At 73.0% G+C, this 56,644-nt stretch carries 56 protein-coding genes (2 of these 56 cut by a window edge); 24 read left to right on the forward strand and 32 right to left on the reverse strand.

The window, feature by feature from the left end:
- The 4 genes from ABD352_RS28900 to ABD352_RS28915 all read left to right on the forward strand — a co-directional run.
- Positions 1-65: the end of a vWA domain-containing protein gene (locus ABD352_RS28900; protein ID WP_344615657.1), read on the forward strand. The gene continues 1,228 nt to the left of window position 1, outside the view; 65 of the gene's 1,293 nt are visible here — the last part of the coding sequence; the start codon falls outside the window, past its left edge; the stop codon is at positions 63-65.
- Positions 66-115: 50 nt separating this feature from the next.
- Complete coding sequence (locus tag ABD352_RS28905) at positions 116-796, forward strand: YqeB family protein (protein ID WP_344615658.1); 681 nt, start codon at positions 116-118, stop codon at positions 794-796.
- Between the two features lie 205 nt (positions 797-1,001).
- Positions 1,002-2,156: a sensor histidine kinase gene (locus ABD352_RS28910; protein WP_344615659.1), complete on the forward strand. Its 1,155-nt coding sequence runs from the start codon at positions 1,002-1,004 to the stop codon at positions 2,154-2,156.
- Between the two features lie 103 nt (positions 2,157-2,259).
- Complete coding sequence (locus tag ABD352_RS28915; RefSeq protein ID WP_344615660.1) at positions 2,260-2,904, forward strand: response regulator; 645 nt, start codon at positions 2,260-2,262, stop codon at positions 2,902-2,904.
- On the opposite strand, the gene ABD352_RS28920 is transcribed toward ABD352_RS28915, so the two are convergent.
- Together ABD352_RS28920 and ABD352_RS28925 are read right to left on the reverse strand one after the other, a co-directional pair.
- Positions 2,890-3,618 (reverse strand): TetR/AcrR family transcriptional regulator C-terminal domain-containing protein, encoded by a 729-nt coding sequence (locus ABD352_RS28920; protein WP_344615661.1) that lies wholly within the window; start codon positions 3,616-3,618, stop codon positions 2,890-2,892. The genes ABD352_RS28915 and ABD352_RS28920 overlap by 15 nt on opposite strands.
- A 152-nt stretch (positions 3,619-3,770) precedes the next feature.
- Positions 3,771-4,691 (reverse strand): SDR family oxidoreductase, encoded by a 921-nt coding sequence (locus ABD352_RS28925; protein ID WP_344615662.1) that lies wholly within the window; start codon positions 4,689-4,691, stop codon positions 3,771-3,773.
- A gap of 83 nt (positions 4,692-4,774) precedes the next feature.
- On the opposite strand from ABD352_RS28925, the gene ABD352_RS28930 reads away from it, so the two are divergent.
- On the forward strand, positions 4,775-5,422 hold the full coding sequence (locus ABD352_RS28930) for a TetR/AcrR family transcriptional regulator (protein ID WP_344615663.1): 648 nt from the start codon (positions 4,775-4,777) through the stop codon (positions 5,420-5,422).
- 22 nt (positions 5,423-5,444) lie between these two features.
- Entirely contained in the window at positions 5,445-6,371 is a 927-nt protein-coding gene (locus tag ABD352_RS28935) for a proteasome assembly chaperone family protein (protein WP_344615664.1), read from the forward strand.
- 53 nt (positions 6,372-6,424) lie between these two features.
- Here ABD352_RS28935 and ABD352_RS28940 read toward each other — a convergent pair whose 3' ends face one another.
- The 3 genes from ABD352_RS28940 to ABD352_RS28950 are packed head-to-tail and all read right to left on the reverse strand — an operon-like array spanning position 6,425 to position 8,947.
- Complete coding sequence (locus ABD352_RS28940; protein ID WP_344615665.1) at positions 6,425-7,255, reverse strand: phosphoribosylaminoimidazolesuccinocarboxamide synthase; 831 nt, start codon at positions 7,253-7,255, stop codon at positions 6,425-6,427.
- A gap of 53 nt (positions 7,256-7,308) precedes the next feature.
- The gene (locus tag ABD352_RS28945; protein ID WP_344615666.1) at positions 7,309-8,049 is read right to left on the reverse strand and encodes an ABC transporter permease; all 741 of its coding nucleotides are present in this window, start codon (positions 8,047-8,049) and stop codon (positions 7,309-7,311) included.
- A gap of 1 nt (position 8,050) precedes the next feature.
- A complete protein-coding gene (locus ABD352_RS28950) occupies positions 8,051-8,947 on the reverse strand; it encodes an ABC transporter ATP-binding protein (RefSeq protein ID WP_344615667.1) in 897 nt (298 codons plus the stop codon).
- 132 nt (positions 8,948-9,079) lie between these two features.
- Between ABD352_RS28950 and ABD352_RS28955 the strand changes: the two genes are divergently transcribed.
- Positions 9,080-10,855, forward strand: coding sequence for a sensor histidine kinase (locus ABD352_RS28955; RefSeq protein WP_344615668.1), 1,776 nt, complete (start codon positions 9,080-9,082; stop codon positions 10,853-10,855).
- Positions 10,819-11,466 carry a response regulator transcription factor gene (locus ABD352_RS28960; protein ID WP_344615669.1) on the forward strand — a complete coding sequence of 216 codons (648 nt, stop codon included), beginning with the start codon at positions 10,819-10,821 and terminating at the stop codon, positions 11,464-11,466. The genes ABD352_RS28955 and ABD352_RS28960 overlap by 37 nt, the downstream gene beginning before the upstream one ends.
- A gap of 7 nt (positions 11,467-11,473) precedes the next feature.
- Here the strand turns inward: ABD352_RS28960 and ABD352_RS28965 are convergent, their stop codons facing one another.
- Positions 11,474-14,584 carry a tetratricopeptide repeat protein gene (locus tag ABD352_RS28965; protein WP_344615670.1) on the reverse strand — a complete coding sequence of 1,037 codons (3,111 nt, stop codon included), beginning with the start codon at positions 14,582-14,584 and terminating at the stop codon, positions 11,474-11,476.
- A gap of 140 nt (positions 14,585-14,724) precedes the next feature.
- On the opposite strand from ABD352_RS28965, the gene ABD352_RS28970 reads away from it, so the two are divergent.
- Entirely contained in the window at positions 14,725-16,239 is a 1,515-nt protein-coding gene (locus ABD352_RS28970; RefSeq protein WP_344615671.1) for a hypothetical protein, read from the forward strand.
- Between the two features lie 27 nt (positions 16,240-16,266).
- Here the strand turns inward: ABD352_RS28970 and ABD352_RS28975 are convergent, their stop codons facing one another.
- Positions 16,267-17,169 (reverse strand): NADP-dependent oxidoreductase, encoded by a 903-nt coding sequence (locus ABD352_RS28975; RefSeq protein ID WP_344615672.1) that lies wholly within the window; start codon positions 17,167-17,169, stop codon positions 16,267-16,269.
- A 92-nt stretch (positions 17,170-17,261) separates the two neighbouring features.
- On the opposite strand from ABD352_RS28975, the gene ABD352_RS28980 reads away from it, so the two are divergent.
- Complete coding sequence (locus tag ABD352_RS28980) at positions 17,262-18,287, forward strand: ROK family protein (protein ID WP_344615673.1); 1,026 nt, start codon at positions 17,262-17,264, stop codon at positions 18,285-18,287.
- Positions 18,288-18,767: 480 nt separating this feature from the next.
- Here ABD352_RS28980 and ABD352_RS28990 read toward each other — a convergent pair whose 3' ends face one another.
- Complete coding sequence (locus ABD352_RS28990; RefSeq protein WP_344615674.1) at positions 18,768-19,334, reverse strand: hypothetical protein; 567 nt, start codon at positions 19,332-19,334, stop codon at positions 18,768-18,770.
- A 58-nt stretch (positions 19,335-19,392) separates the two neighbouring features.
- Here ABD352_RS28990 and ABD352_RS28995 point away from each other — a divergent pair, with 58 nt between their 5' ends.
- Positions 19,393-20,277 (forward strand): pirin family protein, encoded by an 885-nt coding sequence (locus ABD352_RS28995; RefSeq protein ID WP_344615675.1) that lies wholly within the window; start codon positions 19,393-19,395, stop codon positions 20,275-20,277.
- Between the two features lie 2 nt (positions 20,278-20,279).
- On the opposite strand, the gene ABD352_RS29000 is transcribed toward ABD352_RS28995, so the two are convergent.
- The 5 genes from ABD352_RS29000 to ABD352_RS29020 all read right to left on the reverse strand — a co-directional run bounded on the left by ABD352_RS29000 (position 20,280) and on the right by ABD352_RS29020 (position 28,226).
- On the reverse strand, positions 20,280-23,171 hold the full coding sequence (locus tag ABD352_RS29000; protein ID WP_344615676.1) for an RICIN domain-containing protein: 2,892 nt from the start codon (positions 23,169-23,171) through the stop codon (positions 20,280-20,282).
- A gap of 472 nt (positions 23,172-23,643) precedes the next feature.
- Entirely contained in the window at positions 23,644-24,534 is an 891-nt protein-coding gene (locus ABD352_RS29005; RefSeq protein ID WP_344615677.1) for a hypothetical protein, read from the reverse strand.
- A gap of 459 nt (positions 24,535-24,993) precedes the next feature.
- On the reverse strand, positions 24,994-25,542 hold the full coding sequence (locus ABD352_RS29010; RefSeq protein WP_344615678.1) for a sigma-70 family RNA polymerase sigma factor: 549 nt from the start codon (positions 25,540-25,542) through the stop codon (positions 24,994-24,996).
- Positions 25,543-26,661: 1,119 nt separating this feature from the next.
- Positions 26,662-27,198 carry a hypothetical protein gene (locus tag ABD352_RS29015; RefSeq protein WP_344615679.1) on the reverse strand — a complete coding sequence of 179 codons (537 nt, stop codon included), beginning with the start codon at positions 27,196-27,198 and terminating at the stop codon, positions 26,662-26,664.
- 11 nt (positions 27,199-27,209) lie between these two features.
- A complete protein-coding gene (locus tag ABD352_RS29020; RefSeq protein WP_344615680.1) occupies positions 27,210-28,226 on the reverse strand; it encodes a potassium channel family protein in 1,017 nt (338 codons plus the stop codon).
- 77 nt (positions 28,227-28,303) lie between these two features.
- Here ABD352_RS29020 and ABD352_RS29025 point away from each other — a divergent pair, with 77 nt between their 5' ends.
- The 5 genes from ABD352_RS29025 (at position 28,304) to ABD352_RS29045 (ending at position 33,326) form a co-directional block, all read left to right on the forward strand.
- A complete protein-coding gene (locus ABD352_RS29025; RefSeq protein ID WP_344615681.1) occupies positions 28,304-29,452 on the forward strand; it encodes a polysaccharide pyruvyl transferase family protein in 1,149 nt (382 codons plus the stop codon).
- The gene (locus tag ABD352_RS29030) at positions 29,449-30,861 is read left to right on the forward strand and encodes an FAD-dependent oxidoreductase (protein WP_344615682.1); all 1,413 of its coding nucleotides are present in this window, start codon (positions 29,449-29,451) and stop codon (positions 30,859-30,861) included. Before ABD352_RS29025 ends, ABD352_RS29030 begins: the two co-directional genes overlap by 4 nt.
- Positions 30,862-30,949: 88 nt before the next feature.
- A complete protein-coding gene (locus ABD352_RS29035; protein ID WP_344615683.1) occupies positions 30,950-31,969 on the forward strand; it encodes a hypothetical protein in 1,020 nt (339 codons plus the stop codon).
- 72 nt (positions 31,970-32,041) lie between these two features.
- A complete protein-coding gene (locus tag ABD352_RS29040) occupies positions 32,042-32,707 on the forward strand; it encodes a 4'-phosphopantetheinyl transferase family protein (RefSeq protein ID WP_344615684.1) in 666 nt (221 codons plus the stop codon).
- A 49-nt stretch (positions 32,708-32,756) separates the two neighbouring features.
- Positions 32,757-33,326, forward strand: a complete 570-nt coding sequence (locus ABD352_RS29045) for an HD domain-containing protein (protein ID WP_344615685.1) — start codon at positions 32,757-32,759, stop codon at positions 33,324-33,326.
- Positions 33,327-33,421: 95 nt separating this feature from the next.
- Here the strand turns inward: ABD352_RS29045 and ABD352_RS29050 are convergent, their stop codons facing one another.
- From ABD352_RS29050 to ABD352_RS29085, 8 genes are read right to left on the reverse strand one after another with little or no spacing between them, the layout of a single operon-like run.
- Positions 33,422-34,783 carry a rhamnulokinase gene (locus tag ABD352_RS29050; RefSeq protein ID WP_344615686.1) on the reverse strand — a complete coding sequence of 454 codons (1,362 nt, stop codon included), beginning with the start codon at positions 34,781-34,783 and terminating at the stop codon, positions 33,422-33,424.
- Entirely contained in the window at positions 34,780-36,780 is a 2,001-nt protein-coding gene (locus ABD352_RS29055) for a bifunctional aldolase/short-chain dehydrogenase (protein WP_344615687.1), read from the reverse strand. The genes ABD352_RS29050 and ABD352_RS29055 overlap by 4 nt, the downstream gene beginning before the upstream one ends.
- Positions 36,777-37,955, reverse strand: coding sequence for an L-rhamnose isomerase (rhaI, locus tag ABD352_RS29060; protein ID WP_344615688.1), 1,179 nt, complete (start codon positions 37,953-37,955; stop codon positions 36,777-36,779). The genes ABD352_RS29055 and rhaI overlap by 4 nt, the downstream gene beginning before the upstream one ends.
- Complete coding sequence (locus ABD352_RS29065) at positions 37,952-38,275, reverse strand: L-rhamnose mutarotase (protein ID WP_344615689.1); 324 nt, start codon at positions 38,273-38,275, stop codon at positions 37,952-37,954. The genes rhaI and ABD352_RS29065 overlap by 4 nt, the downstream gene beginning before the upstream one ends.
- A gap of 20 nt (positions 38,276-38,295) precedes the next feature.
- The gene (gene rhaS / locus ABD352_RS29070; protein ID WP_344615690.1) at positions 38,296-39,348 is read right to left on the reverse strand and encodes a rhamnose ABC transporter substrate-binding protein; all 1,053 of its coding nucleotides are present in this window, start codon (positions 39,346-39,348) and stop codon (positions 38,296-38,298) included.
- A 57-nt stretch (positions 39,349-39,405) separates the two neighbouring features.
- Positions 39,406-40,380, reverse strand: a complete 975-nt coding sequence (locus tag ABD352_RS29075) for an ABC transporter permease (protein WP_344615691.1) — start codon at positions 40,378-40,380, stop codon at positions 39,406-39,408.
- Complete coding sequence (locus tag ABD352_RS29080) at positions 40,377-41,405, reverse strand: ABC transporter permease (protein WP_344615692.1); 1,029 nt, start codon at positions 41,403-41,405, stop codon at positions 40,377-40,379. The genes ABD352_RS29075 and ABD352_RS29080 overlap by 4 nt, the downstream gene beginning before the upstream one ends.
- Positions 41,402-42,895, reverse strand: coding sequence for a sugar ABC transporter ATP-binding protein (locus ABD352_RS29085; protein WP_344615693.1), 1,494 nt, complete (start codon positions 42,893-42,895; stop codon positions 41,402-41,404). The genes ABD352_RS29080 and ABD352_RS29085 overlap by 4 nt, the downstream gene beginning before the upstream one ends.
- 166 nt (positions 42,896-43,061) lie before the next feature.
- Here ABD352_RS29085 and ABD352_RS29090 point away from each other — a divergent pair, with 166 nt between their 5' ends.
- The 4 genes from ABD352_RS29090 to ABD352_RS29105 are packed head-to-tail and all read left to right on the forward strand — an operon-like array spanning position 43,062 to position 46,850.
- Positions 43,062-44,102, forward strand: coding sequence for a LacI family DNA-binding transcriptional regulator (locus tag ABD352_RS29090; RefSeq protein WP_344615694.1), 1,041 nt, complete (start codon positions 43,062-43,064; stop codon positions 44,100-44,102).
- Positions 44,103-44,105: 3 nt separating this feature from the next.
- Positions 44,106-44,831, forward strand: a complete 726-nt coding sequence (locus ABD352_RS29095; protein WP_344615695.1) for a (Fe-S)-binding protein — start codon at positions 44,106-44,108, stop codon at positions 44,829-44,831.
- Positions 44,828-46,252, forward strand: coding sequence for a LutB/LldF family L-lactate oxidation iron-sulfur protein (locus tag ABD352_RS29100; protein ID WP_344615696.1), 1,425 nt, complete (start codon positions 44,828-44,830; stop codon positions 46,250-46,252). Before ABD352_RS29095 ends, ABD352_RS29100 begins: the two co-directional genes overlap by 4 nt.
- Positions 46,245-46,850, forward strand: a complete 606-nt coding sequence (locus ABD352_RS29105; RefSeq protein ID WP_344615697.1) for a LutC/YkgG family protein — start codon at positions 46,245-46,247, stop codon at positions 46,848-46,850. The genes ABD352_RS29100 and ABD352_RS29105 overlap by 8 nt, the downstream gene beginning before the upstream one ends.
- A 54-nt stretch (positions 46,851-46,904) precedes the next feature.
- Here ABD352_RS29105 and ABD352_RS29110 read toward each other — a convergent pair whose 3' ends face one another.
- The 9 genes from ABD352_RS29110 to ABD352_RS29150 all read right to left on the reverse strand — a co-directional run bounded on the left by ABD352_RS29110 (position 46,905) and on the right by ABD352_RS29150 (position 52,831).
- Positions 46,905-47,552 (reverse strand): 4Fe-4S single cluster domain-containing protein, encoded by a 648-nt coding sequence (locus ABD352_RS29110; RefSeq protein ID WP_344615698.1) that lies wholly within the window; start codon positions 47,550-47,552, stop codon positions 46,905-46,907.
- Positions 47,536-48,267: a ComEA family DNA-binding protein gene (locus ABD352_RS29115; protein ID WP_344615699.1), complete on the reverse strand. Its 732-nt coding sequence runs from the start codon at positions 48,265-48,267 to the stop codon at positions 47,536-47,538. The genes ABD352_RS29110 and ABD352_RS29115 overlap by 17 nt, the downstream gene beginning before the upstream one ends.
- The gene (locus ABD352_RS29120) at positions 48,257-48,472 is read right to left on the reverse strand and encodes a DUF2997 domain-containing protein (RefSeq protein WP_344615700.1); all 216 of its coding nucleotides are present in this window, start codon (positions 48,470-48,472) and stop codon (positions 48,257-48,259) included. Before ABD352_RS29120 ends, ABD352_RS29115 begins: the two co-directional genes overlap by 11 nt.
- A gap of 85 nt (positions 48,473-48,557) precedes the next feature.
- Entirely contained in the window at positions 48,558-49,007 is a 450-nt protein-coding gene (locus ABD352_RS29125; protein WP_344615701.1) for a hypothetical protein, read from the reverse strand.
- A gap of 2 nt (positions 49,008-49,009) precedes the next feature.
- A complete protein-coding gene (locus tag ABD352_RS29130) occupies positions 49,010-50,632 on the reverse strand; it encodes an AAA family ATPase (protein WP_344615702.1) in 1,623 nt (540 codons plus the stop codon).
- Between the two features lie 57 nt (positions 50,633-50,689).
- Positions 50,690-51,109, reverse strand: coding sequence for a hypothetical protein (locus ABD352_RS29135; RefSeq protein ID WP_344615703.1), 420 nt, complete (start codon positions 51,107-51,109; stop codon positions 50,690-50,692).
- Positions 51,106-51,630 carry a M15 family metallopeptidase gene (locus ABD352_RS29140; protein WP_344615704.1) on the reverse strand — a complete coding sequence of 175 codons (525 nt, stop codon included), beginning with the start codon at positions 51,628-51,630 and terminating at the stop codon, positions 51,106-51,108. The genes ABD352_RS29135 and ABD352_RS29140 overlap by 4 nt, the downstream gene beginning before the upstream one ends.
- Positions 51,631-51,653: 23 nt before the next feature.
- Positions 51,654-52,325, reverse strand: coding sequence for a zf-HC2 domain-containing protein (locus tag ABD352_RS29145; protein WP_344615705.1), 672 nt, complete (start codon positions 52,323-52,325; stop codon positions 51,654-51,656).
- Complete coding sequence (locus tag ABD352_RS29150; RefSeq protein ID WP_344615706.1) at positions 52,322-52,831, reverse strand: sigma-70 family RNA polymerase sigma factor; 510 nt, start codon at positions 52,829-52,831, stop codon at positions 52,322-52,324. The genes ABD352_RS29145 and ABD352_RS29150 overlap by 4 nt, the downstream gene beginning before the upstream one ends.
- An 87-nt stretch (positions 52,832-52,918) precedes the next feature.
- On the opposite strand from ABD352_RS29150, the gene ABD352_RS29155 reads away from it, so the two are divergent.
- On the forward strand, positions 52,919-53,545 hold the full coding sequence (locus tag ABD352_RS29155) for a (2Fe-2S)-binding protein (RefSeq protein ID WP_344615707.1): 627 nt from the start codon (positions 52,919-52,921) through the stop codon (positions 53,543-53,545).
- 64 nt (positions 53,546-53,609) lie between these two features.
- On the opposite strand, the gene ABD352_RS29160 is transcribed toward ABD352_RS29155, so the two are convergent.
- The gene (locus ABD352_RS29160) at positions 53,610-53,834 is read right to left on the reverse strand and encodes a CbtB domain-containing protein (protein ID WP_344615708.1); all 225 of its coding nucleotides are present in this window, start codon (positions 53,832-53,834) and stop codon (positions 53,610-53,612) included.
- Between the two features lie 84 nt (positions 53,835-53,918).
- Entirely contained in the window at positions 53,919-54,743 is an 825-nt protein-coding gene (locus ABD352_RS29165; RefSeq protein WP_344615709.1) for a cyclase family protein, read from the reverse strand.
- Between the two features lie 213 nt (positions 54,744-54,956).
- Between ABD352_RS29165 and ABD352_RS29170 the strand changes: the two genes are divergently transcribed.
- The 3 genes from ABD352_RS29170 to ABD352_RS29180 all read left to right on the forward strand — a co-directional run.
- A complete protein-coding gene (locus ABD352_RS29170; protein ID WP_344615710.1) occupies positions 54,957-55,883 on the forward strand; it encodes a DUF929 family protein in 927 nt (308 codons plus the stop codon).
- Complete coding sequence (locus ABD352_RS29175; RefSeq protein ID WP_344615711.1) at positions 55,870-56,358, forward strand: vitamin K epoxide reductase family protein; 489 nt, start codon at positions 55,870-55,872, stop codon at positions 56,356-56,358. Before ABD352_RS29170 ends, ABD352_RS29175 begins: the two co-directional genes overlap by 14 nt.
- A gap of 88 nt (positions 56,359-56,446) precedes the next feature.
- On the forward strand, positions 56,447-56,644 hold the 5' end (the start) of the coding sequence (locus ABD352_RS29180) for a YcnI family copper-binding membrane protein (RefSeq protein WP_344615712.1). It continues 513 nt past the right edge of the window; the window shows 198 of its 711 coding nt (coding positions 1-198); it begins with the start codon at positions 56,447-56,449; its stop codon lies beyond the right edge, outside the window.

The raw sequence follows: 56,644 nt of genomic DNA on the forward strand, positions 1-56,644 counted from the left end.
ACCACCCGGCCGCGCCGCCGTCCTGGATCGAGGCGGTGCACATCACGGAGCAGCCCGCGGGCTGACGACTTTCGGCGACTGTCGGACGGCATTGGGGGGTGCCTACGGTGAGGACATGGCAGAGGAGACGCTGGGGCTGTCGCGCGCGGACCGGGGAATCATCGGGATCGGGTTTCCCCTGGCCGGCGGTGTCGTCGGGTGGCTGCTGCCGGTCGCGGCGCGGTGGCTGCTCGGGCTGCCGTGGGTGCCCTTCGCCGGGCCGCTGCGGCTGGTCGAGCACCTCGACGGCGGATGGGGGCGGGTCGCCCTGGCCGCGGGCGGCGCCCTGCTCGGGGCCGCCGCCGGGTTCGTCGCGCTGCACGAGTCGCTGCGGGTCACCGTCGGCGACGAGGGGCTGACGGTGGTGAGCGGGGAGTCCCGGCGCAGCGTGCCCAGGCGCGACGTCGACGCGGTGTTCGTGGACGGGCGGCTGCTGGTCGTGCTCGACCGGGAGTCGCGGCAGGTGGTGCGGGACCGGCTGGAGAACGCCGGGAGCCCGAGGGTGGAGCGGGCGTTCCGGGAGCGCGGGTACCCGTGGGTGCCGCGCGACCCGTACGACGGGCTGTTCCGGCGGTGGGTCCCGGACCTGCCCGACCTGCCGGCCTCGGTCAACGCGCTGCTGGCCGCCCGGGCGAAGGCCCTGGAGTCCAAGAGTGCCGCCGATGCGGCGGAGCTGCACGACGAGGTGCAGAAGCTGGGGTACACCGTGCGCGACGTCGGCGTGGCCCAGCACTGGCGCCCCTTGGTGAGACCATGACCGCCGCGGACGCGAGGCGAGCGGGAAGCGGACGGCTCTCGTGTCGTTGCGGCTCGCGTCGCTGGAGAGCGCCGCGCGGCGCGGCGAGCCACTGGTCCGCTGCGCCGCGCAGCCGTCCACGGTCCGCCGCGGGCGGCCACGCTGGGGTGGCACCGCTCGGCGCGGCGAACCACCCTGCCGCGGGTGGTTGCGCCGGGGTGGCGGCGTGAGCCGGGCGCGTAACTGGGCCGTCGACGTCAGCTGCGTCGTCGTCGCCGTGCTGGTGGGGCTGACCGCGGCGGCGGGCGGGCTGGACAACGGGTCCATGTCCGACGAGCGGCTGCTGTTCTCGCTCGCCGTGACCCTGCCGGCCGTCGTGTTGCTGTGGTGGCGGCGCCGGTATCCGGTCGCGGTGGCGCTGCTCATGCTGGTGCCGGTGGCGGTGACCGAGGTGGCCGGCGGGGCCGCGGCGATCGCGGTGCTGACCGTGGCGGTGCACCGGCCGCTGCGCACGGCGGTGTGGGTGGCGGCGGCGCACTTCGTGGTGTCGATCCCGCTGAGTGTGGTGCACCCGGACCCGGACCTGCAGGTCGTCGGGACCAACGGGGTGGGGCTGGTCATCATGGCCGCCCTGGTCGCCTGGGGCAGCGCGGTACGCAACCGCCGGCTGGTCATCGCCACGCTGCGGGAGCGGGCGGCGCGGGCCGAGGCGGAGGCCGAGCAGCGGGCCGAGGTGCTGCGCGGGCTGGAGCGGGAGCGGATCGCGCGGGAGATGCACGACGTGCTGGCGCACCGGATCTCGCTGATCAGCCTGCACGCGGGGGCGCTGGAGATCCGCAGGGACCTGAGCCGGGAGCAGGTGGCCGAGGCGGGCGCGACGATCCGCGGCAGCGCGCGGCAGGCCATGGAGGAGCTGCGCGAGATCCTGGGGGTGCTGCGCACCGGCGAAGACGACGAGCTGCGCCCCCGCCAGGACCTGGCCGACCTGGACGAGCTGGTCGGCGAGGCACGGCGGGCCGGCGCGACCGTCCACCTGGACAACCGCGTCGACGACCCGCGGGGGCTGCCGCCGGCGGTCAACCGGACCGCGTTCCGCCTGGTGCAGGAGGGGCTGACCAACGCGCGCAAGCACGCGCCGGGCGAGGAGGTGTCGGTGCTCGTGGGCCGGTGCGAGGAGCGGCCGGACCAGCTGTACGTGCGGCTGCGCAACCCGCTGCCGATGGGCCCGGTGCCGCCGGGGTTGCCTGGCTCCCGCTCGGGCCTGGTCGGCCTGGCCGAGCGGGTGGCGCTGGCCGGCGGCCGCATCCGGCACGGCCCGCGCCGCGGCGACGGCGAGGGCCCGCACTTCACGCTGGAAGCCTGGCTGCCATGGGCGACGTGACCCACCCCGCCGCGGGCAAGGCGCGACACCGACGGCCCGCGCCGCGTGCCGGAGGCGGAACCGCCCTGGGCCGGGCGCAGCAGTCGTCGGAGGCGGGGGTGCCGTGGGAGACGTGATCCGGGTCGTCGTGGTGGACGATGACGCGCTGGTGCGGGCGGGGCTGGCGATGGTGCTCGGCGGGGATGACGGGGTGGAGGTGGTGGGCGAGGCGGGCGACGGGGCGCAGGCGGTGCGGGTCGTGCGGGAGGCGCGGCCCGACGTGGTGCTGATGGACATCCGCATGCCCCGGGTGGACGGGCTGGCCGCGCTCGAGCAGCTGCGGCCCGACGAGGCGCGGGTCGTGGTGCTGACGACGTTCGACACCGACGAGCACGTGCTGCGGGCGCTGCGGCTCGGGGCGCACGGGTTTCTGCTCAAGGACACGCCGCCGCTGGCCATTCTCGATGCGGTACGGCGGGTGGCCGCCGGCGAGCAGACGCTCTCGCCGTCGGTCGTGCGGCGGCTCATCGCGCACGTCGCGGCCGAGGGGCGAGGTGAGGCGGCGCGGCGCGGGCTGGCGGTGCTCACGCCGCGGGAGCGCGATGTCGCCGAGGCCGTGGCCGAGGGACGGTCGAATGCGGAGATCAGCGCGGCGGTACACATGAGCGTGGCGACCGTGAAGACGTACGTGTCGCGGATCCTGGCCAAGCTCGGGTGCACCAACCGGGTCCAGGTGGCGATCCTGGTCCACGAGTCACGGCTCGACTAGGCCGGCCACTCCGTCCAGGACGGCCTGCAGGCCGCGCTCGAAGTAGGCGGCCACGGCGTCGGCGGTCAGCGGCGGGCCGGCCACCTCCGGGTCGCCGGGCTCGTGGCCGTTCAGGAGGCCGGCGGTGTGGGGGTAGCGGCCGGTGGCGAGCTGGGCCATGCCGTACTCCACGATGGCCTGCACCGCGTCCGGGTCCGGCTGGGTGCGGGTTTCGGCGGCGCGCAGGGCGCTGCCGAAGACGTACGCGTCGACGATGCCCAGCACGTCGTACTTGGCGGCGGTGTCCAGGGCGGTGCCGGCCAGGGCGGCGAGGCTCTGCTCGAAGTGCAGCATGGCGTTGGGGCCGATGGCCGGGCCCTGTCGCAGGGTGATGGCCCACGGGTGACGCGACAGCACGGCCCAGGTGCGCCGGGCGATGGCGGCGGTCGCCTCGCGCCAGCCGTCGGGCAGCTCGCCCTCGGGGACCACGGCCTCGGCCATCAGGGCATCGTCCATGAGGGCGAAGAGCTCGTCCTTGGTCTCCACGTAGTTGTACAGCGTCATGGTGCCCGCCCCAAGCCGCGCGGCCACGTTGCGCATGGACACGGCCTCGATGCCCTCGGCGTCGGCGATCTCGAGGGCGGCGGCGGCGATGCGATCGCGGCTGAAGCGGGGCGCGCGGGCGCTCGGCTCCGGGCGCGCCCAGATCGGCGGGCGGGGCGCATCCGTGGGCATCCCCGTAGTCTGACGCACCGGCCGACCTGGCGCAGCCAGCGGTCCGCAGACGGCGTCGGCGATCCGCAGACGGCGGTCGGCGATCCGCAGACGGCGGTCGGCGATCCGCAGACGGCGGTCGGCGATCCGCAGACGGCGGTCGGCGACAAGCCTCAGCGGTGATAGCGGTTGGCGATGAAGCTCGGGGGCTCGGGCTCGGCCGGCCCCGGCAGGCGCGGGGCGGTGTTGGCGCCGAAGCCGCGGCCGAGGGTGCGGACCTGCTCCTCCATGAGTGGCACGCTGCGGCGGGCCTGCGCCTCGACGACCCTCTCGGCCAGGCGGCTGTTGAGGAGGGTGCGGAACCAGTACATGAGGAAGACGCTGCGCGGCACGAAGACCTTGCGGCGGCGGCGTTCCAGCGCATCGACGAAGGCGGCGGCGCAGCGCTCGACCGAGGTCGTCGAGCCCATCGGGGGCGGCAGGCGGCGCAGGGTGTCCTTGAAGGCGGGCAGGTCGTCCTTGGCGTCGCGGACGAGGTCGGTGTCGATCCACGACGGGTGGGCGGTGCCGACGGCGACGCCGTGGTGGGCGACCTCCAGGCGCACGGCGTTGCCGAAGTGCTCGACGCCGGCCTTCGAGGCGCAGTACGGCGCCATGCCCGGCAACGCGGCGAAGGACGCGGCGGAGGCGACGATGAGCAGGTAGCCCCGGCTGGCGATGAGGTGCGGCAGGCAGGCGGCGGCGGTGCGCATGACGCCGACGAGGTTGACCTCGACGGTGCGCACCAGGGCCTCGACGTCGCCGGTGGCCATCGTGCCGCGGCTGGCGACGCCCGCGTTGGCGACGACGGCGTCGATCCGGCCGTACTTCGCGAGCACCCCCTCGACCGCGGCCGCCATACTGGCCTGGTCGGTCACGTCGGCGGCGAACCAGGCGGCGTCGAGCTCCTCGGCGAGGGCGCGCAGCCGGTCGGGTTCCAGGCCGACGAGCGCAAGCTTCGCGCCACGGGCGGCGGCCAGGCGGGCGGTGTGTTCACCGATGCCTCGGGCGGCGCCGGTGACGAGCACCACCTGGCCGGACAAGCTGCGCTTCACCGGGGTCCTCCCGTCGGCGGTACCGTGCAGTACCAGGCAAACTAACACCCGGAGACATTGTCGCGAAAGGGCGGGATTACCGCATGACGAGCACCAGGACCGCCGAGGAGTTGCGGCAGGACCTGACGGGCGGGCTGGCCGAGGCGATCGCCGTGAAGGGGTATGCGGCCACGACGATCGCCGACATCGTCATGCACGCCCGGGTGTCCAAGCGCACGTTCTACGAGCACTTCGCCGACAAGGAGGCGTGCCTCATGGCCCTGTACGAGCAGGGCTGCGGGCAGCTGCTGGCGGTGGTGCGCAGCGCGGCCGGGGAGGGCGGCCGGCCGTGGAAGGAGATGATCAACAACGGGGTGACCGCGTACCTCGGCGCGCTGGAGCGCATGCCGGCGGTGACCCGCACGCTGCTGGTCGAGATCCAGGCGGCCGGGCCGAAGGCGTTCCGGCTGCGCCAGCAGATGCAGCGGCGCTTCGCCGATGCGCTGGTCGAGGTGGTGGAGGGGGCGCGCGCGGCCGACCCGGCCATCCCGGCGCTGTCGCCGCTGCTGGCGATCGCGCTCGTCGGCGGCGTGCACGAGATGATGTTGCAGGTCTCGGACCCGTACACCGGCGCCGGCCCCTCCTGGACCTCCCTCACCCCGGCCGTGGACGAGCTCGTCTATGCCATCCTCACCAATCCCTGGCGCGAATCGGGTGGAATGATCGGGCGTACAGACGAGTTGCAGGACTAAACAGAGGAAGGAACTCGTTGCTGTGCTGAACCCCAGCGAACTCTACGAGCTCATTGACGACGTGCCGGCGCTCGACCGGCCGGTGCTCGTGCACGCGCTGACGGGCTTCGTCGACGCCGGCAACGCCGCCCGCCTCGCCCGGGAGCACCTGCTGACCGTGGGCTCCGCACGCACGATCGCGTCGTTCGACCTCGACCAGCTCTACGACTACCGCAGCCGCCGGCCGGCGATGCTCTTCGTCGAGGACCACTGGGAGCACTACGAGCGGCCCCAGCTGCTGCTGCGCGTGCTGCGCGACGCCAGCGGCACCGAGTTCCTGCTGCTCGACGGGCCGGAGCCGGACCTGCAGTGGGAGCGGTTCTCCGCCGCGGTGCTCGAGCTGATCGAGCGCTTCGACGTGCGGGCCACGGTCGGGCTGACCGCGATCCCGATGGCCGTGCCGCACACCCGACCGACCGGCGTCACCGCGCACGGCACGAGCCGGGACCTCATCGCCGGGTACGAGCCCTGGCTGCAGCGGGTCCAGGTGCCCGGGAGCGTGGGGAACCTGCTGGAGTACCGCATCGGGCAGCAGGATCGCGACGCGTTCGGGTTCGCCGTACACGTGCCGCACTATGTGGCGCAGGCCGAGTTCCCGGCGGCGGCGGAGAAGCTGCTCGCCTGCCTCGCCGACGCCACCGGGCTGCGGGTGCCGATGGAGGAGCTGCACACGGCGGCCGAGGGCGTCCGGGCCGAGATCGACGTGCAGATCGCGCAGTCCGACGAGGCGGCCTCGCTGGTGCGGGCGCTGGAGGAGCAGTACGACGCCTTCACCCGCGGTCGCGCGGGCAACAACAACCTGCTGGCCGACTCGCCGGCGCCCCTGCCCACGGCGGACGAGATCGGGGCCGAGCTGGAGCGGTTCCTGGCCGAGCACACGCGGGGCGACGAGCCGCCACTCGGCGGCTGAAACGCCAGGGTTTCAGCCGCCGAGTGGCGGCTGAAACGTCGGCGAGGGCCCGGCTACCAGGTCGTCCCGGTCAGGCGCTCGTAGACCTCGACGTACCGGGCGCGGGTCAGGGCGACCACGTCCGGCGGGACCTCCGGGCCCGGCGCGGTCTTGTCCCAGCCGCTCGTCAGCGACCAGTCGCGCACGAGCTGCTTGTCGAACGAGAACTGCGTCCGGCCCGGCTCCCACTGGTCCAGCGGCCAGAAGCGCGACGAGTCCGGGGTGAGGACCTCGTCGGCCAGCAGCACGGCGCCGTCCGGCGTGCGGCCGAACTCCAGCTTCGTGTCGGCCACCACGATGCCGCGCTCGGCGGCGACGGCGGCGCCGCGCGAGTACACCCGCAGGGTGAGGTCGCGCAGCTCGTCCGCGAGGTCCTTGCCGATCTCGTCGCGTACCTCGTCGAGCGTGATGAACTCGTCGTGCACGCCGACCGGGGCCTTGGTCGTCGGGGTGAAGACCGGCTCCGGCAGGCGCGAGCCCTCCACGAGCCCGGCCGGCAGGGGCACTCCGGAGACTTCGCCGCGGGAGTTGTACTCCGAGAGCCCGAGCCCCGCCAGGTACCCGCGCGCGATGCACTCGACCGGCAGCATCTCCAGCCGCCGGCAGCGGATGGCCCGCCCGGCGAACTCCGCGGGCACGTCGGTCGCCGAGATGACGTGGCTGGGCACGATGTCGGCCAGCTGCTCGAACCACCACAGCGAGAGCCGGGTCAGCACCGCGCCCTTGTCCGGGATCGGCGTCGGCAGCACGACGTCGTAGACGGAGATCCGGTCCGAGGCGACGAGGATCAGGTCGTCGCCGTCGGCGTACACGTCACGGACCTTGCCCGAGTGCAGAAGTTCCACGCCGCTCAGCCTATCTGGCGGGCACGGGGTGAGCTGCGTCACGACTCCACCGCCTAGGCGGCGCGGAAGTAGCGCACCGCCAGGCCACCGGCGAGCAGGAAGCTGGCCCCGAGCACCGCCAGGTGCAGCGGGTGCGGGACATCGCCGACCCAGGCCGCCTGGATGGCCTGGCGGAAGGCGCCGAGCGGGGTGAAGTCCCCGATGCGGCGCAGCACCTTCGGCATGTACTCCACCGGGACGTACAGCCCGGCGAAGAACGCCGACGGGAACCACATCGCCAGGGCGTAGCCGGAGGCCGCCTTGGTGGTGCGGGCGACCGCCGCGACCAGCAGGCCGATCGGGAAGAGGCCGAGCACGCCCAGCAGGAGCGTCGGGACGACCAGCGGCAGGTCGGGCAGGTGCATGCCCAGCGCGGCGACGCCGATGACCAGCGTGAGCAGGACCGAGAAGAGCACCACGCCGGCGTTCATGACGAGCTGGGCGCCGAGCAGGGCCGCGGGCTTGACCGGGGTGGTGGCGAAGCGGCGCAGGATGCCCCGCTCGCGGTAGCCGGCCAGGACGACCGGCAGCATGAAGAACGCCACCATCGCCATCGACACCATGACGGACATCGAGGGGATGTAGGTGTCGATGCCACGGTGGCCGCCCAGGGCCGGGTCGGCCTTGTGCACGCTGCCGGGCAGGCCGAAGGCGACCAGCAGGGCGACCGGGAGCAGGACGGTGAACATCGGGCCGCCCGCGTCGCGCAGCATCAGCCTGGTCTCGACGGCGGTCAGCCGGGTCAGGGTACGCATCTCAGGACTCCTTGTCGGTGAGGGCGATGAAGGCCGACTCCAGGTCGGCCTGGACGATGTTGAGCGAGAGCGGGACGACCGACCGGGCGGCGAGCGCCGAGGACACCTCGTGGGCGAGATTGCCGCGGCCGGTCACGGTCCAGGCGTAGTCGTCCGAGCTGATCGAGTCGACGCCCGGCACGGCGGCCAGGGCGTCGGGGGCCAGGAAGGCCGAGGGCCGGAAGGTCACGGTCACGCCCGACGAGACACTGCGGACGAGACCCGAGGGGGTGTCGATCGCGACGGTGCGGCCCTGGTCGATGACCGCGATCCGGTCGCACAGCTGCTCGGCCTCGTCCATGAAGTGCGTGACGAGCAGGACGGTGACGCCGTGGTCGCGGATGTCCTCGATGAGCCGCCAGGTCTCCCGGCGGGCCTGCGGGTCCAGGCCGGTGGTGAGCTCGTCGAGCACTGCCACCTCCGGCGAGCCGACCAGCGACAGCGCGATCGACAGGCGCTGCTTCTGGCCGCCGGAGAGCCGCTTGTACTGCTGCTCCGCGTGCTCGGCCAGCCCGAGCCGGGCCAGCAGCGGGTCGACGGGGGCCGGCCGGTCGTAGAAGGAGGCGAACAGCTCCATCGCCTCGCGCACCCGCAGGCGATCCGGCAGCTGGGACTCCTGCAGCTGGACGCCGAGGCGCTGGCGCACCGCCGGGTCGGCCGGGTCGAGGCCGAGCACCCGCACCTCGCCGCCGTCGGGGCGGCGCAGGCCTTCGATGCACTCGACCGTGGTCGTCTTGCCGGCGCCGTTGCGCCCGATGATGCCGAAGATCTCGCCACGCTCAACCGAGAAGGACACGTCCCGCACGGCGGCGTGGTCGCCGTAGGACTTCTGCAACCGCTGAACGTCGATGACCGTCATGCCGAGGACTCTCCCGGTTCCGCCGGGCGGGCAGAATGACGCTGGGCGCCGATCTGGGGGTGGGGCTGGCTACACCCCTCCGGGTAGTCAGGCCCGATGCGCGCAGGGACGGCGGGACGGAGGCTCAACGGCATGGCATACCTCAGAGGGCTCGCCCGCAGCGCGCAGCTGCTCGGTCTGGCCGTGCTCGTCTTCGTCGCGTTCCTCGGCTCGATCGTCCTGATGTGCGCGGTCATCGTGGCCGGCATGGAGCAGGCGCGACGGCTGACCGGCTACTGCCGGCGACTGTTCGGCGGCTGGCTGGGCCGGGAGATCCCCGAGTGGTACCGCCCGGCGCCCGGCCCGCCGCAGCCGGACGAGGAGGGGATGTACCGGCACGAGAGCACGCTGTACCACTCGCCGCGCTGGCCCGCGTACTTCAGCCGGATGCAGTGGCTGGCCGACGACCCGGCGAGCCACCGCGATTTCGCCTGGCAGGCGTTGTTCCCGCTGGTCGTGCTGCTGCTGGTGCCGATCGGGCTGCCGGTGGCCCCGCTGACCGTGCGCGCGGTCGCCGCGTGGAGCGCCCGCAGGCTCGCCCCGTCCACGAAGGTCAAGCGGCCCAAGCGCAGCGACGCGGTCCTGCTGGCCTGGGCCCGGTGCGGCCTGCTGCTGCTCAGCGCGCTCACGCAGGTGGTGCTCTTCGGGCTGAGCCTGCTGTGCCTGGTGCTGGGCATGGGCCTGGGCATCGTGTTCCTGGTCCCGGTCGGGCTGACGCACTTCCGCTGGCTGGTCAACCTCCGCCGGCAGTACGCCGGGTGGGCCGGACAGCGCATCGAGCGCCCCTACAAGCCTCGCCTGCGGCCGGAGCTTCGGCCCGACGGGCTCTACCGGGTCGGCAACACCCTCTACAAGACCGAGAGCATGGCCGAGTTCGGGGCCCGGTGGCACTGGGTCTGGCACGACCTCGCCGCCTGGCGCGACCTGGTGTGGCTGCCCGCCGACGCCCTCGTCACCGGCGTGCTGGCCGGGTTGCCGGTGCTGTTCGGGGTGTACGGCGCATTCGGCCTCGCCCTGCCCTGGATCTGGACCACGGCGTTCGGGGCGGAGTGGAGCGGCTGGTACGGCGCGGTGGCCGGCAACCGCCTCGCCGCCCTGCCGACCGGCGTGGCGCTCGTCGCCGCGGCGCTGGCGCTGCCGCCCCTGGTGCTGCCGCTGATCTCCCGCTGGAGCGCGCTGCTGCTGCGCCCGACGGCCAAGGAGGAGCTGCGCCGGCGGGTCGAGCGGCTCACGCAGACCCGCGCCGACGCGGTGGACGCGCAGGCCGCCGAGGTCCGGCGCATCGAGCGCGACCTGCACGACGGCGCCCAGGCCCGGCTGATCTCCGTCGGGCTCACCCTCGGCGCGATCGAGCGGCTCATGGACACCGACCCGGACGCCGCCCGTCGGCTGGTCGCGCAGGCCCGGGAGACCTCGCAGGCGGCCCTGACCGAGCTGCGCGACCTGGTGCGCGGCATCCACCCGCCGGTGCTGTCGGAGCGGGGGCTGCCCGATGCCGTACGGGCGCTGGCCCTCGACACCGCGGCCGAGGTCACCGTCGCCGGCCGGCTGCCCGGCCGGCTGGCCGCACCGGTCGAGTCGGCGGCCTACTTCGCGGTCAGCGAGCTGCTGGCCAACGCCGTCAGGCACGGCCGCGCCGAGCACGTGACGGTCGACATCCGCCACCGCGAGGGCCGGCTGCGCGTCACGGTCACCGATGACGGCGAGGGCGGCGCCGACCCCTCGCGGGGAACCGGCCTGCGCGGGATCGAGCGGCGGTTGGGTACCTTCGACGGAACGCTCGCCCTGCACAGCCCGCAGGGCGGCCCGACCGTCGCGACGCTGGAGCTGCCGTGCGCGTTGTCCTCGCCGAAGACCTCTACCTCCTGAGGGACGGCATGGTCCTGCTGCTGCAGAGCCACGGCTTCGAGATCGTCGCCGCGGTGGACAACGGCCCCGCGCTGCTGTCCGCCCTGCTGGAGCACCGGCCGGACGTGGCCGTGGTCGACGTGCGGCTCCCCCCGTCCTTCACCGACGAGGGCCTGCAGGCCGCCCTGGCCGCCCGCCGCGAGGTGCCGGGCCTGCCCGTGCTGGTGCTCTCGCAGCACGTGGAGCAGTTGTACGCGCGGGAGCTGCTGGCCGACGGCACCGGCGCGGTGGGCTACCTGCTCAAGGACCGGGTCTTCAACGCCGAGCAGTTCATCGACGCCGTGCGCCGGGTGGCCGGCGGCGGCACGGTGATGGACCCGTCGGTCATCGCCAAGCTGGTCGCCCGCCCGACGCCGCAGTCGGGCACCCTGACGCCGCGCGAGCGCGAGGTGCTGACCCTGATGGCGGAGGGGCGCTCCAACGCGGCGATCGGCAAGCAGCTGTACCTCAGCGAGAGCGCGGTCGGCAAGCACATCGCGAGCATCTTCGGCAAGCTGAACCTGCCCGTCTCGGACGACGACAACCGCCGCGTGCTGGCGGTCCTGGCCCACCTGCAGGGCACCGGCTCGTAGAACGACCTCAGCCGCCGTCGAGGTAGTCCCGGATGTCGATGCTCTGGGGCAGGTGGCCGCGGATGTTGACCGTGGTCGGGTGGTCCTCGCCCAGGGCGACCATGGCGATGGCGTAGGCGCGGCGCTGCAGCGCGGCGCCCTCCTCGTCGCGGCCCAGGTCGCGCAGGACGGCGGCGAGGTTGACCAGGCGGCCGGCCAGGAACTCGTGGTTCGGGCCGTACACCGCCTCGCCGATGGCCAGGCAACGGCGGGCCAGCGGCTCGGCCTCCTCCGTGCGCCGCAGGCCGCGCAGGCACTCCACCTGCCGCTCCAGCCAGACGCCCGCGTCGGCGTGGTCCGGGCCGTTGACCCGGTCCGACACGGCGACGGCCCTCGCATACAGCGTGTTGGCCACCTCGGGCAGGTCGGCGGCGAGCACCGCGGCGGCCAGGCCGGCGAGGCGGTAGGCCATGCGCGGGTGGTCCTCGCCATAGGCCTTCTCGGTGAGCGCCATCGCGCGCTGGTACAGCGGCAAGGCCTCGCGGGAGCGGTCCAGCCGATGCAGCGCGTCGGCGAGGGTGGCCAGGTAGTCGGCGACGTCGGGGTGGTCGGGGCCGTAGATCCCCTCCTCGATCTGCAGGGCGCGGCGGGCCGGCGGCTCGGCGTCGGCCGGGCGGCCCAGGTCGTTGAGCAGGCCGGCGAGGCCGCTCAGCAGGGCCGCGACGCCGGCGCTGTCCCGGCCGGCGGACGCCTCGGCGATCGCGAGCGCGCGGCGGTACAGCGGCTCGGCCTCCTCCAGGCGGCCCCGGTGCCGCAGCGTCAGGGCCAGGCCGCTCCAGCGGAAGGCGATGTCGGGATGGTCGGGGCCGAACGCCGCCTCGATGATCGCCAGCGACCGGCGCTCCAGCGGCTCGGCCCCGAAGGTGCGCCCCAGGTCGCGCAGCTCGTCGGCGAGCTCGGCCAGCACGTAGGCCACCTCGTGATGGGCGGGGCCGAACGCCGCCTCCGCGATCGCCAGGCTCCGCCGGCACAGCGGCTCGGCCTCGGCCGGGCGCCCGAGCGCGCTCAGCGTGTACGCCAGGCCCAGGAGCCGGTCGCCGAGGTCGGGGTGGTCGGGGCCGAGGGCGGCCTCGGTGATCGCGATGGCCCTGCGGTGCAGCGGCTCGCTCTCGGCCGCCGCGCCCAGTACCCGCTTCGCCGCGGCGAGCGCGCCCAGGCGGCGGGCGGTCTCGGGGTGCTCCGGGCCCAGCGTCGCCTCCGAGATCGCCAGCGCCCGCTGGTGCAGCTCCAGCATGCCGTCGAGCCGGCCGCGGATCCGGCGCGCGGTGGCCAGCAGCTCCAGCCGGGGCGCGAGGTCGGCGTGGTCGGGGCCCTGCGTCGCCTCGGTGATGTCGACGGCGCGCTGGTGGTCCACGAGCGACTGCGCGTAGCGGCCCTGCACGTGCTCGTACTGCCCGGCGCCGCACATCAGCCAGGCCAGGTCGGGGCCGCCGAGGGCGTCGGGGCACCGGGCGGACAGCGCGGACAGGTGCGGGCGCAGGACGGCCCACCGCGGCCAGCCGGCGGACTCGCGGCGCGGCTCGCCCTGGGGCACCGCCCGGCGCAGCAGGCCGGTGGCGGTCCGCATGGTCTCGGCGAACAGGGAGGCGACGGCGGGCCACGACAGCTCCTCGACGACCGCGTCGCGGGCCTGCCGCCGGATGGTCACCGCGTCGGCGCCGACCTTGACCAGGCGCCGGGCCGCGAGCAGGCGCAGCGCGGCGTCGAGGGCGGCGGGCGCGGCCAGCGGGGCGAGCACGTCGCGGGGCAGCGGGGCCACGGCGTACGAGGCCAGCACCCGCAGCACCCGCACCGCCACCGGGTCGGCGAGCGCGACGCCGGCGACCATGACCCTCTCGGACCCGGCCGGCACCGCGGCCCGCGCCACCACCCGCGGCGCGGGCACGGCCGGCGCGGCGGCCACGGGCGCCGGCGGAAGCGGGAATCCGGCGGGCTGCGGCACCGGTGCCGCAGGCGCGGGCTGCGGCTCGACAACAGGCTGCCGCGGCACCAACGGGGCCGCAGCGGCCAGGCCCAGCGTGTGCAGGCTCCCCATCGCGACCACCAGCTCGGGCTGGTCGATCGTGGTGGGCGCGATGCGCAGCGTCCGGTGCAGCAGCGTCGCGGCCAGCGGCACCCGGCTCGAGCCGCCCACCAGGAACACCCCGGCGATCCGCTCCCCCGGCACCCCGGCCGCCCGCAGCGTGGCCACCGTCAGCGCCACCGTGCGCTCCAGGTGGGGCCGGGCCGCCTTGTCGAACTCGTCGCGGGTCACGTGCAGGTCGGCGTCGGCCAGCGGCACGTGCAGGTCGGCGGCCACGTGCCGGGACAGCTGCTCCTTGGCCGCCCTCGCGCCCTGCCACAGCGTGCGCCGGGCCCGCTGGTCGGCCCGGCTCTCCGGCCAGTCCAGCCGGCCCCACTCCCCGGCCGCCCCGGCGGTGTGCCCGCGGGCGTGCTCGACCACGGCCGCGTCCAGGTCGAGCCCGCCGACGTCGGACAGCCCGTCGGCCGCCACGACCTCGAAGCCCTCGCCGGCCCGGCGGACCACGGTGACGTCGAACGTGCCGGCGCCGAGGTCGTACACGACGAGGCAGCGCCCGGCCGGCACGTCCCGGCCGAGGACGGAGGCGAAGTAGGCGGCCGCGGCGATCGGTTCGGCGACGAAGAGGGGCTCCGCGAAGCCGGCCTGGCGGGCCGCGTCGGCCAGGATGGCGAGCCGGACCCGGCTCCACGTCGCCGGGTGGGTCAGCACCAGGGACTCGGGGACGCGGCCGGCCACCCGCCGGGCCTCCTCGATCACCCGGGCCAGCACCGCCGCGACCAGCTCGACGACGGGCAGCTCCCGGTCGTCGAGCCACGTCGTGCCGTCGTCGATGCGCCGCTTCGGGTTGGGCTCGTACCGGGCGGGGTGGGCCACCGCGGCCCGGTCGGCGTCGGCGCCGGTGAGGAGCTGGGCGTCCGGGCCCGCGTACACGCCGGAGGACAGCAGCGGGGAGGCGTCGAACAGCAGTGGCGTCACCGAACCGTTGGCCCGCTGCAGCATCGCGACCGTGGTGGAGGTACCGAAGTCGACCCCGAGGCGCAAGCGGTCCGGTGGCATGTTCGCACAGTAGGTGATCTCGCCCGCCACGCCATCGGCCGCCGGGGCGCTCCTGCCTGCCGGCCCAGTCAGCGAGACTCGTCGATGGAGCCGAGCCGGGGGACGACCCTCGCGGCAGGTTCGCCGGTATCGTGCGCGGCATGTCGAGCACCGCCGAGATCGAAGCCCCGGCCCCGGCCGCGACCGGCCGGACGCCCTGGTACCGGCGAATCACCACGATCCTGCTGGCCGGTTGGTGCGCCGGCTGGGCGCTGTACCTCTACACGATGCTGGGCCAGCGCTACGGCTGCCCGCGCGGGCAGGAGACCTGTGACCGGGCCCCGGCGGTGGCCCACTCGTGGCTGTGGGGGCTGGCCGGCGCGATCGTGCTCGCCGCGCTGTGCCTGCTGGAGGCCCGGCGGCCGGCCGTGGAGTCCCCCGCGTCGCCGGAGAGCCGCCCGCGGTACCGCTGGCTGATCCTCGGCGGCATCGGCGGCGCGGTGCTGGGCGCCAACCTGATCCTGCTCGGACCCATGGCCGACAACCCGTTCTGCGCCGAGCCGATCCACGTCAACAAGGTCATGGCCTACCCGCTCAACTGCGACTCGTACGAGTTCATGCGCCTGGCCCACGAGCCGGGGCACGTGCTGGACCACCACAACCCCCGCCAGTCGCGCCCCGGCTACGTGGCGCTGTCGGCCGCCGCCGAGCGGACCGTCGGCCCGGTGGCGCACTGGGTCGGCCTCGACCGGCTGTACAAGATGAAGGACCGGGCCCAGTTCCCGCTCGTGGTGATCAACCTGGCCGCGACGGCGGCGGCGATCGCCCTGATGGCCTCCCAGCTGGCCGGGCTGGGCACGCCGCGGCCGGCCAACGCGGCCCTGTGCGCGTTCCTGGCGATCAACGGGGTCACGACGGCGTTCACCTGGACCCCGCACCAGCAGACCTTCGCGCTGCTCGTGCCGGCGGCGACCATCCTCGCTGGGCGGTACCTGCTGCTGCGGAGGTCCCCGTGGTGGGCCGTGACGCTCGTCGGGCTCGCGGCGGGCGGGGCTTCCCTGGTGTACGGCAGCTTCCTCATCACCGCCGCGGTGGCCGGACTGATCCTGCTGTACCAACGGCGCTGGATCCCCCTCGTGGGCTTCCTCGCCGGGTTCGGCGCGCCCCAGGTGGCCTGGATGGCGCTGTGCAAGGTCGTGTCCGGCGACTACTTCAACCAGGAGACGAGGCTCTACGACGAGTTCATCTGGCTGCCCAAGGCGGCCAAGCACGGCGTCGACAGCCTGCGGATCGCCACGCACGACATGACCATCACGGCGGGGCGGGCGGTGTTCGCCATCTGCACGGTCGCCCTGCTGCTCATCGTCGGGCTGGCCGCCGTGGCCGTCCTCCTGCGCGTGAAGCTGCCCGTGCTCACCGACTCGCAGCGGGCGACGGTGGTCGCGGCCGGGCTGACCGCGGCCGCGGGCATCGTCTTCGCCTGGGCGATCGGGATCGTCAACGCCGACCGCCTGCTCTACCACGCCGTGCCGGCCCTGCTGGTGCTCGCCGGGTGGATCACCGCCCGCATCGCCGCCTCGTCGAAGATGGCCGGCCGGCTGGTGACGGCCGGGGTGGTGGTGCTCGCCGCGGCGGTGCTCACGAACGACATCATCACCCCGGGCCCCTACTCCTGAGTCGTCAGTCGATCTGCTTCCGGGTTGTCAGTCGATCGCCAGCACGATCTTGCCGCGGCCGTGGCCGGTCTCGATCTCGCGGTGCGCCTCGGCCGCGTCCGCCAAGGGGTAGACGCGGCGCACCAGCCAGGAGGTCGTGCCGGCCGCGTACAGCCCGATCAGCTCGGCCAGCGCCTCCGCGCTGCGGCGGCCCTGGATGCTCGCCAGGCCCAGCTCCTCGATGCGGTCGTGGGCGACCAGCGTGAGGATGCGCTTGCGGTCGGCGACCAGCTCCAGCGAGGTCTCCAGGGCCGCCCCGCCGGCGCCGTCGATCGCCGCGGTGACGCCCTCCGGGGCGAGGGCCCGGACGCGGTCGGCCAGGCCCTCGCCGTACACCACGGGGATCGCGCCGAGCGAGCGCACATAGTCCTGGTTGGACTCGCTCGCCGTACCGATGACGGAGGCCCCGAGCAGGCGGGCCAGCTGCACGCCCGCGGTGCCCGTCGCGCCGGCCGCCGCGTTGACGAGCACGGTGTCGCCGGGGCCGACGTGCAGCGCCGACAGGGCCAGCCGGGCCGTCTGCCAGCCGGCCGTGAAGCCGCCGGCCACCTCCCATGAAACGTTCGCGGGCTTGGGGGTCACCTGGCCGGCCGGGACGACGACGTACTGCGCGTAGGCATTGAACACGCTGAAGCCCAGCACCTCGGTGCCGACGGGGACCTCGGGCGTGCCCTGGTCGACCACGCCGGCGAACTCGTTGCCAGGGATCTGGGGCAGGGTGACGGTGGCATACGGCGGGACCCAGCCCCTGCGCAGCCCCGCGTCGAAGGGCTGGACCCCGGCCGCCTTCACCCGCACCCGGACCTCGCCGGGCCCGGCCTGGGGTTCGGGCAGCTCAAGGAGGGTGAGGACGTCCGGCGGGCCCGGCTCGGCAAACGCAGCAGCTCTCATGGGAGCCCACTGTCCGACCTCAAGCGCGGTTGAGGTCAAGGAGAAATGCGGTAGCGTGCATGCGCGCAGAATCTGGCGAGGGAGTCGGAACGATGGTCAACGCGAAGGACTGGGTCGTTGTCGGGCTCGACAACGGCGGCACCGCGAACAACGCCACGGTGCTCGACCACGAGGGCATGTTCCTCGTGGACGGGCTGGTCGAGGTGCCGAGCCGGGTGCTGGAGGGGCCCGAGACGGCGGTCGAGTCGCTGGCCGGGGCCTTCGACAACATCCTGGCGGTGACCAAGGTGGACCGCTCCCGGGTCGTCGCCGTCGGCCTGGACACACCGGGCCCGGCCAGCGCCGACGGAGTGATCTCGTCCAAGGGCGCGACCAACTTCTCGCAGCCGGCCTGGTGGGGCTTCGACTTCCGGGGCGCGCTCGAGCAGCGGCTGGGCCTGCCGGTCGTCTACAACAACGACGGCAACGCCGCCGCGCTGTACGCCCACCACGTGTACTTCGGGGCCGACTCGCACACCAGGTCCTCGGTCTCGGCGATCGTCGGCACCGGCCTCGGCGGCGGGGTCATCGAGCGCGGCCAGGTGATCCACGGGGCGGCCGGCATGGCCGGCGAGCTCGGCCACGTCCACATCCCGATGCACGGGCTGCTGGAGGAGGGTCAGCCGCTGCCCAGCTGCGGCTGCGGCTTCCTCGGCGACGTGGAGAGCGTCTCCTCCCTCACCGGGATCGTGCGCAACCTGCTGCCGTACTGGCTGACGAGGTTCCCCGACCACCCCCTCCACCAGGCCGAGTCCGTCAAGGCGGCGGCCAAGCAGGTGCGCTCCTTCGCCGAGCAGGGCGACGAGCTGGCGCTGCACATCTTCGAGCAGCAGGCGATGGGCCTCGGCCGGCTCTTCACGATCGCGGCCAACTTCACCGACCCGGACTGCTACTTCGTCGGCGGCGGGGTGGTCGAGGCGGCCGCGCACTTCCGCGACTGGTTCCTGTCCCGGGTGCGGGAGCACACGCTGCTGCGGGAGGAGCAGGGCGCGGCGGCCCAGTTCGCGCTGGTGCCCGAGCGGGACATGGCCGGCGCCCGAGGCGCCGCGATCGCCGCCGCCGGCACGGTCGTGGCCTAGGCCCTTCGCGGGCTTTTGCCCGAAATGTCGGGCGCTGGCGCGCCACGACATTTCGGACTTATAACCTGACGGGGCATAAATCCGATAAGTCGTGGCGCGCCAGCGCCCAACTTATCGGGTACTAGCGGGTTTGTCCGAGTTCAACCGAATGATCGGGCTGCAGCTGACCGACGTGGCCGTGGACGGCTGCATCACCAGCGCCGTCAGCGGCAGCGCCCACGCCGGCCGATTCCCGGTCGACCGCAGCAAGGCGGCCGGAAACGTGGCCACCGACAGCTCCCGGGGTCCCGCTCGGCATCGTCGCCGCCGCGGCACGACTTCCCGCCGCTGGACCGACCCTCAACGCCGCCGACCGGCAGGCCGGGCCGGACTGGCCCCGACAGGTCACCGTCCATCTGGACGCCGCCTGTCACAACGCCCGTACCCCCATGGGCCGCTTTCACTGGGACACCAGACCCACCGCCCGAGGAGTTCGCCAGGCTAGGCCGCCTCGACCGGGGCCGGGGCGCGGGCCACGTTCTCGGCCAGCAGGTTCAGCTGGCCCGTGTCGTCGCGCCGCCAGCGCCGGCCCCGCAGGTCGGTGAAGCGCAGCTCGACGTGCATGTCGGCCGAGGGCGCGAGCCGGATGGTGCCGTCCTCGTTGATCCGGTCGCGCTCGACCGGCCCGCTGGTCTCCTCGTGGTCGAAGCCGGCGAACACCTCGGGGCCGTCGGACGGGGGCACGATCCGGACCCGCCGGATGGCGGTCCAGGCGGCCGGCGGGTCGCGGAAGACGATCTCCATGTCGTACACCGGGGCCTGCGAGGCATTGCGCACCGCCGCCCCGACCACGCCCCGGGTGATGATCTTCTCGAAGGTCTCGCGCTCGCTGACCGCCCAGGCGCAGACCCGCTCGGCGTCGGCCCGGTCCTCGGCCAGCCGGTACGCGGCGACCAGCTCGGCCACCGAAGCCGCGGCCCGCCGGGTCGCCCGCAGCGCGGACCAGGCCAGGTACGCGCCCGCCCCGGCGACCACCACGGCGAGGATCGCCGCGACAAGTCCCAACACATCGGACAAATTACCCGCAATAGGGGTTGCGTGATGTCGGGCTGCCAGAATCGGTGGCGTGAGCGTGCTCGAAGAGGGACGGGACGTGCCGCTGGGGCGGTACACCGTGGTGCGGCGCAGCCTGCCGAACAAGACGCGACGGACCGTCGGGGCGTGGTGCTTCCTCGACCACTTCGGGCCCGAGGACGTGACCGGGAAGCCGGGGATGCGGGTGCCGCCGCATCCGCACATCGGGCTGCAGACGGTGAGCTGGCTGCTGAGCGGTGAGGTGTGCCACCGCGACAGCCTGGGCTCGGACCAGGTCATCTACCCGGGGCAGCTCAACATCATGACCTCCGGCCGGGGCATCTCGCACTCGGAGAACTCCCCCACCGACAAGCCGCCGCTCCTGCACGGCCTGCAGCTCTGGGTCGCCCTCCCGGAGTCCGCCCGCTTCCGAGACCCGGCCTTCCAGCACCTGTCCGTCTTGCCGGAGGTTTCGGACCGATCCGCGAAGATCACGGTCGCCGTCGGCGAGCTCGAAGGGGCGACATCCCCCGCCGAGGTGCACAGCGAGCTACTCGGCGCGGACATCACGCTCAGCGGCGGAACCGAGATCAATGTGCGCCGCGACTTCGAGCACGCCGTCGTCGTCACCGAGGGAGTCGCGCGCGTCGACGGGGACGAGATCGGCCGTGGGGCGCTGCTCTACCTCGAGCCCGGGCGCGAGAAGCTGCGCCTCGAGGGGCCGGCGCGGCTCTTCCTGCTCGGCGGGGTGCCGTTCGAGGAAGAGCTCGTCATGTGGTGGAACTTCGTCGCCCGCTCGCACGAGGAGATCGTCGAGGCGCGCGAGGACTGGATGGCCGGCTCGGGCCGGTTCGGCAGCGTGCCGGGTGGTGAGCCGCCGCTGCCCGCGCCGCCGCTGCCCACCACCCGACTGTTGCCACGCCCTCGGTACCGATAGATCTAGAGCAGTTTCCAGAGGTGATCGGCGGTGCCGTTGTCGTCGAACTGCACCACCTGGGCGCTGTTGGCCGTGGACATGCCGCTGACGCCGAGCACCTTCATGCTGTGCTGCACCTGGATCCGGTACCAGCCGTCGCCGTTGTCGACGAGCCGCCACAGGTGATCGGCGCTGCCGTTGTCCTCGAACTGCTGGACGAGGGCGCCGTTGGCCGTGGACATGTTCTGCACGGCGAGGAGCTTGCCGCTGTTCTGGTTCTGGATCTTGTACCACCCGGAGCCCGCGTCGACCAGGCGCCAGTTGTGGTCGGCCGTGCCGTTGTCGTCGTACTGCACGACGTTGGCGCTGTTCGCCGTGGACATGCCGGAGACGCCCAGGACCTTGAGGCTGTTCTTGTTCTGGATGCGCTTCCAGGAGATCGGCGCCGTGCTGCCCTCGACCTTCCACTCCAGGATGCCACCGGAGTAGCCGGCCTTGAGCTGGACGACCACGCGCAGCGCGGACGTGGTCACCGAGTTGAACGTGACCCGGTTGAAGGTGTTGAGGGCGGTACCGTACGCCGACGCGCCGCTCACCGCGGTCCACTGGCCCGAGGCGTTGAGGTACTGCAGCTGCCACGACTGCGGCACGCGGCACTGCCCGGCGCCGGTGTCGTCGAACCAGTACAGCGAAACGGCCCCGGTGTTGATCGGCGTGGCGTAGCTCAGCTGGGCCCACTCGCTCGTGCCGACGTGGTCCCACCAGGTCATCCGCGGGATGCTCTGGTCGCCGGAGCTGCTGGGCACCTTGCCGTCGTTGATCGCCCCGACGCTGTCCCCGCCCCAGCACCACGACGCCGACGGGGTGGCCGGGATGGACCAGTCGATGGCGTCGGCGCCGTCGCTGATCCGCGGGAAGGTGGTGATCCGGACCCGCTGGGCGCCCATCGGCAGCAGCTGGACCTGCTCGTTCGGCTGGGTGGAGCGGGCCGGGCTCTGCTGCAGGGTGCGCACGATCCCCTCGGCGTCGGCCTGCCAGTTCGGGATCGTGCGGCCGGTGACCGTCAGTGAGATCGGCGCCCCGTCGCGCGTGAACGGGTTCGCGGCCAGGGGGCCGGACTTGCGGGTGACCGTGGCGCTGGGGTTGTTCGGGTCGAGCAGCAGGCCGTAGTTCCAGGCCGAGTTCGCGTACACCTCGTTGCTCGGCCACGCGTCGGTGCCCCCGATGCGCGACCAGCGCTCGGCGATCGACAGCGAGAAGGTCAGCGGCCCGTTGTCGACGCTGATCGCGTTGCCGTTCTTGGCCCAGGTCCGCACGGTGGTGCGCATGGGCAGCGTGACGGTGACCTTGTCGCCGTTGTTGAAGGTCTGGTCGAGGATGACGAACGAGCCCGACTGCAGCGTGCCGGTGACCAGCGTGCCGTTGACCCGGACCTGGGCGCCGTTCGACCAGCTGGGAATCCTGAGGTACAGCGGGAAGGAAACGGCTCCCGGGGTGCTCAGCGTGAACGTGATCGTGTCGCTGAACGGGTAGTCCGTGTCCTCGACGATGGTCACGGTCGTGCCGCTCGCGCCGACCTTGGCGGTCACCTGCGACGCGCCGTACATGCCGGCGCACAGCCCGTTGTCCCAGGTGCCGAACCACAGCTCCTGGGCGTAGTACGGCCAGCCCATGCCGTAGTTGTGCGGGCAGCAGCGATAGTTGTGGATGCCCAGCATGTAGGCGAGCATCGGGAAGCCGTTCTGGAACTGCCCCTGGGTCAGCGTCGCGTTGGTCAGCCCGATGCTGTTGGCGCAGGTGATGTAGTGGATGCCCTGCTGGGCCGGGTCGAGCGCGGCCGGCAGCGAGTTGAACGCGAGGTCCTCGCAGCGGTCCAGCCACACCGAGTCGCCGGTCATCCGGGCCAGCATCTGGTGGCTGTGCATGAACTCGACGATGCCGCAGGTCTCGAAGCCCTGCCGCGGGTCGGTGTAGCCGGTGCGGCAGTTCTCGTCGCCGGCGAAGCCGCCGCCCGGGAAGTTGCCGTAGAGCCCCATCACGGTGTTGTAGTCGTTGTACGTCGCCTGCGGGAACTTCGGGTCGGGGTCGAGCAGCCCGTACTGGGCCGGCTCGCGGAAGCCCTGCGCGAGGTTGACGTTGTGCCAGTTCGGGATGCCGTTGGTGTAGTCGGCCGACCCGGCGTGGATCTTGCGCACCAGGTCGAGCAGCCAGCTCTCCCCGGTCCGGTTGTAAAGCCAGTAGACGCTGTCGATGTTGTCGCCCCACCGCAGCGCCGCCCAGCTCCGGTTGAACACGGCCGCCGGCTGGGCGTTCTGGAACTGGAAGTACTTGCGCATGAACGGCACGACCCGGGTGTCGCCGCTGTACTCCGCGAACGAGCGCATGGCGTCGAGCAGCGGCATGTGCGGCCAGAAGTCCGGTCCGTTCTCCAGGCTGGTCCGCAGGCTGTTCGGCCCGAAGAACCCGTCCGAGGCCTGGTTGGCGATGATCCCGTCGATCCACTGGCGGGCCAGGGTGAGGATGCGGGTGTTGCCGGTGACGTACCCGAGATCGCCGAAGCCGCGCAGCCAGTACGGCAGCTCCTCCCAGGCCCCCTTGGTCTTGTCGACCCAACCGCAGTTGTTGTACTGCAGGTAGTCCGACACGTCGGTCATGCGCCCGCACAACCCGTCGGCCTCGATGTTGAGCTGGTTGCGAATCCAGCCCCGCGGCTGCACGGCCCCCGGCGGCAGCTTCAGGAACGGAGTGGCCTTGAGCGGCGCCAGATTCGGCGTGTACTGGCCTCCGCGTGCCCCCGCCGTGACGGTTTTGGCGGTGCGTACGGCGGCATTGGCGACGCCGGGAATCGCGGCGCCGAGCGCGACCGCACCTCCACTGACGACCGCCCCTCTGACAACGAAGGTCCTACGGTCCACTTCGGACTCCCTTGCTCCTGGCGGGGAACATCGATGCCCGATTATGCGCAAAAAGGAGCGTTCATGAAAGAACTCGTTTACTTTTGTTTATTTCTCCCGTGCCCTTGTGTGTTCCAACCCACCTGACCACCACACACCCTCGGCCCGGAGCTCCCAGCGCCGAACCCCATCGGCGCCGGCCTGGCCTCATCCCGGCCCAACGGGCGCCGGCCTGGCCTCATCCCGGCCCAACGGGCGCCGGCCTGGCCTCATCCCGGCCCAACGGGCGCCGGCCTGGCCTCATCCCGGCTCAGCGGGCGCCAGCCCGGCCCATCCCGGCCCATCCCGGCCCAGCGGGCGCCAGCCCGGCTCGGCCTCGCGTCAGCCCGGGCCGGTCCGACATCGACTCGGCGACAGCCCAGATCGGCCCGGGCGTCGGCGCGGTCGAGAACGCCGACAGCGGGACCCGCTGCCAGTTTGTTCGCTTTGAACCCTATTCGGCCTGAACTCGGGTATCGGCCTGATCATCCTGAGGCTGATCGGCGGCGGCCTGACCGGTGGCGTGATACCACCGCACACCCCCGGCCACGGCAAGCCCGATCCCGGCCCCGAGCGCTGCAGCGACCGCCCACCGCCCCCAGGAAGGCCCGGCAAGCGTCCCGTACCGGAACACGGCCGAGTCTCCGACCCCCACCATCACCGCGAGACACGCCCCGGCAATCCCGACCAGGATGTCAACCTTCTTGAAGAGCAGCAGCCCCCCGGCCACCACGACCCCGCAGGCACTGACCAACGGCCAGACCCGCGCCAGCACCTGCACCCCCACCCCTTCGGCGGGCGAGGAGGCAAGCACCGCCGACCCGACCACCCAGCCAGCGGCCAGCCCCCCGCCAACCACGGCCACAACGGCCAGCACCCCCCTGAACCGCCACGAGAGCCCGACGACAACCGCCCCGAGAATGCCGCCGGCCCACCACCACCCGGTCTCCGGCACCGGCGCCGCCACGACGCTCCCCCGCACCACCCCGGGCTCCCGCGAGTCAACCAGCAGCGGCACACTCCAACTTCGAGCCGGCAGCTCCCGTGCCCGCTCGTCATGCCACCGCACCCGAGGCACCGTGGCAATCCGATGCCACTGCGGCGCCGCCTTGGCATCCCCGCCCGCCGAACTCCCCCCGATCACCCGGCTGGCAAACCAGGTAGGCGAAACCCGGTTCTCCTCAACACCCGCGGACGTGACCCGCAGAAACTCCTCCCCTTGCAGCCCGAGCACCACAACGTCCCGCCCCGACCGATTCACCAACTCCAGCCGGGCCCCACCCTCAACCGCCCGAACCTCAACCCCGGGCACAGACACCGACTCGACCCGCACGACGTACGCCACCGCCACGGGCGCATCGGCCCCATGCGCAGCGGCCGGAGTCGCAGAGAGCAACACCCCGACAAGTCCAACGGCGGCCGCACTCCCCCACCGCAGCACGGCCCGCACCAGCCCGTTACCCAAGACCCCTCCCATCCCCCACCGCGAGAAGCGGACCCGGCAAAGCTTGGGCCATCCGCCCAGCCGCAGACCGCCCAGGCAAAGACTCGGCTACACGAGGGCCAGGCGCGAACACGGCGACGAACGGGACAGACCCACCCCCGACCACACGCGGCTCGGTCGGCAAAGGCTCGGACATGCGCGGGCCAAGGGCGGCCCCGGCAACGGACGGGACCGACGCGCACCCGACGGCGCGCGGCTCAGGCGACGCAGGCTCGGACGACGCAGGCTCGGACGACGCAGGCTCGGACGTGCGCGGGCCAGGGGCGGACGCGGTGCCGGACGGGCTCGGGCGAGGCTGGGTCATCCGGCCCGAGCGGCGGCGATGGCGGCGACGAGGTCGGCCCGGGCGCGCGCCACGCGGGAGCGGATCGTGCCGATCGGGACGGCCTCGATCTCGGCGGCCTCCGCGTAGGGGACGCCGAGCACCTGGGTGAGTACGAACGCCACGCGGCGGTCGTCCGGCAGTGCAGCGACCAGGGCGTTGGTGGCGTGCAGGCCCGCGTGGTCGCCCTCGGCCAGTGGTGCCGGCTCGGCCACGACCCGGGCTTCCAGCCGCCGGGCGCGCACGGCCGCCCGGACGTGGTCGGCGCAGGCGCGGCGGGCGATGGCGAGCACCCAGGTACGCGCCGAGGAGCGCCCGGCGAACTCGGGCAGGGCCCGGAACGCGCGCAGGTAGGTGTCCTGCGTCACGTCGTCGGCGTGCGCCGGACCCACCAGCGCGGCGACGAAGCGCCAGACCTCGGGCTGCGTGGCGCGCACGAACACGGCGGCGGACCGTTCGTCGCCCGCTCGCGCGGCCAGCAGCGCAGCGGTTGCCGCATCCAGCTCACCGTCGGCCTCACCAGTCACGGCAGCGAGCCTAGCGCCCCATCCTGGCAACCCTCCTTCCGCCTCGCTCGCCAGGGATGAGAGCCGCGCGCCGCGGGACACCACGGCGGTGACATCCGGGCCGGAGATCGCACTCCCGGCTCGGCGACGACACCACGATCACCGCCGGGGGTGCCCGGCTCCCAGTTCCGGAACTCGCACCGGGCGACGCGGCCGGCTCGAGCAGCGTGGACGACGAGGGAGGAAGCGAGGAGAGAGCGGAAAGGCTGCGAGAGGAAGAAGTGCGAAGAGAAGAGGTGCGAGAACAAGCGGTGCCAGAGGGAGAGGCGTCAGAGGGAGAGGTGCGAGAACAGACGCTCAAGCGCGGCGTCGTCGGTGCGGGCCGTTGAGCGCGGGCGGCTGGTGGAGCAGCAGGCGACCGTGGCGGAGCCGCCGACCGTGATGGAGCCGGCGACTCCGATGGAGTCAGCGGGCCCGGTCGAGCCGGCGGCCTCGGTGGAGCGGGCACCCCTGACGGAGCGGGCGGCCTCGGTGGAGCGGGCACCCCTGACGGAGCGGGCGGCCTCGGTGGAGCGGGCGGCCCTGATGGAGGAGCGGGCGGCACCGGCGTGGCGGGCGGCCGTGGCGGAGAGGGCGGCTCCGCCACAAAGGGCGGCACCGACGGAGCGGGCGGCCTCGACGGAACAGGCGGCACCGGCGGAACAGGCGGCTCCGGTAGAGCGGGCGGCACCGACGGGACGAGCGGCCTCGGTGGAGCGGATGCGGATGACGCTGGGGGCGGGTGGGGAGGGTGCCTTCCGCTCGTGCGGGCGGCCAAGGACCCCGGTCCAGCTCCCGCCCGCGTCCCCCACTTGCGCCCGCCCGCCGCCCTCGCGTCGCGCTCGGCCCAATGGGCCGTGATCTCCGCGGTCCTGGCCTCGCGGTCCAGCCGAGCCAGGCGCTCCGCGTGACGGAGCTCCAACCCCCGCCGCCGAGCCTCCGCGAACGAGCTGCGCACCGCCGCAGTGCGGGCCCGGCGACGCCGATGCTCGACCAGCATCGCGTCAAGTCGGTTGCGCCATTGCGCCGGGTCGATGGCCGGAAGGGGAAGCGCGTGGGTCATGAGGTGAGATTAGAACAGGGGTACGACAAAAAACCCCGCTACCGGCGACGGCGAGACCACACCACGCCCCCACCAAGGGCAGCGACGGCCAGAGCCGAAAGCGTCAGCCACAAGGGGGTCAGACTGCCGCCACCCGAGTCAGACGAAGCGGCGGCCGAGGGAGCGGTGGCCGGGATCAGGCAGGCCACTTCGGCGGGAAGGGGGGTGGCGGCAGGCTGGGCGACCTGGATGAGCGCCTGGCAGTGGCCGGCCACCGGGGCGCCGAGGTCGATCGACACCTGCCAGGCGCCCGGCGGGTCCAGGGTGCCGCCGTACGTCTGGGTGCCGCGCTCGTCGCCAGTCTGGTGCAGTACCGCCGGAGCCACCGTCGCCGACGACGGGCCAGTCGCGGTCATGGTGACCTGCGTGGGCTCGTTGATCGGGTGGCCGTCCTGCCAGGTGGCGGTGATCCAGACGGAGCCCCGGCCGTCGGAGTGGATGGTGACGGCGGCGCCGCCGTGAGCCTGAGCCGGAACAGCGGCAAAAGCCAGGAACACAGCCACAGCCACGAGGCAGGACAGGAACCGCGCGAACACGGAACGCAACCCTACGGCATGGCCGGGAGGGACTCCGGGCGGTCGTCGCGGACGTAGACGATCATGTCGCCGGTCTGGATGGCGGTGCCCTCGGGGTCGGCCAGGGAGAGGACCTTGCCGCGCCGGAAGAGGGCGATGACCAGCTCGGTCAGGTCGCGCGGGGACCTGCCCACCTCGTCGCGGCGGGCGGAGCGCATGGCCAGCGCCATGCCCTGGCCGGGGGTCAGCAGGTCCTCGACGACCTCGATCAGCGGCGGGGCCGTGGTGGACAGGCCCAGCAGGCGGCCGGCGGTGGCGGAGGAGACCACGACGTGGTGGGCGCCGGACTGGCGCAGCAGCGGGGCGTTCTCGGCCTCGCGGGCGGCGGCGACGATCGACACCTTGCCGGAGGTCAGCTGGCGGACGGTGAGGGTGACCAGGACCGAGGCGTCGTCACTGTCGGTGGCGATGATGACCGCCTTGGCGTCGGCGACGCGGGCCTCCATCAGCACCGACGAGCGGGTGGCCGAGCCCTCGATGGCGACCAGGCCGTCGGCCGTGGCCTGGCGCAGGGCCGGGCGATCGCTCTCCACGACCACGACCTGGGACTTGTCGAAGCCGTTCTCCAGCAGGGTGCTGACGGCCGCGCGGCCCTTGGTGCCGTAGCCGCACACGATGACATGGTTCTTCACGCGCTTCCTCCACCGCTGCAACCTGAGATTGGTGCGGTACTGATCGGTCAGGACTTCGAGCGTGGTGCCGACCAGGATGATCAGGAACAGCACGCGGGCCGGCGTGATGATCACGATGTTGACCAGGCGGGCCGACTCCGACACCGGCGTGATGTCGCCGTAGCCGGTGGTCGAGAGCGTCACGACCGCGTAGTAGAAGCAGTCGAGCACCGACATGCCGTCCTCGTTGACGTCCCGGTAGCCGTCGCGATCGATGTAGATGATGATCACGATGGCGCAGACCAGCGCGACGGCAAGGCCGAGGCGGGCGCTGATGGCTCGAAGGGGGCCGCGCCGTACCGCCGGAAGGTGGATCACGAAATCCACCATAAGGGTCGCGTGTGACGAACACGCCCCTGGGTAGTGCGGGCCATCCGGCGATCTGGAGGCGCGTCATGTCTGAACACGGCCCCAGAGTGGGCGTTCTCGGCTCATACGGCGGCTACAACCTCGGCGACGAGGCCATCCTCGCCAGCCTCCTGGCCGACCTGCGAGCCCGGCGTCCGGACGCGGAGGTGCTCGTCTTCTCGCGCGATCCCGGGCACACCGAGCAGGAGCACCCCGGCATCACCGTCGCGCCGTGGGAGGGTGTGGGCCGGGACCGTACCGCAACCTCCCTGGCCCGCCTCGACATGCTCGTGCTGGGCGGGGGCGGCATCCTGTACGACACCGAGGCCCGCCGCTACCTGCGCGTCGTGCGCACCGCTCAGGAGCAGCGCGTGCCCGTGTTCACCTACGCCCTCGGGGTCGGCCCGCTCACCGAGGAGTTCGACTGCACCATGGTCCGCGACGCGCTCGGGCAGGCGGTCGAGGTGACGGTCCGCGACGAGGAGTCGAGGGTGGCGCTGGAGGAGGCGGGCGTGACGGCGACGGTCACCGTCACCGCCGACCCGGCCCTGCTGCTGCAGCCGGAGGAGTTCGACGCGCGCCTCGTGCGCGACTCGCTGCCGCCGGGCCGCCGGGTGGTCGGCATGAGCGTGCGCGAGCCGGGACGCGCCGCGCAGCACCTCGACGCCGACGAGTACCACCAGCTCCTGGCCCAGGTCGGGGACTTCATCGTGCACCGGCTGGACGCGTCGTTGCTGTTCGTGCCGATGGAGCGCGGCGACATCCGCCACTCGCACGCGGTGCTGAGCCGCATGACGGCGGCCGAGCACTGCCGGGTCCTCTACGGGCAGTACCGTCCGGGCCAGATCCTCGATCTGATGCGGAGCCTGGATCTGGCCGTCGGCATGCGGCTGCACTTCCTGATCTTCGCCGCGCTGGCCGGTGTACCCCTCCTGGCCCTCCCCTACGCCGGCAAGGTGTTCGACTTCGCCCAGCGCATCGGGGCCCCCGTGCCGCGCGGCGTGGTCCGGGAGGCGGCCGGCCCGCTCATCGCCCAGGTCGACCGGCTCTGGGACGAGCGGCCGCAGCGGCAGGACGAGATCGCCGCGAACGTCGCCGCCATGCGCCAGCGGGCCACCGAGACGGGCCGGCGGCTGGGCGCCCAGCTCGACCGCATCGCGCCGCTCGCCGTGCGGGAGCCGGTGGTCACCGGATGACCGGCCTGGAACGCCCCACCGGGCTGCCGAGCGTCCAGCTGCCGCCGCGCACCGCGACCCACGGCGGGCGCACCGAGGTCCTCGTGGTCGGCGGCGGCCCGGCGGGCATCGGCGCGGCGACGGGCGCGGCCGCCGCCGGGGCCGACGTGGTGCTCGTCGAGCGGTACGGGTTCCTCGGCGGCAACGCCACGGCCGCGCTGGTCATGCCGCTGATGAGCTTCCACAACGAGATGCGGCAGGCGGTCGGCGGCGACGAGGGGCGGCTGCTCCCGACCGACCACGGCGAGGGCGAGCCGGTGGTGGCCGGCGTGCTGTGGACGCTGCTGGACCACCTGGTCCGGGCCGGCGGCGCGATCCCGCCCGACCCGGGCACCGGCTACACCGTGCCGTTCGACCCCGAGCTGTTCAAGCTCGTCACGTACGACCTGCTCGCCGGCTCCGGGGTGCGGATGCTCCTGCACTCCTTCGCCTCCGACCTGATCCAGCTGCCCGAGGGCGGCTGCCGCGCCGTCTTCGAGACCAAGTCCGGCCCGGTCGTGCTGGACGCCGACGTGGTCGTGGACTGCACCGGCGACGGCGACCTGGCCGCGGCGGCCGGCGCGCCCTTCGAGGTCGGGCGCCCCGAGGACGGCCTGACCCAGCCGATGACCCTCATGTTCCGGGTCGGCAACGTCGATCGGCCCGGCTTTCTGGAGTACGTCCAGGAGCACCCCGACCAGTGGCGCGGCGTGCACGGCCTCTGGGACCTCATCCGGGCCGCGCGCGAGGCCGGCGAGCTGGACCTCCACCGCGAGGATGTGCTCTTCTTCGCCACCCCGCACCCGGACGAGGTCTCGGTCAACTCCACGCGCATCGGCGGCCTCGGCATCAGCGTGTGGGACCTGACCCGGGCGGAGCTCGCCACGCACCGCCAGCTCGCGCAGATCGCCCACTTCCTGCGCACCCGGGTGCCGGGATTCTCCGAGTCGTACGTCATCCAGAGCGGCGTGCAGGTCGGAGTCCGCGAGACGCGGAGGATCCTGGGCGACTACCTGCTGACGGGCGAGGACGTCCTCGGCGCCCGCTCCTTCGCCGACGTGATCGCCCGCGGCGCGTACCCGGTCGACATCCACAACCCCAACGGCCCCGGCACCATCCTGCGCCGCCTGCCCCAGGGCTGCTCGTACGACATCCCGCTGCGCTCGCTGCTCCCCCGCAACGTCGACAACCTGCTGGTCGCGGGCCGGTGCATCTCCGGCGACCACGTGGCACACAGCTCGTACCGGATCATGCCCATCTCCATGGCCACGGGCCAGGCCGCCGGGGTGTGCGCGGCGCTCGCGGCCCACATCGGCAAGCCGCCGCGCGAGATCCCGGCGGCCCAGGTCCAGCGGGTCCTGCGGGCCCAGGGCGCGAGCCTGCCGACGTAGACCGCGGCGCCCCGAGCCAGACCGACAGTCGATTGATCATGATCCCAAAGGGGATGTGCGGCACGCCGCGATGCGTCAGGATCGATGGATGGCGACCACCGTTGCGCAGCGCCCGGCCGACGTCCGCCGGCCGGTCTCCTCCAACCGCCGGGACCTGCTCGTCGCGCTGGCCACGGTCTGGCTCGCCGGCGGCCTCTTCATGGACGGCTGGGCGCACTCGCACGTGCCCGCGCTGGAGACGTTCTTCACGCCGTGGCACGGGGTGCTGTACAGCGGCTACGCGGCCCTGGCCGTCGCGCTCGTCCCGGCCCGGGTCTGGCGCGGCCGCCCCGAGGGGCCGGTTCGCGCCTGGGTGCCGGCCGGCTACGGCCTGGGCCTGCTGGGCGCGATCCTCTTCGCCGCCGGCGGCGCGATCGACATGACCTGGCACATCCTCTTCGGCATCGAGGCCGACCTGGAGGCGCTGCTCAGCCCGCCGCACCTCCTGCTGCTCACCGCCGGTCAGCTCATGATCACCACCCCGATCCGAGCCGCGGCGGCCAAGCGCGGTTCCGCCCCGCGCCCGCTCCCGGTGCTCATCGCCGCCACCACGTCGACCGCCGTGGCCGCGTTCTTCCTCGACTACGTGTCGCCGTTCACCGACGCCCCGGCCTCCCTCACCGGGTACGGCAACAGCCAGGTGCTCGGCCTGGCGGAGTACCTCGTCTACTCGGTCCTCGTCGTCGCCGTCGTCCTGTTCGTGTGGACCCGCCTGGGCCGGCTGCCGCTCGGCCTGGTCACGCTGGTGGTCGCCGCCGCCTCGATCCCCAACGGGGTCTTCGACGACTTCGAGAACCTCGCCGCCCAGCTCTGGCCGCTGGCCGGCGCGATCGTGGCCGACCTGGCCCTGCGGTGGGTGGGCGCCCGCCGCCCCGAGGTGCTGCCGGTGGCCGTCGGCGCGCTGATCCCGCTGACCATCTGGCCCACCCACCTCCTCGGCGTCGAGCTGTCGCTGGGCGTCGCCTGGTCCCTGGAGCTCTGGAGCGGCGTGGTGGTCCTGACGCTGCTGGCCGGCGCCGTCCTGGGCGGCCTGTTCCTCCCCCAGACCCGCCGCCCGGACCCCGACTGACGGCCCGAGGGGCGGCGGCCGGGCGCCCGCGACGGGTGGGAGCGCGGCGCTGCGGCGGATACAGTCGCGGGCGTGGATGACCTGTTGCCGGAGTGGGTGGCGGTTGAGGTTGCGGCGGAGGAGGACTACGCCGGGCGCCTGCTGCCCGAGGAGGCGGCCGGCCTGAGCGAGCGGGCCGTGGCGAGCCGCCGCCGGGAGTTCACCGCGGGCCGGGTCTGTGCGCGAAGGGCGCTCGGGCGGCTCGGCGTGCACGGCCTTGCGGTGCCGACCAGCCCCGGGCGGGCGCCGGTCTGGCCCGAGGGTACGACCGGCAGCATCACCCACACCGCCGGGTACTGTGCCGCCGCCGTCGCGCTGCGCTCCGACGTGCGGGCCGTGGGCATCGACGCCGAGCGCCGCACCATCCTGCCCGGCAACGTGCGGGGCTCGATCTGCCTGCCCGAGGAGCTCGCCTGGTGCGCCGAGCGGCCGGGCGAGGACTGGTGGCCGGCGGTGCACTTCTCGGCCAAGGAGGTCATCTACAAGCTCTGGTCCCCGATCGTCGGCACCTGGCTGGACTTTCTGCACGCCCGGCTCACCATCGACGTCGCGGCCCGGGAGTGGGAGGCCCGCATCCTGCCCGGCAAGCTGGCCGAGTCGCCCCCGGGAACGCCGGCCGTCTTCCGGGGCCGCTTCCACGTAGCCCCCGACCTGGTCCGCAGCGCGGGCTACGTAACCGACAGCGAGCTGCGCGCATGAGCAAGGCCGTCCGCAGCGCGGGCAACATAACCGACAGCGAGCTGCGCGCATGAACGAGGCGCTCGAGCGGGCCTTCACCGAGCCGGGCCTACGGCCGCTGCCCGACGTCGTCGCGGCGCTACTGCGGGATGTGGGCGCGCCGCCGCGGCTCGGTGCCCATCTGCGGGCCGTGCACGACGTCGCCGTACAGATCGTCGACGGCCCCGTGTTCTCGAACGCCGGCGTCGACCGGGAGGCGGTCCTCTTCGGGGCCGCCACGCACGACATCGGCAAGGTGCGCTTCCCCGGCGAGCTCACCGGGCCCGGCGCACAGCACGAGCCGGCCGGGGAGCAGCTGCTGGTCCGGCTCGGCGTCGACGAGCGGCTCGCCCGCTTCGCCGCGCTGCACGGGCGGTGGGACCGGGACAGGGCCACGCTCGATGAGCTGCTCGTCACGCTGGCCGACAAGGTCTGGAAGGGCCGGCGCGAGCCCGGCCTCGAGCAGAAGGTCGCGGAGGTCGTCGCCGCCGCCACCGGCGAGCCCGTCTGGGCCGCCTACATGCGCCTGGACGACGAGCTCACCCGCATCGCCGACGGTGCCGACGAACGCCTCGCCTTCCAGGCCCGCTTCCCCCCATGAGCGACCCGGGCATGAGCGACCCGGGACAGAACCATGATCTAGAACATCCGTTCTAACCATGAGCTCACCGTACCCCACGGGTACGACAAATCCGGTCAGACGCGCGGCTCGTACCGCACGATCGGCTGCGTAAGCCGTACCAGCTCCCGGAGCGCCGCGAGGTCCGGCCCGGCCACGCCGAGCGCCCGCGCCTGGATGAGCACGTTGCCGAGCGCGCCCGCCTCGACCGGCCCGGCGAGCACCGGCCGCCCGCAGGCGTCCGCGGTGAGCTGGCACAACAGCGAGTTCTGCACCCCTCCCCCGACCATGTGCACCACGTCGACGCGCACCCCGGCCAGCCGTTCGGCGTCGTCGATCGCCCGCCGGTAGGCCAGCGCCAGCGAGTCGAGGATGCAGCGGGTCGTCTCGACGGGCGTGGCGGGCACCGGCTGCCCGGCCGCGGCGCAGGCGGAGGCGATCCGTCCCGCCATGTCCCCCGGCGGCAGGAACACGGGATCCGTCGCGTCGATCACGCTGCGCCCCGCCGGGGCCGAGGCCGCACCGGCGAGCAGCGCGGACAACGGCAGGTCCCACTCCCGCATGCACTCCTGCAGCAGCCAGAGCCCCATGACGTTGCGCAGGAACCGCACCGTCCCGTCGACGCCGATCTCGTTGGTGAACCCGGCGGCGAAGGCGTCCGGCGAGACCACGGGCGAGGGGAGCTCGACGCCCACCAGCGACCAGGTGCCGCACGAGATGTAGGCGAAGTTTCCGGCACCGGGGACCCCGGCCACGGCCGAGGCGGTGTCGTGCGAGGCCACGACCGTCACGGGAGTCCCCGCGGCGACGCCGGCCGAGGGCAGTACGACCCCCGCGGCGTCGCCCGGCGACCGCAGGGGCGGGAACAGCGAAGGGGCGACGCCGGCCAGCGAGAGCATCGACGAGGACCAGGAGCCGCCGCCGGCCGACAGCAGACCGGTCGTTGAGGCGTTGGTCACCTCGGTCCCCGCCACTCCGGTGAGGAAGTACGACAACAAATCAGGTATCAGCAACAGTGACCGGGCGGACGCGAGCTGCGCGCTGCCCTGGGCCGCCACCAGCTGGAACACCGTGTTGAAGGGCTGCGGCGCGATCCCGGACGCCGAGAACACGGAATATCCGTCGAACCGGGCGCCGACCCCGTCCGTCCGCGCGTCGCGGTAGTGGACGGGGTTGCCGAGCAGCGCGCCGTCGGCGTCGAGCAGGCCGTAGTCCACGGCCCACGAGTCGATGCCGAGGGAGTCCACCGGGCCGGCGGCCGCGAGACCGGCCAGCATCCCGCGGTACAAGGCCAGGATGTCCCAATGCAGGGTGCCGTTGACGCGCACCGGGTCATTGGCGAAGCGGGCGGCCTCCGAGAACGTCAGCGCGTCGCGGGACACGTCGGCAACGATGACCCGGCCGCTGGAGGCCCCCAGGTCGACGGCCGCGATCCTCATCGCAGGAACGCCGCCGCGACGCCGGCGTCCACCGGGATGTGCAGGCCGGTCGTGTGCGACAGGTCTCCCGCGCACAGCGCGAACACCGCGTTGGCCACGTGCTCGGGCAGGACCTCGCGCTTGAGCAGGGTCCGCTGCGCGTAGAAGGCGCCCAGCTCCGACTCGGGCACGCCGTAGACGGCGGCCCGCTGCGCGCCCCAGCCCGAGGCGAAGATGCCGGAGCCGCGGACCACGCCGTCGGGGTTGACGCCGTTGACCCGGATGCCGTGCGCGCCGAGCTCCGCCGCGAGCAGCCGCACCTGGTGGGCCTGGTCGGCCTTGGTCGCGCCGTAGGCCACGTTGTTCGGGCCGGCGAAGACGGCGTTCTTGCTGGCGACGTACACGATGTCGCCGCCCATGTCCTGCCGGATCATCGCCCGGGCCGCCTCCCGGGCCACCAGGAACGACCCGCGGGCCATGACGTCGTGCTGCAGGTCCCAGTCGGCCGCGGTCGTCTCCAGCAGCGGCTTGGAGATCGACAGCCCGGCGTTGTTGACCACCAGGTCCACGCCGCCGAACGCGAGCACGGCCGCGTCGACGGCGGCGCGCACCGCGGCCTCGTCGGTGACGTCGACGGTGACCGGCACGGCGGCGTCCGCCCCGCCGATCTCGGCCGCCACGGCCGCGGCCGAGGTGGCGTCGCGGTCGGCGACGACGACGCAGGCGCCCTCGGCGGCCAGCCGCAGCGCGATCGCCCGCCCGATGCCGGAGCCGCCGCCGGTGACCAGCGCGACCCGGGTCGCCAGCGGCTTCGGCTTGGGCAGGCGCTGGAGCTTGGCCTCCTCCAGCGCCCAGTACTCGATGCGGAACTTCTCCGCCTCGTCGATCGGCGCATAGGTGGACACCGACTCGGCGCCGCGCATCACGTTGATGGCGTTGACGTAGAACTCCCCGGCCACCCGGGCGGTCTGCTTGTTGGCGCCGAAGGAGAACATGCCGACGCCGGGCACGAGCACGATCGCCGGGTCGGCCCCGCGCATCGGCGGCGAGTCCGGGCCGGCGTGCCGCTCGTAGTAGGCCGCGTAGTCGGCCCGGTACGCCGCGTGCAGCTCCCGGATGCGCTCCTCGGTGCCGCCGCCGGGATCGAGCACGAGCGGCCGCACCTTGGTCCGCAGGAAGTGGTCCGGGCACGACGTGCCGAGCGCGGCGAGCCGGGGCATCTCCGCTGATCCGGCAAATCCGAGTACGACATCGTCATCCCGGAAATGTCCGACTTGCGGCCGGTCGGTCGAGGCCAGCCCGCGCAGCAGGGGGAACAGGGCCGCCGCGCGCGCCGATCGATCGGCCAGGGGCTCGTGCACGGTGGCGCCGAACGGCGACGACCGGCCCCGAGAAGCCAGAAACGCGGCAGCGGTACCGATGATCTCCAGCGAGTTCGCCTCGCACGCCTCGGACGTCGCACCCCAGGCCGTGATGCCGTGGCCGCCCAGGATCACGCCGATGGCCTGGGGGTTCTCGCGCTGCACCGCGGCGATGTCCAGGCCGAGCTGGAATCCGGGCCGCCGCCACGGCACCCACACCACCCGGTCGCCGAAGCACTCCTTGGTCAGCGCCGGCCCGTCCGCCGCCGTGGCCAGGGCGATCCCGGCGTCGGGGTGCAGGTGGTCGACGTGGGCCGCCTCGACCAGCCCGTGCATGGCCGTGTCGATCGAGGGCGCGGCGCCCCCGCGACCGTGCAGGCAGTAGTCGAACGCGGCGACCATCTCGTCCTCGCGGTCGACCCCGGGGTACACCTCGGCCAGGGAACGCAGCCGATCGAGCCGCAGCACCGCCAGGCCGGCCGGCGTGAGCGTGCCGAGGTCCCCGCCGGACCCCTTGACCCACAGCAGCTCGACCGGGCCGCCGGTGACCGGGTCGGTCTCGGTCCCCTTGGCCGAGGTGTTGCCGCCGGCGTAGTTGGTGTTGCGCGGATCGGAACCGAGCCGGTTGGACCGGGCGATCAGCTCCCCCGGGGTCACGCCCCCCACCCCGCCTGGGTGCCGCCGACCCGCTCGGCCCGGACCTTCTCCAGGTAGCCGGAGCGCTTGTAGGCCCCGATCGGGTCGGGGTCGAGGCCCATGTCCTCGCGCACCGAGCGCAGCAGCGGCCGCACGTCGGTGTTGTAGGCGTCCATCAGCGCCTCGTTGGCGCCGAGCACGTCGCCGGACTCCTGCGCCGCCCGGAGCGCGGCGTGGTCGACGAGCAGCGCCTTGGCCGTCGCCTCCTGCACGTTGAGCACGGACCGGATCACCGCCTGGATCTTGGGCTCGATGTTGTGGCACTGGTCCAACATGAACGCAATGCCGCGCGTCGACAGTGCATCCGCGAGGACGATCTCGTGCATGATGCGGAAGAGCTGGAACGGGTCCGCCGCGCCGACCATCAGGTCGTCGTCGGCGTAGAACCGGGAGTTGAAGTCGAAGCCGCCGAGCTTGCCGGCGCGCAGCAGTACCGCCACGATGAACTCGATGTTGGTGCCGGGCGCGTGGTGGCCGGTGTCGATGACGACCTGGGCCCGCTCGCCGAGTGCGACGCAGTGCGCATAGGCGGTCCCCCAGTCCGGCACGTCGGTCATGTAGAAGGCGGGCTCGAAGAGCTTGTACTCCAGCAGCATCCGCTGGTCCGGACCGAGCCGGTCGTAGGTCTCGGCCAGCGCGGCGGCCAGCCGGTCCTGCCGGGTGCGCACGTCGTCCTGGCCCGGGTAGTTGGTGCCGTCGGAGAACCACAGCTTGAGGTCGCGGGAGCCGGTGCGGTCCATGACCTCGACGCACTCCAGCAGGTGCGCGATCGCCTTGCGCCGCACGCCGGGGTCGGGGTTGGTGACGCTGCCGAGCTTGTAGTCGTTGTCCTGGAACACGTTGGCGTTGATGGTGCCGACCCGCACGCCGAGCCCGGTGGCGTGCCGGGCCAGGTCGGCGTAGTCCTCGACGAGGTCCCACGGGATGTGCAGGGCCACCGTGGGTGCGACGCCGGTGTGGCGGTGGACCTCGGCGGCGTCGGCGAGCTTCTCGTACGGATCCCGGGGCACGCCCTCCTGCGGGAACACCTTGAACCGGGTGCCCGAGTTGCCGTACGCCCAGGACGCCGTCTCGATCCGCTGGTCGCGCAGCCGCGCCGCGACACGCGCCCGCGTCTCCGGGGCGAGCTCAGTCATTGCCATTCTCCCAGCTGGTGCTCCAGGTTGAACACCTCGTCGAGGACGACCAGATGCCGCCCGTTGATGAAGAACTCCGCCATCTGCGCCTCCCAGCGCGCGGACACCTCGGTGGCGTCCATGGCGGCCTGCGCGGCGGCGAGGTCCTCGGCGAGGAGGGTGCCGACGAGCAGGCCGTCGTCGCGCAGGAAGAGCCGGTAGTCGCGCCAGCCGGCGTCGCGCAGGGCGCGCAGCATGTCCGGCCAGACGTGTTCGTGGCGGCGCCGGTACTCCTCCAGCCGCTCGGGCTTGACCTGCAACGTGAAGCAGTACCGGCGCACGCCTACCCACACCCCTCGGATCAGAAGTTGAACTGGTCGACGTTGGAGGCGTTGAAGGTGAAGGGGTCGCCGAGCAGGACCGTGCCGTCCTTGCCGACCGTGAACTCGCCGAGCTTGCCGGCGGTGAACTTCTCGCCCTCCTTGCCCTTGATGACGCCCGAGGCCAGGGCGGCGCCGGCGTAGGCGGCCAGGTAGCCCAGGTCGGCCGGGTTCCACAGCGCGAAGGCCTTGACGGTGCCGTCCTTGACGTACGCCTTCATCTGGTTCGGCGTGCCCAGGCCGGTCAGCTGGACCTTGCCCTTGTACGTCGACCCGCTCAGGTAGCGCCCGGCGGCGGCGACGCCCACCGTGGTCGGCGAGATGATGCCCTTGAGGTTGGGGTGCTTGGCCAGCAGGCCCTGCGCCTCCTGGAACGACTTCTGGTCGTCGTCGTCGCCGTAGACGGTGTCGACGAGCTTGAGCTTGCTGTACTCCGGCTTGGCCAGCTCGGTCTTCATCATCTCGATCCAGGCGTTCTGGTTCGTGGCGTTGGCCGTGGCCGAGAGGATCGCGATCTCGCCGCCGTCGGGGCCGATCGCGTCGGAGATGAGCTTGACCTGGACCTTGGCGATGCCCTCGGAGGTGGCCTGGTTGATGAACAGGTCGCGGCACTCGGGCTTGGTGTCGGAGTCGTAGGTGACGACCTTGGCGCCGGCCTGGCGGGCCTCGTTGAGCGCGCCGCAGATGGCGTCCTTGTCGTTGGCGGACACGGCGATGACGTTGGCGCCCTGCTGGGAGAGGGTGTTGATGTAGCTCACCTGGGCCGAGGGGCTCGCCTCGGAGGGGCCCGTCTCGCTGTACGTCCCCTTGAACTCCTCGACGGCGACCTTGCCGCCCTTGTTGTCGGAGGTGTCGAAGTAGGGGTTGTTGACCTGCTTGGGCAGGAAGGCGACCTTGAGGCCGCTCTTGATCGAGCCGCCGCCACCCGTGCCGGCGCTGGCGTCGGAGGACGTGGTGCCGGAGTCGTCGGCGCAGGCCGCCATGCTGAACGCGAGCGCGGCGGCGACCGCGGCCGCGAGGACCTTGGCTCTCATGGGGGTTGAATCCTTTCAGTGGGGTGCCTGACGGAAAGGGGGGTGTTCGGTTGGGCCTTATGCCGGTCGGCGGCGGCGCAGACGTTCCCGCGCCATGGTGACGACGTTCGGTCCGACGACCGAGGCGATGAGCAGCGAGCCGGTGACGATGGTGAGGGTGTTCTGCGGCACGGAGGCCAGCTGCAGCGCGTTGCGCAGGGTGCTCAGCAGCACCACCGCGCCGAGCACGCCGAGCAGGCTGCCGCGGCCGCCGAAGATGGACACGCCGCCGAGCAGCACGGCGGCGACGACCGCCAGCTCCAGGCCGTTGGCGTTGTCGGCCCGCGCGCTGGCGTAGCGGAAGGTCCAGAAGACGCCGGCCAGCGCCGACATCGTCCCGGTCGCGACGAACAGCCAGAACTTGGTGCGGGCCACGGCCACCCCGGCGAAGCGGGCCGCCTCGGCGTTGTTGCCCATGGCGTAGAGGCCGCGCCCGATCGGGGTGGCGTGCAGCACGACCGCGAAGCCGGCGGCGAGGACGGCCACGACGATGACGAACCACGGGATGGTGAGGCCCGGGATGGGGCTGATCGCGTCGCTGGTCCAGGCGATCGGGTAGTCCGAGACCGCCTTGTCCCCCAGCACGACGTACGCCAGGCCGCGGTACAGCGCCAGGGTCCCGATCGTGACGGCGAGCGACGGCAGGCCGAAGACGGTCACGAACAGGCCGTTGACCGCGCCCAGCACCGCCCCGAGCACCAGGCACAGCGCGACGAGCAGCGGCAGCGAGCTCACCCCGTGCGCCCACAGGTCGCCCATGACGGCGCAGGTCAGGCCCATCACGCTGGCCACCGACAGGTCGATCTCGCCGGTGATGACGACCAGGGTCAGCGGCAGCGCCACGATGGCGATCGGGATGACCTCGAGCGTCACGAAGCGCCAGAACCGCGGGCTGGCCACGCCGTCGATGGTGGCCGCGCCGATGACGACGACCAGGACCAGGGCGAGCAGGACGACGACGTCCCAGGAGCCCAGGCGACGCAGGATGTTCACTGGTGTACCCCTCGCTGCAGGCTCTTCGTGACGCGCACCGACAGCGCACGGTCCAGGCCGATCGCCGCCAGGATCAACGCGCCGACGGCGGCGCGCTGCCAGAACGGGCTGACGTGCAACACCGGAAGGGCGCTGCCGATGGTGGAGAGCAGCATGGCCCCGAGCGCCGCGCCGTAGACCGAGCCGCTGCCGCCGAAGATGGCCACCCCGCCGACGACGACCGCGGCCACGACGTTGAGCTCCTGGCCCAGGCCGGCGTTGGCGTCCAGGGTGCCGAAGCGGGCCACGTAGAGCACGCCGGCCAGCCCGGCCAGGGCACCGCAGACGACGAAGGCGAAGAACACCCGGCGGCCGACGGCGATGCCGGACAGCCGGGCGGCGGCCGGGTCGGAGCCGATCGCGTAGAGCTCCCGGCCGCTTCGGTAGGAGCGCAGGTAGAAGCCGGCGCAGACCACGACGACCAGGGCGAAGAGCGTCAGCAGCGGCACACCGAGCAGCGTCGACGTCCCCATGTGCAGAAACGGCGCCGGGATGTCGGCGGCGTTGATCTGCTTGCCGGTGGCCCACTGGTAGTCGATGCCGCGGAAGACGTACAGCGTGCCGAGCGTGACGACGAGCGCCGGCACCCGGGCGGCGGCGATGAGGGCGCCGTTGACCGCGCCGCCCACCGCCCCGAGCGCCGCGCCCGCCACCAGCACCACCGGGATCGGGATGCCGGGGTGGTCCAGGAAGAGCGTGCCGGTCGCGAACGCCGACAGGCCGAGCACCGAGCCGACCGACAGGTCGACGTTGCGCGTGATGACCACGATCGCCTGCCCGGTGGCCAGGATGGCCAGGATCGTCGCGCCCAGCAGCAGGTCCTTGACGCTCTGCTGGGACAGGAACCGCGGGTTGGTGATCGCGGTGGCCCCGATGAGCAGCACCAGGGCGGCCACGATCCCGAGCTCGCGGACCAGGAACACGCGATGGGTGAAGCGCGTGGCCGGGGCCGTGCGCGGCGGGGCGGGGGTGTCGAGCGCGGTCATCGGGCGCCCTGCCCGGTCGCAGCCAGCATCACGGACTCCTCGTCGGCGCGGTCGCGGGGGATGTCGGCGGCGAGCCGCCCTTCGTGCATGACGAGGACCCGGTCGGCCATGCCGAGCACCTCGGGCAGCTCGCTGGAGACCATCAGCACGGCCACGCCGTCGTTCGCGAGGGTACTGAGGATTCGATGCACCTCGGCCTTGGTGCCCACGTCGATGCCCCGGGTCGGCTCGTCCACGATGAGCACCCGCGGCTCGGTGGCCAGCCACTTGGCCAGCACCACCTTCTGCTGGTTACCGCCGGACAGCGTGGCCACCGGGTCGCTCAGGCGGGCCGCCTTCACCTGCAGCCGCTGGGTCCACTCGCGGGCGGAGCGCCGCTCGGCGCCGCCGAAGAGGAACCCGAGGCCGGCCAGGGCCCACCGCCGCGGCAGGGTGGCGTTGCGCTCCACCGACAGCTCCATGACCAGGCCCTGCTGCCGGCGGTCCTCGGGGACCAGGGCCAGCCCCGCGCCGATCGCCGCGGCGGCGTTGCCCCGCGTGAGGGGCCTGCCGTCGACGAGCACCTCGCCGCCGTCGTAGCGGTCGACGCCGAAGACGGCCCGGATCACCTCCGAGCGCCCGGCGCCCACGAGGCCGGCCAGGGCCACGATCTCTCCGCTGTGGACGGAGAAGCTCACGTCGTGGAAGTAGCCGGCCCGGGTCAGGCCGCGCACCACCAGCCGCGGCTCGCCGATGGCGGCGGTCTCCTTCGGAAACAGCGTGCCTACCTCGCGGCCGACCATGCGGCGGACCACGTCGGCGACGGTGAGGTCGCCGGCCGGATCGGTGCAGACCCACCGGCCGTCGCGCATGACGGTGATGCGCTGGCACAGCGCGAACACCTCGTCGAAGCGGTGCGAGATGAACAGGACCGCGGCCCCGGCGTCGCGCAGCGACCGGGCCACGGCGAAGAGCCGCTCGACCTCGACCCCGGACAGCGCCGCGGTCGGCTCGTCCATGACGAGCACCCTGGCGTCGAAGGACAGCGCCTTGGCGATCTCGACCAGCTGCTGGTCGGCGATGGACAGGCCGCGGGCCGGGCGGTCGGGGTCCAGCTGCACGCCGAGACGGGCGAACAGCTCCGCGGCGCGGCGGCGCATCTCTCCAGTATTGATACGCCTGTCGAACGTTCCGCCTCGCAGGGGCTGGCGGCCCATGAAGATGTTCTCGGCCACGCTCAGGTCGGGGAACAGCGTGGGCTCCTGGTAGATGACCGCGATGCCGGCGGCCCGGGCGTCGGCCGGGTTGTGCAGCACCAGGGGCTGTCCGTCCATGGTGAGCGTGCCGGCGTCCGGCGCGTGCGCCCCGGCCAGGATCTTCACCAAGGTGGACTTGCCGGCGCCGTTCTCGCCGACGAGCGCGTGGGCCTCGCCGGCGCGCAGCTCCAGCCGCACGTCGCGCAGCGCGGCGACGGCGCCGAAGGACTTGCTGACGCCCTCCAGAACGAGCACCCGAGCCCCTCCTCGTGATCGGCTTGTGAAACGTTTCATCGCGTGGTTAAAGTGACGGTAGAAGCAATCCCGAGACGACGTCAAGGGTTTCGATGGCGTTACCGTTTTGATACACCGGTTGCGGCGCCCCGCCGCGCCTTTGGGCTTGACACGTTTCAGGAGATCGATGTCCACCACCGGCATCAAGGAGGTCGCTCGCCGGGCCGGCGTCTCCATCGGCACCGTCAGCAACGTCCTCAACCGCCCGGAGCTCGTCGCCACGAGCACCCGGCAACGCGTGCTCGACGCGATCGCCGAGCTCGGCTACGTCCGCAACGACTCGGCCCGGCAGCTGCGGGCCGGGCAGAGCCGGCAGATCGCCCTGGTGGTGCTGGACGTGACCAACCCGTTCTTCACCGACGTGGTCCGCGGCGCCGAGGCGGCCGCCGAGGACCACGGGGTGATGGTCGTGGTCTGCAACAGCGGCGAGGACGCCGGCCGCGAGCAGCGCCACCTCGAGCTGCTGGAAGAGCAGCGGGTCCGCGGCGTGCTCATCACGCCGGTCGACGAGTCGCCCGGCTCCCGGCTGGAGCAGCTCATCCAGCGCGGCACGCCGGTGGTGCTGGTCGACCGCGGCACGGGCCGGCACAGCCGCTGCTCGGTCGCCGTCGACGACGTGCTCGGCGGCCGGCTCGCCGGGGAGCACCTCGTGGCGCAGGGGCACCGGCACATCGCGTTCGTCGGCGGGCCCGTCTCCATCGCCCAGGTCCACGACCGCCACGCCGGGATCGCCGAGGCGGTGGCGGGGAAGGCGGAGCTGGCCGTGGTACCGACGCCGAACCTCACCGTCGCGTCGGGGCGCACCGCCGCCATGGAGATCGCATCGACGCCGCCCGACGCCCGGCCGACCGCCGTGTTCTGCGCCAACGACCTGCTCGCCCTCGGGGTGCTGCAGGAGATGACCCAGCGGGGGATTCGGGTGCCGCAGGACGTGGCGATCGTGGGATACGACGACATCGAGTTCGCCGCGGCGGCCGCCGTGCCGTTATCCTCCGTTCGGCAACCCCGCGAACAGCTCGGCCGTACGGCGGCAGCCCTGCTGCTCGAGGAGATCGAGGACGACGGCCGGCACGAGCACCGGCACGTAGTCTTCCAACCCGAGCTGATCGTTCGCGAGTCCAGCGGCCGCCCGCGCGGCCGGCGGGCCGCGGGACGGAAAGGGCAATGACCGATGCGCGTGGCACTGTTCGTCACGTGCCTGGCCGACGCGATGTTCCCCGACGTCGGCAAGGCGACCGTGACGCTGCTGGAGCGGCTGGGACACGAGGTCGTGTTCCCCGAGGCACAGACCTGTTGCGGGCAGATGCACGTCAACACGGGGTACCAACGGCAGGCCCTCGGCCTCGTCGAGCACCACATGCGCACCTTCGAGCCCTATGACGCGATCGTGGCCCCGTCGGGCTCGTGCGTCGGCTCGGTGCGCCACCAGCACGCGATGGTCGCCGAACGGGCCGGCAGGCGCCAGCTCGCGGCCCGCGCCGCCGAGGTCGCCGGGCGCACCTACGAGCTGTCGGAGTTCCTGGTCGACGTGCTCGGCGTGACCGACGTCGGGGCGCACTACCCGCACCGGGTGACCTACCACCCGACCTGCCACTCGCTGCGCCTGCTGCGCGTCGGCGACCGGCCCCTGCGGCTGCTGCGCGCGGTGCGGGGCATCGACCTGGTCGAGCTGCCCGACGCCGAGCAGTGCTGCGGCTTCGGGGGCACTTTCGCCCTGAAGAACGCCGACACCTCGGCCGCGATGCTCGCCGACAAGCTGCGCAGCGTGCTGTCCACCGACGCGTCGGTCGTGACGGCCGGCGACTCGTCGTGCCTGATGCACATCGGCGGCGGGCTCTCCCGGCTGTCGGTGGACGCCAAACCGGTACACCTGGCGCAGATCCTGGCGGCCCGATGAGCACCTTCCTCGGGATGCCCACGGTCGCGCCGCGCGGCGTCGGGCACCTGCGCGGCGACGAGAGCTTCCCCAAGGCGGCCCGCGCGGCGCTGGCCGACGAGCAGCTGCGGCGCAACCTCGGCCACGCCACCCGCACCATCCGGGCCAAGCGGGCCGCGGTCGTCGCCGAGGTCCCCGACTGGGAGGAGCTGCGCCTGGCCGGCGAGGCGCTCAAGGCCGCGACCATGGCCCGCCTGCCGGAGCTGCTCGCCCAGCTCGAGGAGCGGGTCACCGCGGCCGGCGGCACGGTGCACTGGGCCCGCGACGCCAACGAGGCCAACCGGATCGTGACCGGCCTGGTCCGGGCGGCCGGCGCCGACGAGGTCGTCAAGGTCAAGTCGATGGCGACCCAGGAGATCGGGCTCAACGAGGCGCTGGCGGCCGAGGGCATCGCCGCCTGGGAGACCGACCTCGCCGAGCTGATCGTCCAGCTCGGCCACGACAAGCCCTCGCACATCCTCGTGCCGGCCATCCATCGCAACCGCACCGAGATCCGCGACATCTTCCTGCGCGAGATGGAGGATGCGCCGCCGGACCTCACCGACGACCCCCGCCGGCTGGCCATGGCCGCCCGCGAGCACCTGCGGCGCAAGTTCCTCGCGGCGAAGGTGGCCGTCTCCGGGGCCAACTTCGCCGTGGCCGAGACCGGCACGCTGGCCGTGGTCGAGTCCGAGGGCAACGGGCGCATGTGCCTGACCCTGCCGCGGACGCTGATCACCGTCATGGGCATCGAGAAGGTCGTGCCCACGTGGACCGACCTGGAGGTGTTCCTGCAGCTGCTGCCGCGCTCCTCCACCGGCGAGCGGATGAACCCGTACACGTCGCTGTGGACCGGCGTCACGCCCGGCGACGGGCCGCAGGAGTTCCACCTCGTGCTGCTGGACAACGGGCGGACCGCGGTGCTCGCCGACGAGGCCGGCCGCTCCGCGCTGCACTGCATCCGGTGCAGCGCCTGCCTGAACGTGTGCCCGGTGTACGAGCGGACCGGCGGCCACGCCTACGGCTCGGTCTACCCCGGCCCGATCGGCGCCGTGCTGAGCCCGCAGCTGACCGGGGTCGAGGACAACGCCTCGCTGCCGTACGCCTCCAGCCTCTGCGGCGCCTGCTTCGACGCCTGCCCGGTGCGCATCGACATTCCGTCGATGCTGGTCCACCTGCGGGCGAGGCACGTCGAGGAGCGCCGCGGCCCGTCGGCCGAGGCGATCTCGATGGCCGCCGCCTCCTGGGTGATGTCCCGTCCCGGCCCGTTCCGCAACGCCGAGCGGCTCCGCCGGCTCCTGCCCCTCGCCTCGCCGCTCGCCAGGGGCTGGACGGCGAGCCGCGACCTGCCCGAGCCCCCGGCCCAGACCTTCCGCGAATGGTGGCGCACCCGCAATGGCTGACACCGACGCCCGATCGGAGGTCCTCGCCCGGATCCGCTCCGCGCTGGGCTCCTCCCCCGCGGTCCCCGAGGTGCCGCGCGGCTACCGCCGGGCCGATCCCGCCCGCGCCGGCGACCTGCGGCTGCTCGCCGACCGCCTGGAGGACTACAAGGCGACCGTCGTGCACACCACCGCCGGCGCGCTGGCCGCGGACCTCGCCGCGGCGGTCGACGGGGCCGGGCCCCTGATCGTGCCGCCGGGGCTGCCGTTCGACGTGCCGGGCGCGGTCGTCGACGACGGCACGCTCGACGCGGCCGCCCTCGACGCCTTCGCCGGGGTGGTCACCGGCTGCGCCGCGGCGGTGGCCGAGACCGGCACGATCGCCCTGGACGCGTCGCCCGGCCAGGGCCGGCGGGCCATCACGCTGGTGCCGGACCGGCACTACTGCGTGGTGCGCGCCGACCAGGTCGTCCAGTCGGTGCCGGACCTGCTGGCCCGGCTCGACCCGGGCCGGCCCCTGACGCTGGTCAGCGGGCCGTCGGCGACGAGCGACATCGAGCTCGACCGGGTCGAGGGCGTGCACGGTCCCCGCACCCTGGTCGTGTTCCTGGTGGCGTGAGCGGCCCCTCCGCATCGCTGCGGCCGCGCCGAATCGGCTCAGGTCCTCGCGCCGCTACCGGAGCGAAGCGGAGGTGGCGGCGCGGCGGCGGCCCAGGTCGTGCAGCAGCGCGTCCAGGGTCTCGTCGTCGGCCCAGCCGTTGACCGAGAGCACGCCGTCCGCCGCGACGGTGATCTCCAGGCGGTCCGGGGTCGCGGCCACCGCGGCCATGGGAATCCGGTCGCCGCGCTGGACGAACTCCTGGTTGGTGGAGCCGGCCCACGGGCGGTCGCGGTCGACCAGCGCCGCCACGAAGGGCCCGGCGATGAGCAGGTCGGTGGCCTCCAGCAGCGCCGCGACGCCGGGCCGGCCGGCGTGCACCTGCCCGTTGAGCTGCGCCGTGGTGTAGCCGGAGAACGTCATCACCGACACGCCGGCGGCGCCCACGGCCCGGGCCACCTCGGCCAGCGGGGCGGCGTGGTCGAAGGGCTCGCCGCCGAGCAGGGTCAGCCCCTGCGTCCCGGCCGCGAGGACCCGCTCGATGACCTCCCCGGTCGGCGTGGGCGTGCCGCCGCGGAAGGTCCACAGGTGCGGGTTGAAGCAGCCGGCGCAGCGGATCGTGCAGCCCTGGACCCAGATCGCGGTCCGCTCCCCCGGCCCCTCGGCCACCGTCCGGTCGACGAACCGCCCGATGTGCAGGAGGCCGTCAGAAGTCGAGGACACGGCCGGGTCCCTGGGGGTTCTGCTGGACGCGGGGCCGCGGCGTGCACGTCAGCTGCCCGCGGACCCGGGCGAACTCGTGCGGGGCCAGGGCGGCGCCGAACTCCTCCACGGTCTGGAAGCCGCCCCGGGCCTCGCGGTCGGCGACGAGCCGCTCCGCGCACGCCGGGTCCAGGCGGACCACCTCGACGAGCTGCGCCACGGTCGCGGCGTTGACGTCCAGCGTGGACACGACCGGCGGAAACCCCGGAACCGGCGCGGCCGCCGGGACCGGCGCAGGCCCCGGAACCGGCGGCGCGGCCAGAACCGGCGGCGGGGCCAGAACCGGCGGCGGGGCCAGAACCGGCGGCGGGGCCAGGCCCGGCGGCGGGGCGAAGCCCGCCTGCTGCTCGAACCAGGGACGGTTGGCCGCGCGCCAGCGCAGCCAGGAGCCGTTGAGGAACAGGGCGTGGACGATGCTCTCGAACCACAGGACGAAGTACCCCACGGCGATCGCGGTGCTGACCGAGGAGTCCTGGCCGAGGCGGTTGATGGCCACCAGCCCCGCCCACGGCAGGACCAGGTACACGACGCCCAGGCCCCACCAGGCCGGCTTGCGGGCGGTGATGCCGATGTACAGGTAGCCCGAGCCGCCCAGGCAGCCCAGGCCGAGCACGACCAGCAGGACCCACCAGCTGTTGCGCAGGCGCCAGCCGAGGCCGGTCGGGTTAGCGGCCATCGTGCTGCTCCTGTCGGTTCGCGACGGTTCCGGAGACGCGGTGGTAGTCGGAGGTGTACTCACTGTGGACCGTCTGCGCCTCGAGGAGGTCCTCGAGGACGGCGATGTAGTTGAGGCACTTGGGCCCGTGGATGCCCTCGGTCACGGCCGACACCGTGCCGTCGGCGGCAACGGTCACCACGAGCCGCTTCGCGGAGCCGCTCACGCCGACCCCTCCGCTGCGCTCCGGTGCCGGCGTGACGTGACACTGCACTTATGGTTCGCGGCCCCTCCGCTGCGCTCCGGACCGCTCACGACGCTCGCTCCACCGCGAAGACCAGCCGGACCGCCCGGTCGGGGGTGACCGAGCGGGACTCCAGCCGCAGCCCGGCGGCCGGCGCCCGCTCGGTCAGCCGGGCCAGCACCGCCTGCTGGACCTGGCGGCCGTAGGCGGCGTCGACGGCGCGCACGATGTCCACCGCCCGTGCCTCGTCGACGTCCCCGGTGAAGTGGGCGGTCCAGATCTGCTGCTCGTCGCGGGCGAAGCGGGCCCGCACGCCCGCCCAGTCCGCGACCAGGGCGCCGTCCTCGCTCGCCACGACGGCGCGGGACTCGCGCAGGGCGGCGGCGAGCAGGCCGGCGTCGCGCATCCGGGTCTGCACCTGGCACACCGTCGTGTCCTTGTCCTTGTCCTTGCTCAGGCCCGCGTGGGCGGCCGCGGCGGCGATGGCCAGCGGTATCAGGATCAGGGAAACGCTCATCGTCAGACCTCGATCGTCCGGCCTTGGGCACCGAGCACCGGCATCGGTGCGGTCGGCGGCTCCCCGCTGGGGTCCCAGTCCTCGGGCGCGGTGGCGGCCACCGCGCGGGTGCGGGCCCACTCGCGGATCGCGTCGAGCTTCTCGGCCTGGGTCACGCTCAGCGGTACCGTCGCGGCCGCCGCCCGCTGCAGGTCCTCCCGGCGCAGAGGGCGCCGCTCGGAGAAGGCGTCGAAGAGCGCGGCCACGACGACCTGCTCGATCTCGGCGCCGGAGTAGCCCGCGGACAGGGTGCACAGGTCCTGCAGGAGGGCCTGGTCGACCTGCAGGTGGCCCTGCACCGCGGGCCGGGCCAGGCGCCGCCGCAGGTGCACCGACCAGATCGAGGACCGCTCGGCCCGGCTGGGCAGGTCGACGAAGAAGATCTCGTCGAAGCGGCCCTTGCGCAGCAGCTCGGGCGGGAGGCGCTCGATGTCGTTGGCGGTGGCGATGACGAACACCGCGCCGGTCTTCTCCTGCATCCAGGTCAGGAACGTGCCGAAGACGCGGTTGGTGGTGCCGCCGTCGTTGCTCCCCGAGGCGGCGAAGCCCTTCTCGATCTCGTCCACCCACAGCACGCAGGGGGCGCTCGCCTCGGCGGTGCGCAGCGCGGCGCGCATGTTCTGCTCGCTGGAGCCGATCAGGCCGGAGAAGACCCGGCCGATGTCCAGGCGCAGCAGGGGCAGGCCCCAGGCGGCGGCGACGGCCTTGGCGGTCAGCGACTTGCCGCAGCCGGGCACGCCGGTGATGAGCACGCCCTTCGGCGCCGGCAGGCCCCACTCGGCCGCCGCGGCCAGCCAGGAGTTGTCCCGCTTGGCCAGCCAGCGCTTGAGGTTCTCCAGGCCGCCGACCTGGTCCAGCCGGACGTCGGCCTCGACGTACTCGAGCACCCCGGCCTTGCGCACCGCCTGCCGCTTCTCCTGGTGCACGACGCCGAGGTCCTGCAGGTCGAGCACGCCGTCGTTGACCATGGCCCGGGCGAAGGCGTTCTCGGCCTCGGCCAGGGTCAGCCCCGCCGCGGCCTTGGCGAACTTCTCCCGGCCGACCAGGTCGAGGTCGATGCGGATCCGGCCGCTGGCGGCGTTGTTCGCGATCATGCCCTCGAGCACGCCGCGGATCTCGGCCTCGGTCGGCAGCGGGAAGTCGACGATCGTGACGTCCTTCTCGGCGTCGGGCGGGATCCGCAGTACCGGGGCCACGATGACGAGCGTGCGGGGCGCCGCGCCGGCCTTGAAGGCGGCGGCGATGTCCCGTAGCCGGCGCACCACGCTGGGCAGCACCGGCACGTCCCCGCCGAGCGAGTTGTGCAGGTCCCGGAAGACGAACAGGCCCGGCTGCTGGATGCGCAGCACGGCCTCCAGGGCGTTGTCGGGCTCGGAGGTGTACTGCTGGACCGCCCCGTCCGGCTGCACCAGCCCGCTGGTCGCCGACCAGGTCCAGACCGGCCGCGGGGTGCGCACCAGCGCCGCGTCGGCGGCCACCGCGGCCAGCTCGGACAGCACCCGGTGCTCCTCGTAGGACTCCACGTAGAGAACCGGGAACCTGGCCTTCAGCAGCTGCGCCAGGTCATGGCGGAAACCGGTCACCACGCTGTGCTCTCCTTACCCCGATCGACGCTCGCCCAGAGGCTAACCGGGGCGGGGTGATCAGATGAGTCCGCTGGTTGCCGCCAGGGCTGTCAGAAAGGCGCCACCGGCGAGCGCGGTCATCGTCCAGGCCTGGGCCCGCAGGCTCCGGCGGAAGGCGGGGCGCTCGGCCGGCAGCGCGAACACCCGGGCCGGCCAGTGCCGCCAGCTCACGTTCGCGAAGACGAGCGCGGCCACGGCGTACACCGGCAGCACGAACCAGATCCGGGCGAGCGCGGCGGTGACGAGCAGCCCCGCGATGAGCGGCACCACCTTCCACCGGTTGCCGTGGGCCATCGTGAGCAGGAAGTCCTCGTACTCGTCGTCCCGGCCGGCGAAGAAGCGCTCCGCCTTGGGCTGCACCACCAGCAGGCTGTAGCCCATGGCACCGGCCCACGCGGCGGCCAGCGCGAGATGGACGGTCGTGAAGAGGGCGGTCACGCGTTCATTGTCGAAGGGCGGAAGGCCCAGTGCCACGGCTCGCGCGGGGTCGTCTCCTCGAAGCCGTAGCGGCCGGCGTTGGCCCGCATCCAGGCCTGGGCCTTCGCGTCGAGGTCGAGGTCGACGGCCAGGCCCCAGCCGTGGTCGCTGGTGCCGGGCTTGGCCGCGAGGCCGCCCTGGGAGTAGAGGCCCTTGCGCCGGACCAGGTCGGCCTGCTCGGCGTAGGAGCGGTAGGAGTCGGTGATGCCGATGGTCACGCCGTCGCGGCGGGCGGCGGTCATCAGGGCCTCCAGCGACGTGGCGGCCGGCGCCTGCAGGCGGTGGTTCATGTTGCCGACCCGCTGGAGCGCACCCTCCGGGATCTTGCCGTTGCCGTACCGCGTGATGTCATCGGCCTGCGCGGTGCGCAACGTCTCCGCGAACGTCGTCCCGGAGGCCGCCTTGGGGGCTTGGAACGCCGCGAGCTGGCCGCGGATCTCGGTTACTCGGGTGGCGATGCCGGCAACACCAAACGGGTCCACATCGCACACCATAACGTTCGGATTTATGCGATATGGGCGGATCCGAGCAGGCGGCCCTCGTAGTCGGCGACCTGGATCGAGTCCACGTTGACCAGCTGGATCGAGCTCGCCCCGGTCACCCGGGCCTGGGCGGTGGAGGTGTGACCCCAGCAGGCGGCCTGCTCGGCCTGGCCCCCGCGGTCCAGCACCCGCATCACGAACGGCCCGTCGCCGGGCAGCCCCGCCAGCTCCAGCGACACGGAGACGCCCCACTGCTTCGGCGTCAGCAGGGCCCGGCCGCTCAGCTCGCTCCCGGAGGCGGCCTCGAACTGGACCACCGTCGGGGCCGGGCCGGTGGCCGACGCCGTCGCTTGCGCCACGGGCGGCGCCTCCGGCCTCGGGCGCAGCGCCAGGACGCCGGCCACGATCGCCAGCACGGCGCAGGCGGCGGCGAGGGCGACGACCGGCAGGCGGCGGGGGCGCGCCCGGCGCAGGAACGCGTCCAGGCCGGCCCGCGACGGCGGCTCCAGGGTCGTGCTCTCCCCCGCCGGGAGGCGCTGCAGCAGGTCCGGCACCGCGGCCAGCCGCCCGACCTCGGCGCGACACTCGGCGCAGCCGCTGAGGTGGGCGTCGACCGTGTCCTGGTCGGCGTCGTCGAGGCCGCCCAGGACGTAGCCCCCGAGCAGCCGGCGCACCGCGTCGTGCCCGGCGGTCACCGTAAGACTCCCATCTCCTCGAACACCGCACGCAGCGCGCGGACCGCGTAGTACGCGCGCGACTTGACGGTACCCTCCGGTACCGACAATCGGCGGGCGGTGTCGGCGACGGTCCGCCCGTCGTAGTACACGGACTTGATGACCTCGCGGTGCTCGACCGACAGCCGGTCCAGCGCCGCCCGGATGAGCCAGCCCTCGACCAGCTGGTCGACGTTGTCGGGATCGGCGACGGCGGCCACCGCGTCGGGGTCGGAGACCAGCTGGGGCCGGCGCTGCTCGGCCCGCCACGCGTTGCTGACCACGTTGCGCGCGATGGTGAGCAGGTAGGCCCGGGTGGTGTCCCGGGTGACGTCGATGCGCTCGATGTGCCGCCAGGCCCGCAGGAGGGTGTCCTGCACGAGGTCCTCGGCGCGGTGGCGGTCGCGCTCGTACCGCGAGACGAACGCGAGCAGCACACCGTAGTGCTCGGTGTACAGCGCGGTCATGAGCTCCTCGTCGCGCGTCACGCACTGCCCCTCTCGACGGCCTCCCGGACGGTCTACACCATGAAACTGTTCAGGGTTCAACCATCCCGGGTCACTACAGTACGGCGGGTGAACCCGTACTTCGTCTGGGACGAATACGCCCCGGCCCAGGACTGGCGCCCCTTCACGGAACTGTTGGAGCCCGACGTCGTGGCGCAGCGGGTGGCCGTGTCCCGGCAGGGCCTGATGGCCATGTTCGGCCTGGACGAGGCCGCGGTGCCGGAGCGGGTCGTCGCCTCGGTGCTGTTCCTCGGCTACGCCTCCCGCCTGCTGTCGCCGCTGCTGGCGGAGTCGCTCGACGGGCCGATCCGCGCCGTGGGCCCCGGCGACCTGTGGTGGCGGCCGGTCGCCGGCGGCCCGCTGCCGATGGCGGTGGGCCCGGTCGGCACCCGCCCGGCGGCGGACCTCTTCGACGTGGCCGTGCTGGGGCTGGTGGCGCCGCTGCTGGAGGTCTTCCGGGCGCGGTTCCGGCTCTCGCCGCAGGTGCTGTGGGGCAACGCGGCGTCGGCGCTCGGCGGGGCGGCGGGGCAGCTGCCGGAGGGCGCCTGGGCGGCGGTGGCGGGCCTGCTGCAACGGCCGCCGCTGGCGGGGATGGCGCTCGTCGGGCGCCGCTCGCTGCGCCGGCGCAACTGCTGCCTGTACTACCGCATCCCGGGCGGCGGCACCTGCGGCGACTGCGTGCTGCGGCGCCCATGAGCGTTCGACAGGTCGTGGCGCGCCGGGGCCACGACCTGTCGCCGGGTGGTCTTACGTCCCCGCGTCAGTGGCAGGGGAAGCCGAGGAAGTGCCGGCCGTCGTGGACGAACTCGTGCACGTGGGTGTCGCTGCCGAAGATCGAGACGGCACCCTGGTCGACGCCGATGAAGTAGTACACGAGCAGGGCGAGCAGCGCCGTGCCGCCGAGCCAGAACAGCGATCGCGAGATCGGCAGGACCAGCGGGGTGGCGGCCGTCTGCGGCGTCTCGGCGCCGGAAATGGTGCTCATACGTTATGACAGTAGGAGCCGCCCACTCCTTACGTCAATCGGGCCGGCACCGCGCAAAGGCGCACGACACCGGCCCGACCTCAGTCACGCATGCGCACCCGGAGGGATCACGCCGTAAATCAGGGCCGTCGATCCCGAGCCCTTGTGGTTGATGAAGCCGCCGCACAGCACCGAGGCGCCGGTGGCCGGGAACTGGGCCAGCCCGGCCAGGATCTCCAGGCTGACCCGGTGCCGCTGGTACACCAGCAGCGAGGCGAGGAACTCCGGGTCCGTGCCCAGGTCCGGGCCGAACGTGTCGATGCCGGTGCCGCCGTTGTGGCCGATCCGGCCGGTGTCGATGAACCACTGGACCGTCTGCGGCGCGAAGCCGGGCTGGTGCAGCACGCCGTCGGCGTCGAGGTTGGGGAAGGCCGGGGTGCCCCACTTGTACTCCCAGCCGGTCCACATGATGATCATGGACTCGTTGGGGATGCGGCCGTGGCGGCGCTCCCACTGCTTCACGTCGTCGACGGTGAGCGCGTAGTCGGCGTTCCGCGCGCACTTGTCCCGCACGTCGATCTTCACCGCGGGCAGGAAGAGATCGTTCGGGTCGAGCTCGTCGGCGAGCGGCTCGCCGGCGTTGAAGTGCCCCGGCGCGCCCCAGTGCGTGCCGGTCGCCTCGCCCTCTCGGACGTACTGCAGGTAGTACCCCTCGTTCTCGATCGTGGCGATGGTCTCGAGCGTGAACGCGGGGTCCCCGGGGTAGATGTTCGTCTTGGCGGGGTCGTTGACGTGGGACAGGCTGATCAGACGGGTCTTGCCGGGCCGCAGCGCGTCGGCCCCGGCGGGCGCGGCAGCGGCGCTGCCGGCCAGCCCGGCGGCCCCGGCGACCGCTCCGCCGGCGGCCGCGAGCAGGTGTCGTCTCTGCATCTTCTTATCGCCCCTTCGCATCCGTGCACGACGATGTTGCCGCCGACTTTAGGCCTTTCTCACCCCGCGGTTCGGGACCTTGGACCCGGCCGCGCGACGCGCCGGACGGCCTACGATCGGACCTCGGCGGGTGATCTTTGCCGAGTTCCGGGGAACCAGGACCACGGCGCGTGCGACTAAGACAAGACCGACGTTTCTCCGGAAGGTGGCCGCGTGTCCAAACGGCAGCGCGACTCGCGCGAATATGCGCGCCGAATGCGGATGATCCAGGAGCGGGCGGCGGCCCGGCACAGCCGCCTCCGGACGGCGTACCTCGCCATCGGCGCCGTCCTGCTGGTCTTCGCCGTGATGATCGTGGTCCGGCTCGGGTCCGGGACGGGCGGCGGGGGCGGTCAGGCGCCCAGCGCCCTGCCGACGGGCGCCGCCGCCGCCGAGATCACCGCCGGGGTCACCTCGGTGCCGGCGGCCACCCTCGACCAGGTCGGCAAGGGCTCCGCCCAGGTGCTGCCGACGGTGGTCACCGGGCAGCAGACGCTGACCGAGGGCGGGAAGCCGCTGCTGCTGTACGTCGGGGCCGAGTACTGCCCCTTCTGCGCCGCCCAGCGCTGGCCCGTGGTGGTGGCCCTGTCGCGGTTCGGGACCTTCAGCAACCTCGCGCTGACCACGTCCGCGGCCGACGACGTGTTCCCCAACACGCCGACGCTGTCGTTCCACGGCTCGACGTACACCAGCCAGTACATCGTCTTCCAGGGCGTGGAGACGACCACGAACGTGCGCAAGAACGGCCAGTACACGCCGCTGGACCAGCTGACGGCCGCCCAGGCGCAGATCGTGCAGAAGTTCAACGCGCCGCCGTACGTCCCCAAGGACTCGGCCGGATCGATCCCCTTCATGGACTTCGCCAACCGGGCCGTGCTGGCCGGCTCCTCCTACAGCCCCGAGCTGCTGGAGAACCACTCGCACGCCCAGATCGTCGCCGCCATCAAGGACCCGAGCACCCAGCTCGGCGGCGCCATCGACGGCAACGCCAACGCGCTCACCGCGCTCATCTGCAAGCTGACCGGCGCGCAGCCGGCCGACGTGTGTTCCAGCGCCGCCGTGAAGGCCTTCCAGGGGGAGTTCGCCAATGCAGGTCAGTGAGGTCGAGATCGACCGCAGCCTGGTGCAGCCCTGGGTGCCGCTCGCGTCGCTGGTGCTGGCCGTCGTCGGCCTGGCCGTGTCGGTGTACCTCACCATCGAGCACTTCACGTCCTCTACCACCCTCGCCTGCCCGGAGACCGGCGCGCTGAACTGCCTGAAGGTCACCACGTCGGCGCAGTCGTCGTTCCTGGGCATCCCGGTCGCCATTCTGGGCCTGGTGTACTTCGTGATCATGCTCGCCGCGTCGCTCCCGGCCCTGTGGCGCTCGCCGGCGCCGGCCCTGCGGTACGGCCGCCTGATCTTCGCCGCGATCGGCGTGCTCTTCGTCTTCTACCTGGTCTTCGCCGAACTGTTCACGCTGAAGGCCATCTGCCTGTGGTGCACGGCGGTGCACGTGCTCGCGGTCGCGCTCTTCGCGCTGGTCGCGATCGGCACCGCCTGGGCCGACCCCGGTGACCTGAAGGAAGCCCGGTAACCAGCTGGGAGCCATTCGGGAACTTTGTGGGGATGTGTGGCGACTAACCGCGCGACACATCCCCGGTACCCGAGAGGAACTCCTCGTCATGCGCCTGACCCACGTGGTCCGCGCCGGTGTCGCCGCGGCGGCGGCCATCACCGCGGCGCTCGCCTTCCCCGCCATCGCCTCCGCGCACGTCACCGTCAACCCGAACACGGCCGTCCAGGGCGGCTACACCAAGGTGACCTTCCGCGTGCCGAACGAGCGCGACGACGCCAGCACCACGAAGCTGGAGGTGGCCATC

The sequence above is a fragment of the Dactylosporangium salmoneum genome, from assembly GCF_039532525.1.
In the GTDB taxonomy this organism is placed as follows: Bacteria; Actinomycetota; Actinomycetes; order Mycobacteriales; family Micromonosporaceae; genus Dactylosporangium; species Dactylosporangium salmoneum.

Excerpts from the sequence above, each read along its gene's own strand:
- ABD352_RS29175 (WP_344615711.1), top strand. The coding sequence starts at position 55,870 with ATGCAGGTCAGTGAGGTCGAGATCGACCGCAGCCTGGTGCAGCCCTGG.
- ABD352_RS28975 (WP_344615672.1), bottom strand. The coding sequence starts at position 17,169 with ATGAGAGCTGCTGCGTTTGCCGAGCCGGGCCCGCCGGACGTCCTCACC.
- ABD352_RS29095 (WP_344615695.1), top strand. The coding sequence starts at position 44,106 with ATGCGCGTGGCACTGTTCGTCACGTGCCTGGCCGACGCGATGTTCCCC.
- ABD352_RS28950 (WP_344615667.1), bottom strand. The coding sequence starts at position 8,947 with ATGACGGTCATCGACGTTCAGCGGTTGCAGAAGTCCTACGGCGACCAC.
- ABD352_RS28955 (WP_344615668.1), top strand. The coding sequence starts at position 9,080 with ATGGCATACCTCAGAGGGCTCGCCCGCAGCGCGCAGCTGCTCGGTCTG.
- ABD352_RS29115 (WP_344615699.1), bottom strand. The coding sequence starts at position 48,267 with ATGGCCGCTAACCCGACCGGCCTCGGCTGGCGCCTGCGCAACAGCTGG.
- ABD352_RS29125 (WP_344615701.1), bottom strand. The coding sequence starts at position 49,007 with ATGAGCGTTTCCCTGATCCTGATACCGCTGGCCATCGCCGCCGCGGCC.
- ABD352_RS29105 (WP_344615697.1), top strand. The coding sequence starts at position 46,245 with ATGGCTGACACCGACGCCCGATCGGAGGTCCTCGCCCGGATCCGCTCC.
- ABD352_RS29165 (WP_344615709.1), bottom strand. The coding sequence starts at position 54,743 with ATGCAGAGACGACACCTGCTCGCGGCCGCCGGCGGAGCGGTCGCCGGG.
- ABD352_RS28980 (WP_344615673.1), top strand. The coding sequence starts at position 17,262 with ATGGTCAACGCGAAGGACTGGGTCGTTGTCGGGCTCGACAACGGCGGC.
- ABD352_RS28905 (WP_344615658.1), top strand. The coding sequence starts at position 116 with ATGGCAGAGGAGACGCTGGGGCTGTCGCGCGCGGACCGGGGAATCATC.
- ABD352_RS28930 (WP_344615663.1), top strand. The coding sequence starts at position 4,775 with ATGACGAGCACCAGGACCGCCGAGGAGTTGCGGCAGGACCTGACGGGC.
- ABD352_RS29025 (WP_344615681.1), top strand. The coding sequence starts at position 28,304 with ATGTCTGAACACGGCCCCAGAGTGGGCGTTCTCGGCTCATACGGCGGC.
- rhaS (WP_344615690.1), bottom strand. The coding sequence starts at position 39,348 with ATGAGAGCCAAGGTCCTCGCGGCCGCGGTCGCCGCCGCGCTCGCGTTC.
- ABD352_RS28965 (WP_344615670.1), bottom strand. The coding sequence starts at position 14,584 with ATGCCACCGGACCGCTTGCGCCTCGGGGTCGACTTCGGTACCTCCACC.
- rhaI (WP_344615688.1), bottom strand. The coding sequence starts at position 37,955 with ATGACTGAGCTCGCCCCGGAGACGCGGGCGCGTGTCGCGGCGCGGCTG.
- ABD352_RS29080 (WP_344615692.1), bottom strand. The coding sequence starts at position 41,405 with ATGACCGCGCTCGACACCCCCGCCCCGCCGCGCACGGCCCCGGCCACG.
- ABD352_RS29100 (WP_344615696.1), top strand. The coding sequence starts at position 44,828 with ATGAGCACCTTCCTCGGGATGCCCACGGTCGCGCCGCGCGGCGTCGGG.
- ABD352_RS29035 (WP_344615683.1), top strand. The coding sequence starts at position 30,950 with ATGGCGACCACCGTTGCGCAGCGCCCGGCCGACGTCCGCCGGCCGGTC.
- ABD352_RS29090 (WP_344615694.1), top strand. The coding sequence starts at position 43,062 with ATGTCCACCACCGGCATCAAGGAGGTCGCTCGCCGGGCCGGCGTCTCC.
- ABD352_RS28945 (WP_344615666.1), bottom strand. The coding sequence starts at position 8,049 with ATGCGTACCCTGACCCGGCTGACCGCCGTCGAGACCAGGCTGATGCTG.
- ABD352_RS28970 (WP_344615671.1), top strand. The coding sequence starts at position 14,725 with ATGTCGAGCACCGCCGAGATCGAAGCCCCGGCCCCGGCCGCGACCGGC.
- ABD352_RS29030 (WP_344615682.1), top strand. The coding sequence starts at position 29,449 with ATGACCGGCCTGGAACGCCCCACCGGGCTGCCGAGCGTCCAGCTGCCG.
- ABD352_RS29160 (WP_344615708.1), bottom strand. The coding sequence starts at position 53,834 with ATGAGCACCATTTCCGGCGCCGAGACGCCGCAGACGGCCGCCACCCCG.
- ABD352_RS29050 (WP_344615686.1), bottom strand. The coding sequence starts at position 34,783 with ATGAGGATCGCGGCCGTCGACCTGGGGGCCTCCAGCGGCCGGGTCATC.
- ABD352_RS29045 (WP_344615685.1), top strand. The coding sequence starts at position 32,757 with ATGAACGAGGCGCTCGAGCGGGCCTTCACCGAGCCGGGCCTACGGCCG.
- ABD352_RS28920 (WP_344615661.1), bottom strand. The coding sequence starts at position 3,618 with ATGCCCACGGATGCGCCCCGCCCGCCGATCTGGGCGCGCCCGGAGCCG.